Genomic DNA, 52,834 nt, shown 5'->3' on the forward strand with positions numbered 1-52,834 from the left:
CATTTCTTTATAGAGCAGTTGGTGTCGACGTAATCGTGTAACTTCGTAAGGAACAACCAAATAATGCAAGTGCATGTGTTCTAATAATTCAGCAAGCATTAATGCCGCTTTCAGTTGCTCAACAATCTGATCTTGAGTCGCGTTGCTCGGAAATAAGAAATTATGTCGTAGCTGATTACATAAAACACTGTATTCCAAATTTAAAACAGGATGCAAGGGTACTATGTGCTTATAGAAATCAGGGCCGAATTGGTTTAAACCCTCCGTAAAAGTCCAGTGCACAGAACCATGTTTCACCGGAAAGGGTAAGCCAGGAATACTGCTTTGTAGATGCGCAATCACGGGCGTCATAATCTTTTGATAATACCTTTAGGATATTAAATTATTTTCGTTTTGGCCTTAAATACCAGCTTAATGCAACCAGTACTCTAGCTTTTCTTTTAACAAAGATACAAAAACAGGTGCATTATGCCAAAAAATAAACAATAAGTAAAATTTTAAAAACATTAACTGATAGAATTTACATGAGTTCCAACTAAAAATGAATGGTTTTCTTGCTGATTTATGCCTTCTGAGCGACAATAGCGCCTCAGTCAAATGCATAAGAGTTCGCATGAATCTTTCTAAAGAATTAGCTAATGCAGTGCGCATATTAAGTGTTGATGCCGTGAATCAGGCTCAATCTGGCCATCCTGGCATGCCTTTGGGTATGGCAGATATTGCCACCGTCTTGTGGAAAAAATTCTTAAAATACAATCCTAAAAACCCCCTGTGGTTTAACAGAGATCGTTTTGTATTATCTAACGGTCATGGATCCATGCTGCTTTATTCATTGCTGCACCTTACCGGATACAATGTATCCATTGAAGAACTTAAAAATTTTCGCCAGTTACATTCTAAAACACCCGGTCACCCAGAATACGGCCATACTCCTGGGGTTGAAACAACAACAGGACCACTAGGCCAAGGCCTGGCAAATTCAGTGGGCATGGCTATAGCTGAAAAAATTCTGGCAAGCCAATTCAACCGGGATCATTTTGAATTAGTAGATCATTACACCTATACCTTTGTTGGCGATGGTTGTTTAATGGAAGGCATTTCTCATGAGGCCTGTTCTTTAGCGGGGACATTGGGCTTAGGAAAACTCATTGTGTTTTATGACGACAATGGTATTTCCATTGATGGAAAAGTAGATTCCTGGTTCACTGACGATACTGCATCCCGATTTAAAGCCTATAACTGGCAGGTTATAGAGAACGTTGATGGTCACGATATGGGTGCCATTGAACACGCGATTATCCAGGCACGCGCCAATAAAACACAACCCACATTGATCATGTGTAAAACCATCATTGGCCTTGGTTCATCAGTTGCAGGCAGTGAAAAATCGCATGGCTCTCCCTTAAGCAGCGAAGACTTAACCAATGTAAGGCAGTATTTCAACTGGCCTCATGCCCCCTTCGTCATCCCTGAATCCATTGCGCAACAATGGAATCATTCAGAACAAGGTGAAAAAGAAGAACAGCAATGGCTGCACATTCACCATGAATACCAACAATGTTATCCAGATGAAAATCTTGAGTTTTTGCGTCGAATAAATGGTGATCTGCCTGATAACTGGCCAGAAATCTCCGCATCGTTTCTAAATCAATGTCGCACTAATGGAAAAGCCATAGCCACAAGAAAAGCATCGCAGCAATGCATTGAATATTTTGCGTCATTACTACCTGAGATGTTGGGAGGCTCTGCCGACCTTACTGGCTCAAATAATACCGACTGGTCTGGAAGCAAGGCAATATCAGCCCATGATTTTTCTGGCAACTATCTGTATTATGGTGTTCGTGAATTTGCAATGGCTGCAATAATGAATGGTTTTGCCGTTCATGGTGGCTTTATACCTTACGGTGGTACATTCCTCGTATTTGCAGATTATGCTCGTAATGCCGTTCGTCTTAGTGCCTTAATGAAACAAAGAGTCATTTATGTGTTTACTCATGACTCCATTGGCCTGGGTGAAGATGGCCCAACACATCAGCCGGTGGAACATGCAGCGATGTTACGAATGACCCCAGGTATGACCGTATGGAGACCTGCTGACTTAATGGAAACGGCTGTTGCATGGCAACACTCTTTAGAGCATCATAACGGGCCTGCATCTTTATTGCTGTCCAGACAAAATTTACCCGCCCTTCCTCATAGCGATGACGCCGCCGAGTTAATAAAAAAAGGAGGATATATTATTGTGGACTGTGTCGGAACACCTGATGCCCTATTGATAGCAACAGGTTCAGAAGTCCAATTAGCAATAGCTGCAGCAGAACAGGCAAAGTCCAAGGGATTAAAGGTCAGAGTAGTATCAATGCCTTGTGGCGAACGATTTTTAGCTCAGGATTCATCTTATAGAAATCGCGTATTGCCCCAAGAAGTGCGCATTAGGATTGCAATTGAAGCTGCAAGCAGTGCTTATTGGTATCAATTTGTTGGCTTGGATGGCGCAGTAATCGGCTTGGATTGTTTTGGTGTTTCAGCCCCAGCAACCCAGGCATACGACGCCTTGGGCATTACCGTAGAAAACATATTAAACACACTGGATAGATTAACTAAACAAACAATAGTGTAACCCGCATCCTTGAATACACAGGTTATCCTTGTCATTGGCAAGAATACGGAGAACACCTCAACTCGGAGAAGTAGTATGGCAATACGAGTCGCAATAAATGGTTATGGTCGCATTGGTCGCTGTATCTTAAGATCAATTTTTGAGTCCAATAGACAAAATGAATTTGAGGTTGTCGCAATCAATGATTTGTCAGGTATAGAGGTAACTGCTCATCTTACCCGTCATGACACAACTCATGGCCGCTTTGGCTCGGATGTATCAATTGAAGGAAATATGCTGATTGTAGATGACCACAGCATCCAGGTCACCGCAGAACGTAATCCAGCACACCTTCCCTGGAAAGAGTTAAATATTGATCTCGTATTTGAATGCACCGGATTCTTTACCAAGCGAGAGGCTGCCATGCAGCATATTACTGCAGGAGCGAAAAAAGTATTGATATCTGCACCAGGCAAAGGAGTGGATGCGACTGTTGTTTATGGGGTTAACCATGACGTATTGAAAGCATCAGATATAATTGTATCCAATGCCTCATGCACCACGAACTGTCTTGCGCCAGTAGTTAAACCATTAAATGACGGGTTAGGAATTGAACATGGATTGCTCAACACAGTGCATGCTTATACTAAAGACCAAATGCTTTTAGACGGCAGCCATGAAGATCTGCGTCGCGCGCGTTCAGCAACCCAATCCATTATCCCGACCAAAACTGGTGCTGCAGCAGCTGTAGGCCTTGTTTTGCCTGAGTTAGATGGCAAATTAGATGGCTTTGCCATGCGAGTTCCTGTTCTGAACGTCTCAGTGATTGATTTAACCTTTACTGCAAAACGAGAAACAACAGTAGACGAAGTCAATAATCTGGTTCGTCAAGCCAAAAGTCGTATTTTACAAATCAACGAAGATCCATTAGTCTCATGTGATTTTAACCACAATCCTGCGTCAGCAATATTTGATGCAACCCAAACTAAAGTACTGGGAAATCTGGTTAAGGTTGTTGCCTGGTATGATAACGAGTGGGGATTCTCAAACCGCATGATAGACACAGCACACCAAATGATGAATTGCTAAGGGATATCTAATGAATCTGATTAAAATGCACGATATAGACCTTACAGGCAAAAAAGTCTTAATTCGTGAAGATTTAAATGTACCGATTAAAGATGGAATTATCACCAGTGACCAGAGACTGCAGGCAGCATTACCAACCCTGCAAGCAGCTCTGGCGACTGGAGCTGCAGTGATGGTGCTGTCACATCTTGGTCGTCCTGAGGAAGGCCGATTTGAAAAGCGATTTTCTTTACAGCCTGTAGCTGATTATTTGCAGCAACACCTCAATTATCCGGTACGATTTGTTAGTGACTATCTCAATGGAATTGATATTCAACCAGGTGAACTGGTCGTTTGCGAAAACGTTCGCTTTAACCCGGGTGAAAAAAAGAATGATGAACATCTTGCCCAAAAACTGGCGAATTTATGTGATGTGTTTATTATGGATGCCTTCGGCACAGCTCATAGAGCCCAAGCCTCTACTTATGGTGTAGCACAATATGCACCCATTGCCGTAGCGGGCCCTCTCTTGGTTCGCGAGCTTGAAGCACTGCAAACAGTACTTAAAAACCCGCAAAAACCTATAGTGGCGATCGTAGGTGGAGCAAAAGTTTCATCCAAACTCACTCTGCTCAAGCAATTAGTGTGCATGGTGGACTGCTTGATACCAGGTGGCGGAATTGCCAATACTTTTTTGAAAGCTCAGGGCTTTGAAATAGGACTCTCATTGTATGAGCCTGATTTATTAGATGAAGCACGAGAGATTTTAAAGCTTGCTGAGGAAAAAGGATGTAAAATTCCTTTGCCTACAGATGTAGTTGTAGGTAAAACATTCAGTGAAAATTGTCCTGCTTTCAATAAATCGTTGGCAAATGTTGCATGTGATGACATGATCATGGACATTGGACCAATGACAGTTAGCGAATATGTCGATATGATCGATGACGCAAAAACCATCATTTGGAACGGGCCGGTAGGAGTTTTTGAATTTGCTCAGTTTGCCTATGGAACACGAGCCCTTGCCATAGCTATTGCAGAAAGTAATGCATTTTCAATTGCTGGTGGTGGTGATACTCTGGCAGCAGTTGATCTTTATGATCTGAACAATCAGATCTCTTATATCTCCACTGGAGGTGGAGCCTTCCTTGAATGTCTGGAAGGGAAAACCCTGCCAGCCGTAGCCATTTTGCAGGAGCGGGCTAAAGATGTTACGACGAACTAAAATAGTTGCTACCCTGGGTCCTGCCAGCAAGGACCCTGTTATCCTACGTGAAATGCTCGATGCCGGAGTCGATATAGTGCGAATTAATTTTTCGCATGCCGATGCTTCAGCCACTCAGCTGATTGCATTGATACGAGACATTACTGAAGAGCTAAATCGTCCAGTTGCCATTATGGCCGATTTGCAAGGCCCTAAAATTCGCATAGGTCGATTTAAAGAAAAATCGATTACTTTGGTAAATGGCCAAAGCTTTGTTCTGGATTGCCAGTCGCATGGCGAAATGGGAGACACACAAGGAGTTTCTGTAGCCTATCCCAGTTTGTCTGAAGAGTTGACTGCCGGCGATTATCTCCTGCTTAATGACGGCCTTATCGAGCTGGAAGTCATTGCAATTTCTGGTTCAAAAATCTATTGCTCAGTCATTGAAGGTGGTGTTCTTTCTGATCTAAAAGGCTTAAACAGGAAGGGTGGCGGATTAGCTGCCAGAACACTAACAGAAAAAGACATCAATGATCTGCGTACGGCAGTTCAGGCAGAAGTAGATTATGTCAGTCTATCTTTTGTTAAAGATGCGGAAGATATACGTAATGCACGTGCTTTAATGAAAGAGTTTGGGGCAAAAACGACACCTATAATTGCAAAAATAGAACGAACCGAAGCACTGGAGCATTTAACCGAGATTATCCAGGAGGCTGATGGCATTATGGTAGCCAGAGGAGACTTGGGGGTTGAAGTTGGTGCAGCAGAAGTTCCAGCCATTCAAAAACATCTTATAGAACAAACCCGCCTTTTGGACAAAGTGGTAATCACTGCGACCCAAATGATGGAATCAATGATCACCAATCCTCAGCCCACACGCGCAGAAGTATCTGATGTTGCAAATGCAATACTGGATGGAACTGATGCGGTCATGCTTTCCGCAGAAACTGCAAGTGGACAATTCCCCGTTAAAGTAATCACCATGGTTAATAAAATTTGCTTAAGTGCCGAAAAACACGCCAGCTTTTTTTATCACGCCGATCCCGAATCATGCCATTATCAACGTGCCGATCAGGCCATTGCCATGGCGACTATGCATGCAGCCAATCATTTCCCAATTGAAGCAATCATCACTCTAACCGAATCTGGTGATACTGCTTTATGGATATCAAGACAACACAGTACTGTACCTATTATCGCAGTAACTGCCAATAAAAGAACGATTGGCCGCCTGTGTTTAGTAAATAATGTATACCCTGTTTTTCTTGATTACCATCGTTTGGCTCAGCATGATTTAAATCAGGCAATTCTGGATGAACTGATGCGTACGGGATACATTGAGAAAAAAGGTTATGTGTTATTAACTCGCGGCAGAACTATAGGAACCCCCGGAGGCACTAATAGCATGGAAATAATCTCTATTGGAACATAAGAGTTCCAAGCTAAAAGGATAAGATTGTCTTAGCAGTACTAATATCATAAGTACCGCTAAGACGGTTTCCTGATCTAGAAAGCAGGAAATGACTCAGCAGACCCTAATGTTTTTTGACTACCATAAAATAAGCATCCACATAATCGGGCAATTGTCTGGTGGCTTGTGAAAATGCCTTCACTCCAGAATAGCTGCCTGCAAGATAATCAACCTGATACAAATTATCCGCAAAAGCACCACCGGTATCAGCAAATATTCCTGCTCTGGAAACAGTAACACCAGATTGATCACGATATTGAATAAGTAACAATTTTCCTAAACCCAATTGATTCAAATCAGCAGCAAAGGTGACTTCTGGGTTAACCGTAATTTTATGATCCGCATCTTTACCATAACCTTTGATTCCCTCAACCTGTTTAAAATACCAATAACGTTCCTGCTCGTAAGGCGGTTTAGTACGATCATAACCAATATTGTTATTGCGATGTACGTTAAATGTCTTTTTCGTTTTATTAGCAAACTCAGCAACAACCGTGCCTTGCAATAAAGCAGATTCCAAGTCATCACGGCTCAAATAAGCCAGAACAGGGATCGATTGGTGTGTAAGCCCCCCTGCTAGCACAGCCTGTTTGCCGTATTTAAAACGGGTAAGTCCGGGTTTTAAGTCTGCCTGCTCAAGAGTAAGTCCTTGCTCATCCGCAGGTAAACCATAAAGAGCATATGGTGTCTTCGCGGATTTTGTCATACTGGCATTAGCTAAATGAACGTAATATTTAGTCATTAAAATACGATCTTCCGGCAGATTTTTTAATAAGGGCTTGTTTGCAGATAATTGTTGCGCCCGATGTGCATCGGGGTACCAGCGAATAAATTCAAAATTCTGTTTAATGAAATCTGGATTATTCATTCTGGACTGATTGTGACAGATAAATACTAACGTGTCTTTTACTCGTTCTAAAGGAATATTGACGGCTCGGCCACCATGAATTACCGATGGATCATAGCTGCCCCCTTTGTTGAGGTACGCCAGAGTTTGTCTGGCAGTATCACATAACTGCGCTCCTTTTAAATCATAATGTCCACTAAATACCGGAGCTGATTTTGTAAATTGTGGTGCCGCTAATGCATGTTGAAACAAGACACAACTAAGCAATAAAGTACGTAATTTCATTAATTATTCGACCGTTTCTTTTTTTTCTTCCGCACTACGCGACAAGCCCAATTTCTCTTTTAGCCGTGCAACTGCATCGGGATCATATTGTCTGGTTGTTTTATGTTTTACAACTACTGCTGCTGTTCTAACCGGCTGAGTTGATGCATGCTGTGTACTATACGCAGGTGCTCGTGCCGGATAAGTAGGTAAATAATCATCCTGAGCTACGGTAGAACTTGATTGAATCGGTTTACTGTTGTATCCATGACTTTGCTGTTGTGTGAGGCTGACTGCTTGTGTCGTTGTTTTTCCAGCTAATATTTTACGCGCATTTCTTACACTTTTTTCCACTCGCTTTTTAATTTTGGCAGCAGCATGCTCTGCTTCTTCCTCTGAAACGTCACTTACCTCGTTACCGTCCAGATCAATTCTCATTTCACGAGCTTTCAAACACGCCAGATAGTCGAGACGGCGAGTAAACACAACAACCGCTTCCCTTAATTTACTTTTAGAAATACCAGCTTCTGCAGCTTTATCTGCATAATGCAGAATGTCATCCATAATACCCTTTTTCAGCGGACGAATTCGTAATGAATTATCAAATGCTAAAGGAAAATTAGCAGCAAGCCATATTAAAGCTTCAGATCGCGAGCGTTTTGATTGATTTTTTTGGCTTTTATTAATGACAGCGGTGCGAGGATGCAGCTCCTGTTTTCTCATTATGATACCTTTGTTGTATAAAGTGTAATAGGAAGACAATAACTAAAGTTATTTGGTTTGATAAAGTCCAATGACCTTGCGTAGTTGGTTTTCATGTCCGAAATTAGAAAATGGATATTCACTTAGAAATGAGCGCACAATGTACAATGTTTAATGGTTGTTTGCAAGCACTCTCTATCATTTCCAAAGACTAAAGTTGAATTAGGCTAGGCTGTTTAATTTGTATCCGATTAGCAAAATGCTTTATGATAAGTCTATAATTAAAAATTCAATAAATGGTGGATTCATAATGAAACGAATAATTATGTCAATTCTAGCTATCTTATTTCCGTGGTTAGTGTTATTGCTTCACGATAACCCAGGTGGCGCCTTAGTTGCGTTAGTAATGCAGGCGAGTGTCATTGGCTGGCCTTTTGCTGCAGTTTGGGCATGGCGTACATGCCATCAGACGAAAGAGTCATAAAACTAAAAAACCAACGCATAACCAACCATCAAGTTTTACTCAACCGGTATTGATAGTGGAGAACACATGTTAACGCGAGTTATTGTAAATGGGGCACAAGGTAAAATGGGAGCACTAGCATGCGACACCTTGATGAATCATAGTGATTTTGAATTGGTCGCACAACTGACAAGACAGGATAATCTTGCTCAAGCCATAACAGATACCAACGCCCAAATTGTAGTTGATTTAACTCGGGCAGACAGTGTTTACGAAAATGCGCTCACCATAATAAAACAGGGTGCTTCACCAGTTATAGGTACCTCAGGCTTAGTTGCAAACCAAATTACAGAATTAACAGAAGCATGCGAATCGCGGCAATTAGGTGGAATTATAGTCCCCAATTTCTCAATTGGAGCAGTGCTAATGATGAGCTTCGCAGCCAAAGCATCCGAATATTTATCAGAGGTAGAAATTATTGAAGCCCATCATCAACAAAAACTTGATGCCCCATCAGGAACTGCATTGAAAACCGCTGAAATGATAGCTGCGGCACGGAAAAACTCCAAAAATAAACTCGAATTAAAAGAGCTGATTCCTGGCGCTCGGGGAGGCTCGCATCATGACATCAATATCCACTCACTACGTCTGCCAGGTGTATTGGCTCGCCAGGAAGTCATTTTTGGTAATCCAGGTGAAACACTTTCCATTACTCACGATACCATAGATCGTAAGTGTTTTATGCCGGGAGTTGTTCTTGCCTGTCAAAAAGTACAAGGATTAAATACATTAATTTATGGCTTGGAATATTTGTTGTAATAAGCAGCAGCTGTTGCCACTTCTTTTAGCGAAATGGCAACAGCCCAATCTCTAGAGAGTAACTAAACCATTAGTACTCATTGCGGCACTGTTTATTTTTTTAGATTCCTCAAACAATTTGGTCCATTCCTCAATAGCCAACCCAGCCAGATAAGCTAAAGTATCTCCTAATTTAAATGGAGGCAATAAACAGTCACGGATTCGTCCATAAATAGACATGGTTTCTTTAGTCCTGGAGGAATCTGTTTCCGGTCGTTCCAATACTTTTAAAAAGATTTTTTCCATCCGAAGCACATTGTCATTGCCTGAATCTTTATCCTGCATGACACCGCGAATATTTCTTATACCGGTTGGAGTAGGCCCAACAACAGGGCTTTTATCAAAAAATCCGAACCAGCTGCTCTCATGTTTTTTCTGAAATCGACTTTCTTCGTTAATTAATGACGTTAACGCATCATATAACTTAGTACACAACGCTTCTCCCATTTGCCTTGCCGTTAACTTACACAGTAATTCATTTTCAGGTAAGAAATAGGAATACAATTTTTTACTGATGTTTTTTACTTCATTATCAGTAGCCAATCGGTCATCATAGATTAAGCCTTTTTCCGTTCCTAAACGCTGATTAATTGCATCAGAAATATCTTTTGGTAAATACCAACTGGGAGTCTTTATTCCTTCGGAACCAGGAGCGTTCTGTCCTGCATGTTCATGTTGGTGTCGTGTCATATAAATTTCGACGAAAATATTTATAAAATTAATCCGCTCCGCTTGATTGCTAGGCACCCCGAATTTTGGCCAGGCGCCATATTTTTCTTTATACAGAATCATGGCATCCGTATGCATTAACTCAACGGCCTTTCTATCCTTGCCGCTCACACAGGAACCGTAACTATGCCCACCCATATGAAGAACAATTAGTTGTTCTAAAGAACTTAAAAACAGCTCCCTGCCTACATAATCCCAAACCGTTGCTGAGCCCATAGGCGATTCAAGAACATTCCTGTAATCATCCAGTAATTCCTGTAAGCCAGGTGTGCTAGCAGCGGCTTCTTGCCCTTTCTTTAATAGCAATAAACTGTCTTTATCAGTTGACGAGGTATAGTACCAATATTTAGCAATATTAAATGGATGATTGTGCTCCAGGGTAAGACTTGCCCTCTCACTTCGTCCCACCGTTGCTCTTGCTAATTTAAACAACTCAAGATCAGGAGGTAAATCAGGCAAGAAATCCATAAGAAAAGCAGGCATGTAATCAAAAGCCGTAATGGGGCTGATTAACGTTTGCAACAAACTTAATTGGCCTGGTTTGGCAAACTCCATCACTTTGGCAAAATTTGTATCACTGTGGCGCTGCTGCACGGCTTTCGGTAAAGCGAGGCCATCACGACTTACAATATGGCTTGAGCGATAACGCTTGCCATAAAGCAAGATAGCCTCACCCTCTTTATTAATTTTGTAAAGACTATGAGCGGCGTAATTTGCCGGAACAGGTAAGGTACGGTGGCGACTAGAGAGGAATGATACAACATCAACTACGTTTTTGTTCGTCTGCAAGACATGGCCTAAATAATATTGTTGGATTCTGGATAAAGACCAGTACCATTGAGGTAGTGCGGCAATATTGCCCAGTGTGTCGTTGAAGCTCTTCGAGCTAGACTGCGTTGTTATGAACGATTTGAACTCAGCGAGATGCTCGTCAACACTGCCAGACAGCCCTGAAAGCTCCTTAATCATCGCCTGTTGCCCTTTGTTTAGGTCATCAAACCATGACGGATACGGTGAAAATGCGTTGTTTATTTGTTCCAAATCACGCGTTATGTTTTTAGACTCACGCTTAATTTTATCCCATGCAACAATAAAACCATTGAGATCTTGAATTACGGTTACCGGAGTAATAGACGCCAGATCCAGATTACAGAAGTAAGCTTGTTGATATTCTGATAGGTTATTGCGAAACCAGGACGGGGTTTTAGGATAGTTACATGATTTTAATTTCTCCAGCTCCTGCAGGAACTGCTCGGTGTAGGGTGGGAGCGATTCATCGTATTGCAGGGCATATTCAACATGTTCACCAATTACTATAGGCATTAAAGTAGCTAAATCCGGACGCCCTCGCTGCATCAAGACATATTGTTCAGCTTCATTCAAAGCAGCTTTTGCTTCGGCTATTTCGTTAGATTTTGGCCATTCCCAGCAGGTTGCTATGGTTTCTACTAACTTGGCAGTGTATTTTTCCAGCTCTTTGTGCAATTCCTCAACGGTCTTTTTAGTAAAATCACACGAATCTTTACACTCTTCGGCATAATCCTTTAATGTTTGTTTATCAAATGCTTTATTTTTTGAACCACGAGGATAAGCATCCAACATAAACAAAAATGCATCATGAAGGCTCTGAATGCGCCGACTTATACTGCCCGCATAATCAGGCTTTTCATCATAATTTTTGAGCTGATAACCGGGTAAGAGTTCATCTAGTGTGCGAGACAACTCAGGAGTTAAGACAATACCTTCCAGAACACGTAAAATTATACCTTTTCCCATAGCTTATTCCCTTACTGCTTTATGTTCATTGTACAAATAATTTAATGAAACAAATCATATGTTTCACGGCTTAAATTGCTTCCTCAAATAAGATATCAGGAAGTTGATTACCTTAATAGATTTACTTCATGCTAAACTATATCATTTGTAAAATAATATAAGGATGTCTATGAAAAGTATAGAAGATTTTGTAGGGCTTTCGGAATATGGAATTGATGATGCAGTACAAAATGCTCTTGAAAATGCAGGAAATCCAGCAAATTATGAGGTAGTAGAAACGCTCGGTTCACAAGATAATAATACGAAGCGTCAATACCAGGTAACATTGAAAGCCATAACCAAATAAATTACAGGGACCAGAGCGCGCAATTAACTATGAATAGCACCTCTATTGAGAATTTATAGATAACGTTCCTGCTTAAAATAATAAAAAAAGGAGTTTAATAATGGGATATAACGTACCGCACTATATTGGTGGTCAGCTAATCAATGAATCCAACACAGAAATCCACCCGATTTATAATCCTGCCTTGGGAGAAGTGATAGGCCAAGTTCATTTTGCTGCAAAGGATACCTGTGATAAAGCAGTTGCAACTGCCAAAAAAGCAGGAATTGCCTGGGCACAAACTCCAGCCATCAAAAGAGCTCGCATCCTGTTTAAATTCAGAGACTTATTAGAAAAACATCAAATGGATTTAGCCCGTATTGTTACTCGCGAACATGGTAAAACGCTGGATGATGCTAAAGGCTCTGTAGCTCGAGCCATCGAAGTGGTCGAATTACACTGTGGCTTGGTCAATCAGCTCAAAGGGGATTTTTCTCCCAATGTTGCCAGTCATATTGACTGCCATACCTTCAGGCAGCCACTGGGTGTTTGTGCCGGGGTATCTCCATTTAATTTCCCGGTAATGGTCCCAATCTGGATGATGATTCCGGCCATTGCCTGTGGTAATACCTTCATTCTAAAACCATCAGAACAAGACCCATCCGCTCCTATTCGTTTATTGGAATTGTTAAATGATGCAGGCTTGCCAGCTGGTGTTGCCAATTGCCTACAAGGCAATAAAACAACAGTTGAACAATTGCTGGCACACCCGGATATCGCAGCCTTTACTGCAGTTGCTTCTACCCCGGTTGCTCATTCGATTTATACAACAGCTACTGCTTATGGCAAAAGAGCACACACCTTTGGCGGAGCCAAAAATCATTGCGTTGTAATGCCTGATGCTGATCTGGATCAAGCAGCCAGTGCAATCGTTGGCGCAGCTTATGGTTCAGCGGGCGAGCGATGCATGGCGCTTTCTGTTGCAGTAGCAGTGGGTAATCAGACTGCCGATGCACTTATTGCCAAAATGGCGCCTCAGATACGCGCGATGAAGATTGATGCAGGAGATGTCGAAGGCACCGATATGGGCCCCTTAATCAGTAGCGCACATCGTGAGAAAGTACTCGCAGGAATAGATAAAGGAATTAATGAAGGAGCTAAACTGATTATTGATGGCAGAACCTTTAAGCACCCACAATACCCACAAGGCTTCTTTCTAGGACCGTGCCTGTTTGATGACGTAAATGAACACATGTCGATATATCAAAATGAACTGTTTGGACCGGTATTAGTAGTTGTCCGAGTGAACTCGTTTGAAGAGGCATTGTCATTGGTTAATAAACACCAATATGGCAATGGAACAGCAATATTTACTCGTGATGGATTTAGTGCACGAGAATACAGCCAGCGAGTTCAGGCAGGCATGGTAGGAGTCAATATTCCTATCCCGGTCCCTATTGCAAACCATCCTTTTGGCGGCTGGAAACGTTCGGCTTTTGGCGACACCAACATGCATGGAGATGAGAGCATTCAATTCTATACTCGCCGCAAAACCGTAACCAGCAAATGGCCTGAAACTGAATTAAAGGGCAATGCTTTTGCTATGCCTACCCATTAAATTATTTTAATTATCAATCCCCAGGAGCTGATTTTAGAACAGTGATCCGCAGAAAATCAGCTCATTTGGCCAACCAAAAAGATTCGTGCACTTAGGACAGTGAGAGACGCGCACTGAATCTAAATGGAAACAGATAAAATGCATATGGAGTGATACATGGCTAGAATAGGATTTATAGGATTAGGACATATGGGATTCCCCATGGCCATCAATCTGATTAAAGCAGGACATCAGGTAACAGGATATGATTTACAAGAATCGGCCTGCTCCCGCTTTGCAGAACAGGGTGGCTTTATTGCGGCGAGTCTTCTGGAAACAGTAAAGGAACAAGACATACTCATTACTATGTTGCAAACGGGCCAACAGGTAATACAAGTCTGTATCACAGAAGGTGTCTTCCAAAATGCAAAGGCTGGAACTCTATTTATTGATTGCTCCACCATAGATGTCCAGTCATCTCGCGAAGTTCATGTAATGGCGAAAGAACATCAACTCCTTTCAGTTGATGCTCCGGTGTCCGGAGGGGTAGCAGGAGCCGCTGCTGCTACGTTGACGTTTATGGTCGGTGGAACCCAAGAGGCCTTTAACGCAGCAAGAACCGTACTTGCCAACATGGGGCAGAACATTATCCATACCGGTGCTGATGGCAGTGGTCAAGCCGCAAAAATATGCAATAACATGATTCTGGGAATTTCAATGGTTGCTGTTTCAGAAGCCTTCAACCTGGCAAAAGAATTGGGCTTATCAGCAGAAAAACTTTTTGAAGTGGTCAGTAACTCCTCTGGACAATGTTGGGCAATGACAAAGTATGTCCCTGTTCCGGGAATACTGGAACACGTTCCTGCCAATAACGAATACAGACCTGGATTTGCTGCAGCCATGATGCTGAAGGATTTACTATTAAGCCAAAATTCGGCTCAGGCCGTACAAGCACAAACGCCTTTAGGTGCTAAAGCAACAGAACTGTATCAGCATTTTATCGACCAAGGATTTGGTGAACTGGATTTTTCGGCAATTATTAAACTCATTGCCAGGACACAAGAGGTATAACAATGCAGTCTATACATTTAGCTCCCCCGAAACTAAGTAATGCAGAGGAATCTTTAACTGAATTCTGGTCAGAAATTGCCGGACAAACCACAGAATGGATGCGCCCCTGGGATACAGTGCTTAAGGGTGATTTTATTCATGGCGATGTTACCTGGTTTCAGGGTGGACAATTAAATGTCAGTGCCAACTGCCTGGATAGACATTTACCGCATAAAGCACAGCAAACAGCAATTATCTGGCAAGGTGATAATGAGCAAGAACAAAGAACTCTGACCTTTGCCCAATTGCATGAAGAAGTATGTAAAATGAGTAATGTACTGAAACAATTAAAGGTCAATAAAGGAGATACAGTAGGTATCTATTTGCCCATGATCCCGGAAGCGGCCATTGCTATGCTTGCTTGTGCTCGAATTGGAGCAGTGCATACCGTTATTTTTGCCGGTTTTTCAGCCCATGCCTTAAGGCAGCGTTTAATCGCCTCCGAATGCACCTGTTTGATCACTGCAGATAGTTTCAAGCGTGGCGGCAAAATCGTACCGTTAAAAGAACAGGCCGATGAAGCCAGTAACGATTTGAACATTCAAACTTTGGTTATTAAAAATAATGACATACCGGTTGCATTTGAGAGCAACAAAGATCATTGGTGGCATGATTTAAAACAATCAATTTCTGAGCAATGCGTACCTGAGCCGATGGATTCTGAAGATCCATTATTTATTCTCTATACTTCAGGAAGTACCGGTCAACCCAAAGGAGTCGTACATACTACAGGAGGCTATCTGGTCCAGGTTGCCTATACACATCAATTAATTTTTAATTGCCAAAACCATGAAATTTTTTGGTGTACGGCAGATGTAGGATGGGTAACCGGGCATAGTTATGTGGTCTATGGCCCTCTGTGCAATGGCATCACTACTTTGATGTACGAAGGCATTCCCACGTGGCCAGATCCAGCAAGAAACTGGCATATTATTGATAAATATAAGGTTAACGTTTTTTATACTGCACCCACGGCGATTCGCGCATTGATGAGAGCTGGAGATCAATGGTTAGATACCAGCTCTAGAGCATCATTGCGTTTGCTTGGTTCCGTTGGCGAACCGATTAATCCCGAAGCGTGGAATTGGTATTATCAAAAAGTAGGGAAAGGAAGTTGCCCTATTGTAGATACGTGGTGGCAAACAGAAACAGGTGCCATCATGATTAGTCCTCGATTTGATACACCAGACATTAAGCCAGGAGCCGCCAGCCAGCCAATACCAGGAATCGTCCCGGTATTACTCAATGAGCAAGGAGAGGAACTCCAGGGAACGGGAGAAGGCTCATTAGCAATAAAATACCCATGGCCATCAATGGCACGAACCATTGCTGGTGATCATCAGCGTTTCCGCACTACCTATTTGATGCATGGCTATTACATCACGGGGGATGGAGCTAAGCGCGATGAAGAGGGAGATTATTGGATAACTGGACGTATTGATGATGTGTTAAATGTTTCAGGCCACCGTCTGGGAACTGCCGAAATCGAAAGCGCACTGGTTAACCATCATTTAGTCGCTGAAGCAGGGGTTGTCGGAATACCGCATGAGATAAAAGGTCAAGGGATCTTTGCCTTTGTTATTTTAAAACAAGGCGTCCTGGGAGACGAACAATTAAAGTCGGTTTTAATCGAACGAGTGAAAGAAGAAATCAGCGCGATTGCAAAACCGGATCACATCCATTTTGCAATTGAATTACCTAAAACCCGATCAGGTAAAATCATGCGCCGTATTTTGAGAAAAATTGCCTGCCAAGAAGTAGAAGACATTGCTGAATTGGGAGATCTTTCCACTCTGTCAAATCCACAAACAGTTGAAGAATTGTTAAAACAAATTCGTAATAATGGAATTTCTTAATGATCTGAGACGCTCAACCAGTACCTCGTACCTATTGCGAGGTATTGGTTGCAGCTTTTGCGCAGGGTGCGAGAGCCATTAACCCCATTCAAACCAGGCATTTAATTGCGCTATTAACCCATCAATTCCATCTTTTTTTAAAGAAGAAAAGGATTGGACAGAAATCAAATGTTCAGCCAAATCATAATGCTTACGCACTTTGAGCACGGTGTTTTTCGCCTCGCTTCGACTGAGCTTATCTGATTTAGTCAACAATATATGTACTGGAAGTTGGCGATTCAGCGCCCAGTCAACCATCATTTGATCCAGATCTTTTAATGGGTGTCTGATATCCATTAACAAAATTAAACCTTTAAGGCTTTCTCTTACTTCAAGGTAATGTGCCAGATTTTTTTGCCATTCCAGTTTCACCTGTAGGGCAACTTTGGCATAGCCATAACCTGGTAAGTCAACCAGACGCCGCTGCTCATCCACATTAAATAGATTAATTAATTGAGTACGACCAGGTGTCTTGCTGGTTCGAGCAAGACTTTTAATGCCAGTTAAACAATTTAACGCACTGGATTTTCCTGCGTTTGACCTACCTGCAAAAGCCACTTCATAACCTGTATCGTCAGGTAATTGATCAACACGGGCTGCACTTTTTAAGAATACTGCTTTAGAATATAAATTTGCTAACATGAGATATAATTTCATTTTGGGATTTTGACCCATGCAGTGTACCATTAAATTACCAATTTTTTATGAGAAATAGATGAAAAAATTAGCACTGGCTCTAATTTTGTGCTTACCTTTGGGTATTTTCGCACAAGGAAACCCGCAAGAAGGACAAACAAAAGCAACTGTATGTGCAGCCTGCCATGGTCAGCAAGGAATAAGCCTGACTCCTGAATGGCCCAATCTTGCAGGCCAAAATGCAAAATATACCGTAAAACAATTAAAAGATATAAAAGAAGGAAAATCCCGGGTTGCTCCGACCATGATAGCAATGATTGCCAACCTTAATGAACAGGATATGGATGACTTGGCAGCCTTTTATGCTAAAATGCCCTTGGCTGAAGGCGCTACTCCTAAAAAATACATGCAAAGAGGAGAGCAAATCTATAGAGGTGGTGATTTTGAGAAACACATCACAGCCTGTATTGCCTGTCATGGTCCTAAAGGCACAGGAAATGCCCAAGCAGGTTTTCCGGTTCTTTCAGGACAAAAAGCAGCCTATACTGTATTGCAATTACAGGCTTTTAAAGACGCTAAACGCACTAATGACTTAAATCACATCATGCAAGATATTAGTGGTAGAATGAGTCAGGATGATATGGAAGCTGTAGCCCATTATATTGAAGGTTTATATTAAGGAATCAAACATGTTAAAAAAATTAATCGGTATTCTATTCCTGCTGCCCGTTATGGCTTTTGCCGCAGACTTTGTAGAAGGAAAAGATTATCAGGCAGTTGCTGCGGCCCCATTAGACGCTGCGAAAAACAAAGTACCAGTGATCACTGAATTTTTCAGTTATGGTTGTCCGTGGTGTTATAAAATTGATCCTTCAGTTACTGAGTGGGCGGGAAAAATGGGTGCCAAAGCCCAAGTAGAGAGGATTCCAGTAGTATTTAAACCCGAGTGGGAACTGTATGCCAAAGCGTTTTACACCGCAAAAACCCTGGCGTTATCTGACAAATTAAACCCTCAGTTATTTAAAGCCATTCAGGAAGAAAGAAATCCATTGGCGTCAAAACAAGCAATGATTGATTTTTTTGCAGCTCATGGTGTGGATAGAGAAATAGCCAAAAGCGCATTTGAAAATTCATCAACCATTGATATGAAAGTACAAAATGGCATGATTTTAATGGCCAATTATCACATTAACGCAGTGCCGGCTTTTGTTATCAACAATAAATATAAAACGGATTTACAAATGGCAGGCAGTCCGGAGAGATTATTTCAAATATTAGATTATCTGATACGAAAATCAGCTTAATAGCTGATCCCGGATTACGACTTCGTCTAATCCGGGTCACCTCTTAATTTATAAGCCCTTTCCCGGGTTTTCCAGACTTAAAATTCCCGTATTAAAATCATACGCAAAAATCTCAGCATAACGCCCCCAGTCAATCATAGTGCGCAACACCCGATCGGCTTCTTTTTCACTTAAGTAATCTTCCAACTTACTTAAAAAACGTTCTTCAGAAACACGATGCCCAACCTTCTCATCCAAGACACGGCGAATATAGCGAGCCAAAGGTACTTTTTCCAATAACCTTTGGGCAAACAATTGTTTTCTTTCCTGCAAGTCGGCTTCTGAAAATTGTTTCCCTAAATCACTGAGCTGGATGTCCCCCGCTGATACTTTAGCAAAACCAAGAATTTCCAGAGTTTCCAAAATAGGGAATAAATCATCAATATTCATCATGAGCTCATCAGCCAGCTCTGGCAAATCAATACGCTCCTCAAAAGACTTCATGGTTTCAATCAAACCTGACAACTCCGAGGGCTCCACATCTGGCAAGCGATAACCCAGACCAATTTGTCGCTCTCGTTGCGCTCGCTTGGCTTTTTCTTTGGGACCTGTAGTCATCAAGGTATAGATTTTATCAACCAGCGCCCGGAACTCTGGTGTTTCAGGATCGCGAGGCTGGGGCAAGGTAACCGGCAATTCGGCACGGATATAACCTGGATCATTGCCAAAAATAACAATACGATCAGCCAAAGTTGCAGCCTCTTCAATATTATGCGTGACCAGCAAAATACCATTAGTATTGGTTTTCTTTTCTTTCCACAGTTCCAATAAGTCCGACTTCAGGTTTTCCGCAGTAAGCACATCAAGAGCGGAAAACGGTTCATCCATTAACAATACATCGGGATTAATCACCAGAGCACGGGCAAATCCTACCCGTTGCCGCATCCCGCCAGACAGTTCTTTGGGAAAAGCGGATTCAAAACCATCCAGACCAATAATATCGATTGCTTCAATTGCCCGATGTCGGCGCTCATCACGGCTGACACCTTGTGCTTCCAACCCAAGCTCTACATTTTCCAAGACATTCAGCCAAGGCATCAGAGCAAATGATTGGAAGACCATAGCAATACCCGCCACCGGTCTGGTAACTGGTTTGCCTCGATAAGTAACAGTCCCACTAGAGGGGGCAACCAGTCCTGCAATAATTCGCAGTAAGGTTGATTTACCCGAGCCAGATTTTCCCAATAAGGCGACTATTTCACCTTCCTGGAGTTGGAAATTGACATCTTCAAGTACCAGCAAATCTTGCGAAGAAGCCTTTTTAAAAGACTTCCTGAGATTTTCTATGGCAATAATGGTTTCAGACATAAGTGCCTCAATTAAAATTAAAACGTTCTTCAGCTAAACGATAAAGAGGGCGCCAAATCAGATGATTAAATGCCAGAACATACAAACACATCATGGCAGTGCCCAAAGCTATTTTTGGAAAATCGCCCGCAGTAGTACTGGCTTGTATATATTCGCCCAGGCCTGTTGCTTTTAAAGTAACGTTACCCCAGCTCACCCATTCCGCAACAATACTGGCATTCCAGGCACCACCAGCAGCGGTGATAGCACCTGTAATATAAAAAGGAAAAATGCCGGGCAAGGCCAGTCTTTTCCACCAAATCCATCCTTTCAAGCCAAAATTATCCGCCGCCAGGTACAGGTCCCTGGGAATACTGGAGGCTCCAGCTATCACATTGAATAAGATATACCATTGAGTCCCCAGAATCATGAGAGGAGTTACCCATATTTCAACGCTTAAATTAAATTCGACAATCGCAATCACAAATAAAGGATAAAATAAATTAGCAGGGAAGGCTGCCACGAACTGGATTACAGGTTGTATTTTCTGGGCAATGCGTGGCCTTAAACCTATCCATACCCCTACAGGAATCCAGATGAGCGAACTTAATATAATTAAAACAATGACTCGAGTTCCGGTGGCCGCGCCAAGTAAAAATACGTGTAAAATATCACTGACTTTTAATTCCGCGAGGATAAATTTTAATAAAAACCACCCACCACTTATGATGGCAAATAAGACGAGCGTCCCCCATAATCGGTCCAGACGTTTCTGTCTCTTAAAATCAACTTCTCTAACCGCCCGAGGCTCGCTTATTCTCAACCACCGGGCATTAATAAATGCATCAACAATGATGTCTATACCCTTTGTAACACGTTTCATCAAGCGGCTGCCGCGAATCAAGTCAATAAGCCATGACTGATACTCTGATTCATCCGGTGATTGCTCTACTTTAAATTTCTCAGACCAGGCAATCAAGGGCCTGAAGAGGATTTGATCATATAGAAAGATAACGATCATCATCGTCAATATAGCATAACCCACAGCATGCAAATTTTTCTCAGCGATGGCTAACGCGATGTAGGAACCGACTCCTGGTAATCGGATATTTTGATGGGCAACAGAAATCGCTTCGGATAACACCACGAAAAACCAGCTGGCTGACATGGAAATCATCATATTCCATAATAGACCCGACATTGAAAAGGGCACCTCCACCTTCCAAAAACGCTGCCAGGCCGAAAGGCGAAACATGGAGGAAACTTCCTGCAGATCATGGGGCAAGGTTTTTAATGATTGATAAAAACCAAAGGTCATATTCCAGACCTGGGCACAGAAGATTGCAAAAATAGAGGCGCACTCAGGGCCTAATAAGCTATTAGGAAATAAATGAATAAATCCGGTAACCGTAATTGATAAAAAACTCAAGACAGGGATAGATTGTAGAATATCAATAGCAGGAATGATCACTTGCTCAGCACGGCGGTTTTTCGCGGCCAGCGTCCCAATAACAAAGGTAAAGATGATAGAGAAAATTAATGCAATAAAAAGCCGTAACACAGTGCGTAAAGCATAAAAGGGTAAATTGGAGGGCTCCAGAGAAATAGGGATCTGATCCCCTAACTGGTATGGAGTGGCCATTTGCGATCCAGCCCAGCCTAAGAAGAATAAAACGGAGAAAATCAGAATCAGTAATAGCATATCCCAACGATTAATAAATCGTCCGACGGAATCAGGATTAGCAAAATAAAAACGACTATTACGGATCATGCCTTATATACCTCAATTCTAGGATTTTTTGACGGTCCTCTCTTTGAATCAGCAACACGTCAACAGAGCCTAATCTGGACCGATTTATTCATTCAAAACTGAATGTAGCATTTATTTTAATACGATACGGCACGGCACAGCTGGCAATTTAAAACCAAGGACAATTGCTGTCTCATAGACTCAAACTATTGTTAAACATTGTGTAATCAAAAGTGAATTCTAAATTTTGGACTAAATTTTTACGCAAATTGATAAAATAAAGCTTTATAATATTTGATTCAAGACTAAAGACTGTCATTTTGAATACTCTATCACGTCATAAAATACCACAAAAGAGACCGAATCGATAGAAGTAATGCCTTGAAACACCTGAGTAAAAGAGCTGAAAATTATTTTTTTGTACAAATAGTGAACTTTATAAAAAAATGAGTGTCTAAGTATATGAGTATTCCCCCCCGAATACTCTGCCCCGTTTTCCCCTCTTTATGCGGGGTGGTGTTTGAATTTATCCAATTCGGACACACAATTTTCCCCGGTACTGTAACCGGGGTTTTTTTTATATATTCAAGCAAAACAAAGGCCGCTGAATTTTTAGCATAAAACGACAACGCTGTTTCATGTAATATCATAGGGTTGGCTCTGTATTAAAGAAGATGTTGTTCACGAATAATTAAATGTTTTAACATGTCTCGTTAAAAAATGACTACACTGAAATTATGTCATCGCCTTTATTTGAGAATACATTCATGAACAAACTATTTACGCTCTTCTCCAGCCTGCTGCTATTGGGCGCAATACAAACTGGACATTCTGCTCAAGACAGCACGCAGCAAGCTGTCTGGGTCAATGAGGCAATTGTTGCAACCTACACTTATGATTTTAAAAACTACCTGCAACGCCAAAAGGATATAGCTAAATATTTTACGGCCCAAGGCTGGATAAACTATTCCAAAGCACTTATTGATTCCAAACTGCCAGAAGCAGTTAATAAAAATTCTTATGTAGTAAGTGCGGTAGCCACTCACCCTCCCATCATTGTCGATGTAGACCCCACTCACTGGCTAGCAACCATGCCCATATTGGTGGTTTATGAAAATCCTCAATACCAGCAAAAGCAACATTTAAAAATTACTTTAGGTTTTACTGAAGCCCCATCTGGACAAGGTGTAAGAGGTTTTGCCATAACCAGCTTACAAGCCAAGGTCATTGAGCCGCCATGTGAATGCAAAGTACCTGATGCAACCAGTTCTAGCCAAGAAGCCAAAACGCAATAAAGCCTATATGAAAACAGAGTAACAGGCCAATTAAAATCAAGATGACATTTAATTTCCTGGGAATAGTAACATCCAGAGCGGACTGCTCTGGGGCGTTAGGATTGTAATACACATCAATGGCTGAATTTTCTTGAAAGGCAACAGCCGCTTTATAAGCAATCAGTCTGGAATATTTTGAGTTCGGGTTGTTATGAGAGGTATCTAAAAAAAGATACTCCCCCGTCAGATCTTTATCATGAACTTGATAGGTATATTCAATTTTAGGCCAAACGCTATGCCCAATTTTCGCCCAGTCACATCGAGTAATATGCCCGCTAACCTTCAACCAGGCTTTAGATTGCATCAAGACGGTTCTGTCTCGCCAGAAATGACGAAATAATAATAAAAGAAAAAGCAACCAACAGGAATCCAGAACCCATCGCCCAGAATAAAACCAATTCATGGTAAGCAATCCCTCAAATGTACAGTATATAATTATTTCCGTTAATAATGTGAAAAATCAAAAGCAAAATCTCGCAAAATAAAACGCAATGGGTATAATCACTGAAACAAAGTGATAAAAAAGGATTTGTAATGATTGCTAAAACGCCTCTTCACGCCACCCACTTGGCCAGCAATGCTAAAATGGTTGATTTTCATGGCTGGGATATGCCCCTGCATTATGGTTCTCAACTTAATGAACATCATTTTGTCCGTCAGGATGCCGGGATGTTTGATGTATCGCACATGACCATTGTTGACATTCTTGGAGCAGGTGGACGACAGTTTTTACGTAAATTGCTGACTAATGACATTGACCAGCTAAACCATAATGGCAAAGCACTATACAGCTGCATGTGCAACGAGCATGGTGGAATTATTGATGATTTAATCGTCTACCAACGTGCATCAGATAATTATCGTGTTGTACTTAACTCAGCCACCCGACAAAATGATATCAACTGGATCCGTCAAAAAAGTGAAGGATTCGCAGTAGGGTTACAAGAACGCGGTGAACTGGCCATGCTCGCGGTACAAGGGCCGCAAGCCGTCGCAAAAACATTAACTGTTCTTAGCCCTGCTCAGGTTGATGCGGTTTCCACCCTCACTAATTTTGAAGCGGTTGATGTAGATAACTGGTTTTTTGCCCGTACCGGATACACGGGAGAAGACGGCTTGGAAATTATAGTACCTCAGGAGCTTATTGCACAATTGTGGCATGATTTGGCACAAGAAGGAGTAAAACCGTGTGGATTGGCAGCCCGAGATACTCTGAGGCTGGAAGCCGGAATGATGCTTTATGGTCAGGATATGGATGAATCCACCACTCCCTTAGAATCCGGATTGGCCTGGACAGTGAAATGGGAACCACAAGATCGTGACTTTATTGGTATGGGGGCTTTATTGTCGCAAAAACAAGAAGGGGTCAAGCGCAAAATGGTCGGACTGACCTTAATGGATAAAGGCATTATGCGCCACGGCCAAAAAGTGATTATAGATGGATGTGCTGATGGAATAATTACCAGCGGCACTTATTCGCCAACTCTGGAACATTCTATTGCTCTGGCACGCGTTCCTGTCGAAACAGGAGATCAGGTCATGGTAGATATCCGCGGGAAATTAATTCCTGCAACAGTAGGTAAACCACGTTTTGTGAAACATGGACAGGCTATTTAATTTTAAAGCCCCAATTTAAAGATACAAATATAAGGATAAAATAATGAATGATTTAAAATTCACAGCAACGCATGAATGGATAAAATCAGGTTCGGATGAAGTTACCGTAGGAATTACCGATCATGCCCAACAGTTACTAGGCGACATGGTATTTGTTGAAATGCCTGAGATTGGCGATGAAGTCAGTGCAGGACAAGAGTTGGGTGTTGTTGAATCAGTGAAAGCAGCTTCCGATTTTTATGCACCTATCAGTGGTGTGGTGACTTCGGTTAACGAAGCTGTGGTTGCTGATCCCGCCCTTGTTAATGCCGATCCTTATATCGCGGGCTGGTTAGTCAAAATCAAGCCAAGTAATCCAAACGAAATCAATGAATTACTAAACGCTGATCAATATCAAAATGAGATAGCTGAGGACAATTAATCATGCCGTATATTCCACACACTCCCGAAGATACCAAAGAGATGCTGGCAGCAATCGGCGTCAGTGATACTCAAACGTTGTTTGATGAAATTCCAGCCTCATTACAGTATGCCGGTTTTCAAAACATGCCTGCTGGCATCAATGAAATGGACATGTTAAAAGAAGCCCAGAATTTAGCGAACAAAAACCGTAATGGCATCTGTTTTATTGGCGCTGGATGTTATGAGCATCACATCCCCGCTGCCGTGTGGGATATAGCATCACGTGGCGAATTCCTCACGGCATACACCCCCTACCAGGCGGAAGCAAGCCAGGGCACCTTGCAGTTATTGTACGAATATCAAACCATGATCTGTGAATTAACAGGTATGGAAGTCTCTAACGCATCAATGTATGACGGAGCAACTGCTCTGGCGGAAGCCGTGCTGATGGCTGTTCGCGTCAATAAGCACAGTAAAACCAACAGGGTTTTAATCGCAGGAACAGTACACCCCTATTACCGTGAAACCATAGAAACAGTAGTGCGTAATCAACATATAGAAGTACTGACACTGCCTTTTGATACACAGCAAGGCACCACCGTCCTGAGTGCATTGGAACAATATGCTGGTGAAGACATTACTGCTCTGGTGATTGCTCAACCCAATTTCTTTGGCTGCCTTGAACAAGTAGACCAGCTTACTGACTGGGCTCATCACAATAAAACCATCAGTGTTGCCTGTGTCAATCCAGTATCGCTGGCTTTATTAAACCCGCCCGGCACTTGGGGTACCCACGGTGTTGATATTGTGTGTGGCGAAGGACAACCTTTAGGTTCTCCTATGGCGTCTGGCGGCCCTTATTTTGGTTTCCTAAGCACGCGGATGGCACACGTCAGGCAAATGCCCGGACGTTTGATAGGCTGTACCGTGGATAAAGACGGTAAAACTGGCTTTAGTCTGACCTTACAGGCTCGTGAGCAACACATCCGTCGTGCCAAAGCCACCTCCAATATCTGTACCAATCAGGGACTTCTGGTTACCGCTGCGGCCATCCATATGAGCCTGCTAGGTGCAGAAGGACTACGCCAGGTAGCCAGCCAATGCCACCAAAATACTCATGATTTGGTAGATGCGTTAACTCAGATTGATGGCGTAGAGCAAGTATTTAAAGCACCCTACTTCCATGAAGCCTTGCTTCAACTCAATCAACCAGTGGATGAGGTACTAAAGCAACTGGCTGATGTCGGGATAGCAGGGGGCTACGCTCCGGGTGCTCATTATGCTCAATTAACAAACTCCCTTCTCGTGTGTGCAACTGAAATGCGTACCGGAGAAGACATTGCAAATTATGCAAAAGCATTAAAAGCTATCATGACCAAGCGAGGTGCCTAATGTTTATCGTGCAATTAACTTTTATAACACCAATCAGTGAAGTTGATAAATACCTGAGGGTTCATAGAGAGTTTCTTGATTATCATTACAAACAAGGACTATTAATTGCGTCTGGGCCTATGAAACCAAGAACTGGTGGAATCATTATCGCAGCCACTAATGACAGGGAACATTTAGAGTCAGTATTCAAGGAAGACCCTTATTATCTGGCAGAAATTGCGGAATATCAATTTATCGAATTCACCCCCGTGATGCACAGAGATGAGCTCAAAGAACTTATTCAAAAAACGGAAGGCAAATTATGTTGATTTTTGAATTATCCAAAGACAGTCGTCAAGCAACGGCTCAGGCACCTAAGATTGCCCAAAGCAAACACAGCATTCCGGCAGAATTTCAACGCCAATCCCCCCCGCGAATGCCGGCCTGTTCAGAATTACAGGTGGTAAGACACTTCACTCGCTTGTCACATAAAAATTTTTCCATCGACACCAATTTTTATCCGCTGGGTTCTTGTACTATGAAATACAACCCTCGTGGAGTCCATAAAGCAGCATCCATGCCCGGATTCGCCAATCGCCATCCCTTGGCAATGGAAGAAAAAAGCCAGGGCTTTCTTGAATCCCTTTATCGACTACAGGAGAATATCGCCGAAATTACCGGTATGGCAGGCGTATCGCTCACTCCAATGGCCGGTTCACAAGGTGAGTTTGCCGGTGTAGCGATGATCAAGGCGTACCACCAATCGCGCGGTGACACAGCCCGAGATGAAATGCTGATACCAGATGCCGCACACGGGACCAATCCAGCATCTGCCGTGATGTGTGGCTTTAAGGTAGTAGAGATAGCAACTGCTGCCGATGGCGACATTGATCTGGAAGAGCTGAAAAGTAAAGTAGGTCCCAAAACAGCAGGAATCATGTTGACCAATCCCTCTACATTAGGATTGTTCATGCGCCAAATAAAAGAAATTGCAGCACTGGTACATCAGGCAGGCGGATTATTATATTACGATGGCGCCAATCTTAATGCCATTCTGGGTAAAGTACGTCCTGGCGATATGGGCTTTGATGTCATGCATCTTAATTTACATAAAACATTTGCAACTCCTCACGGCGGCGGCGGCCCAGGTGCAGGACCCGTGGCGGTGAGTAAAAGGTTGGTACCTTTTATGCCTCTTCCTGTAGTGAAAAAAACCGGAGCTGAGTACCAATGGGCAACACGCCAGGATTATCCTCAAAGCATAGGGCGCCTGTCCTGCTTTATGGGTAATGCCAGTATTTTACTGCGTGCCTATTTTTATATGGTAGTGCTAGGCAAAGAGGGCTTATTAAGGGTATCTGAATATGCAACACTTAACGCCAATTATTTACTTAAAGAATTGACAAAAGCTGGCTTTACTCCTGCTTATCCAGACCGAAGAGCATCTCACGAATTTATTCTGACCTTAAGCCCTGAGAAAAAAAGCTTTGGTATATCGGCAATGGATCTGGCGAAACGCCTTTTGGATTATGGAGTTCATGCACCAACGGCTTATTTCCCGTTATTGGTTCCTGAGTGTCTCCTTATTGAGCCAACGGAGACGGAAAGCAAAGAAGAACTGGATGGTTTCATCAGTTCGATGAAAGCAATCAGGACGGAAGCTGCTGAACATTCCGACCTTCTAAAAGATGCCCCCCATACATTACCAGTAAAACGCCTGGATGATGTCAAGGCGGCACGCGAGCTGGATTTAAATTATTTTGCCAAAGATTCAAATAACAAATAATTCTGAGCCCGGGTTTAAGCAGAAGATGCGATAACACCCGGGTTTTATTCTACTCTCACATCAGCCCATCAGTGACTTCTAAATACAAACGGAGCGTTACTAAATCAGCAACTTAATTCTAACTAGCTCCTCACAATTGTCTAAAAAAAGGCCACAGCAAATGATTGTATAAATAGCACTTTGATATATAATAGCCCACCACTTTGTTTTGAGATGACGCAATGTACTTAAAAACATTTATTTTGGGTTCTGCTAGGGTAGGAAAAACAGAACTTAAGAAACACTTGACTGTGCCAAATTATGTGAATACGGCGGAAAAGGCCTATTTTGGCTCCGTCGCCCCAGATTTTAATACGGTTGAAATTCCCGGCATCTCAGGGGGTAATAAGGTAAAAATGAATGTATGGGATACTTCAGGAAATCCTCATTTTAAAAATGCGTCAACGAAGATGTTTCAGGAAAAATCTCATTTTGGCCTTTTTTGCATCGATTTATCCAAACCATTAACCTCGCAAACAATCAGCGAGCTAAAAAATGACCTCGCTGAGTTTAAACAAACAAATCCTGAGGCGCATTTAATTTTAGTAGGAACTAAAAATGACACTGCGTTACCCGATGCTTTGCATAATGCACAAAAACAATTTAGTGATTATCAATTTATCGGAGTGGTGGCGACGTCAGCAAGAGAAGCAAATGGCTCTCAAGAATTGTTTGGGCTTCTCGCATCACATACTCCGCCGATTGTTGAAAAAATGCGTCAAGAACAATTAAAGCTGGCTGATAAACTGCTTAAAGCCGAAGAAGAACGAAAAAACATTCTCTATGCCAGAGACCGATGCAGAGTAAATTCAAATTTATATATTGCTCTGGATAAGTTGCATCATGAAGCAAATGCAACCCTATCTCCTTCGCAAATAAAACGGCTGGGCAAAGAGGCCAATACTCTTCTTGATCAGTTTGGCAACAATGCTATCCAAGATAAAATACCAAGCATTCAAGCATTTATCACTAATTGCACTGAAGAAATTCAAGGTAAGAACCCCGCGTTGTACAACACTCTGTGGACCATTGCTTATGCACTGACCGTAACCGTTATTGCATCATTAATTGGTTTTGGCATTGGTTTTTTATTTGGCGCCTGGTCTGGTCCTGGTGCTTTTTTTACGGGAATAGCGGCAGGATCAACAAATGCACTAGCAGCAGCGAGTTCGGCCTCAGCCTGTGGCGCAGGTACCTTGGCATATTCTGCTCATCATTTCTTCAAAGCATCACCTGTTTTAGCTTCGATTAAAGAGATTGCAGAAATAGAACGTCAGGCTGACCTCGTACAATTCTACGATAGTCATGCTTGTAGTGAAAAACCACATTTTGCGCATCTATAGGCAAAAATAGTGGATTATTGAGCCTATTTGTATTATTATTACACCAACAATAGTTTTAACTAGGAGCGAACATGCCCGCATTTATTTCCAAACCCCCACATAAAGCTAAAATAGTTCAAGATATAAATAAAGAGTTTGGTTTTGGTTATTTTGAAACAATGGGCGGACGCTCTAGTCAGGAAGATGCTTTGGCATGGCATGTTCTTAGCCCGCGTGAGTTAACAGCCAAAGGCACTGCTGAGCAATTAACTCCAGTAGAAATTGGCCATCGTCTTTGGACCAGCTATCAATTACTAGACACTCCCGATTTAGCCTCAGGCACTACAGCTGCAACAACAATTTATGACGGAAAAGGTAATTTTATAACCGCAACCCTTGCCGATGCAGCATCCTTTGTTGTTGTCTATGATAAAGCAGGTAATGCTTTAGGCGTTACCCGATTAAACAGCGTCACCCATAAACCATCTGACTCAGAAGAGAAAGCACGTATAGAGGCCGCAGGTGGGAGGATTATATTTTGGGGTACTCATAGAGTAGATGGGTCCTTGGCGGTGTCGAGAGCGATTGGTGATAATGCTGGGCAATTAAAAGAACATGGCGTTTGTTCAGAAGCAACCATCGATGTGACCAACATCGATAAAATAGCCAATGATCTAGGTATTGATCCTGATGTTATTAGCTCCATGCAAGTCATTAATACTTGTGATGGTTTCACAGACGGGGCAGGAAACGATACTCAAAGCAAAAAAAATCATGAAGATTATTTGCTAAATATTTTACACAATATGAAATCTCCAGGTCACATACCTCCAAATGAATTAGCCCGTGAATTATCGCTCCAAGCCATCAGAGATGGTTCAACAGATAATGTGTCGATTGCAATACAAACAATCACCACTGATACCCCACCTGTATTCGTTGGTGTCTACGATGGTCACGGCGGCATCGAGGCATCCTGCAAAGTAGCCGAGAACATTGGCCGTGTTTTTAAAGAGCAATGCGCACTCACCTCAGAGCAATATGCACAACAGAAATTAAGTGTCGACTTAAAGAAAACAGCCTATGAGCGCGATAATAGCGACCAGGGTTTGGCTCAAAATCAAAAATTTAGTAAACTAATTGTACTAGATACTGATCAGACGAAAAGAACTGAAGAGAAACTCGCCAGATCCGTTAACGATCTGTTTAAGTTAACTAAAGATTATCAAAACAGCTTGAATGCCGATGCAGTGGAAATCAAACCGATTATCGAAAATCTGATCAGCATATTAGAGAGCAACAAATCCAGTGCGGAACAATTAAAGGAATATTATTCGTTTCTTGATAAGAAGAATGAACAAACAGAAGGACAAAATATTGATCTTATTAAAAAAGATACGAGCAATTCAACACTTAACTTCCTGACCGGAATCGCCGTCATTGCCGCAACAATCATTACCGGTGTTTTACCCGGACTTTTAGTGATAGGTATTGTCTATGCTGCAACGGGTAAAACGCCACTCGATTTATTTAAATCTAATGGTGATCGATTTGAAAAAGACACTCGTTTAATCAAAGAAAACACAGGATTGTCATCCGGATTTTTCAAATCATCCCCCTTATCGAAACAAGATAAGGCGGATGATTTACACTCTGGCTATGATGATATCTCCCCCGATACCGATGTAAAACCCCGATAATCCCCAAAATACCTCGTCGCCATTACGACGAGGTATTTACTTATGTTTTGAGTAAACACCATTGAATCCTTCCCAAGAATTCTGCGATAGAATAAACTCCACTTCTTTCATTGAACCAGAATCATACTCGTGTCCAATAACTATCTGATTAACCCCTCATTTTCATTAAAAAAAGCTCTGTTTCATGAGCATCCCTCGCTTACCCTCAATCAACTAATGGCTGTGTTTCTTCTGGGATTCGCACTTATCTATCTCCTGATTCCTTCATTATGCTACCAATCCATTTTACCAGACTCAGCTCAAAACCTTAGCTGGGGGCATACCTGGTCGTGGAGCTACAATCGACACCCACCACTTGGAACCTGGCTCCTCAGCTTCATGAGCATGATATCTGCAAATAATGAAGTGGCGACGTTTAGCGCCAGCGTTTTGTGCTTATCAGTCAGTCTTTTTTTTATATTCCTCATGGCGAAACGCTACTTAAGTACCCAGGATGCTTTTGTTGCATCAATACTGTCTTCGTTCTCGCTCTATTATTTAAATAATTTTGTACTCCAATTTAATCAAAACACCATCATGCTGCCTTTTTGGATTATGATAGGTTATTTTACTGACCGTTGTTTACATACGAATAAAACGAAAGACTGGATATTTTTAGGCATAGTGACAGCAGGAGCATTGTTAGCCAAATATGAATCGTCATTAATTATTTTTATCGCATTGATGTATTTGGTGTGGCATTTTGAATATAAATTTTTATTCAAACTACTGTTAGCCTTAGCCGTTTCTTTAGTGTTGTTAGCTCCTCACCTTATTTCTGTTGCTCAACATGGGTTTCTGACGCTGGAATTTATTCATGGCAAAGTAAACGAAGGACAAAACCATAGTGTCTTGTATACTCATCTATTCTACCCGCTAAAAGCCCTGTACGAGCAACTTTGCCACCTCTTGCCTGCACTAGTATTAACAGGCCTATTGGTGAGAAACAAAACCGTAATTAAATCCAGCGCCCCCTTTGATAACACCAAGAAGAACTATCTTGTTTATCTTGGTATAGCCCCTTTATGTTTGGTCATTCTGCTTTCTGCTGTCTTTGGCTTAAAAATTCAACCCGAATGGGGCTTTCCCCTCTTTTCATTCACTATCCCGGCTATAATGTCGTTCTTCCAATTAAAGAGCAAGTCAGCGCTATTAAAACCTCTTCTGTGTGCGGCACTAGCCATACACAGCACAAGCCTCATTACTTATATGTCTGTCAATTATTTCTCCCCTAAATTTACTCGCACCAACAACCCGAGCTATGAGTTAGCGAAAGACGCCCAGAGTTATTGGAACCAATTTACCGCTGAGCCTATCAGGTATGTAGCCGGCGATGAAAATTATGATTATTATCTGTCGGCTTATCTGCCAACAAAGCCCTTATTACTCGAAGCCTTTTCAATAAAATTAAGCCCCTGGATCAATAAAGTCGACTTAAAAAAATCTGGGTTCATAATTGTTGTTGAAGGATGCAACAAGAAAAGGCTTAAGGATTTGCAAGCTCGATACGTTGCAACATCGTACCAATGTATTAAAAAACCACTAAGTAACAAATTCCGAGAACAGCTCAAATCCTTTGCTCTATTAGTAGTCCCTCCACTCCAGCCAAATCATGATTTGGCCAGCTCTATAGCCGTCGGCCACAAAGTTATAGATAAAGGTGGCCGCGAAGGATAAAGCTTAGTGGGGGACGCTATAAATAGAGTGTTATTTTTTTATTGATATATACTAATAATAAATGGCTCGCATCAAATAAGGATTCGATTTGCTCCAGCCACTGTTTAGAACATTATTGGCAAGACAAGGCATATACAATAAGGATGGTTCGGTGTGGGCATACGAGCTGTTGTATCGTAATGGTGATTCACAAAGTGCAAACATTGATAATTTGATTGAATCTTCAGGAGATGCAGCAACCTCATCGGTTATCACCCAACTGTTTACCAATCTGGATATGGATACAATTATAGGAAATAAGCACGCCTTTATTAATTTCACCTACAATCATCTGATTAACCAGGTACCCAATTTACTGCCCAAACAACGAATAGTAATCGAGGTGCTAGAAACAATAGCCATAGACAAACCTTTAATCGACTCCTTAATCACGCTAAAGAATCAGGGCTATAAGATTGCCTTGGATGATTTTATATATAGAGAAGACTTAATCCCATTAGTGGAAGTAGCGGATATTATAAAAATCGACGTGCTTAATCAAAGTATGCAACAGGTTGAAGCACAGTTAGCCTCCTTGCGGCGCCGTTTCAGCGGCAGGTTTTTAGCAGAAAAGATTGAAAATAAAACACAGCTCCACAACTGTATCGAACTTGGATTTGATTATTTTCAGGGTTTTTTTCTTAACAAACCAGATCCCCTAAAAGGACAGGTCATCACTGAAAATAAAGTGCATCTTTTAAGCTTGATTTCGGAATTAAATGATGAGCAGGTAGCTTTTGAGCGGATTGAAAAAATTATATTGCAAATTCCCAAGCTCAGTTATCGAATTTTACGGCTAACCAATTCAAGCTCGCTCTACTTAGGTAGAAAAATTGACTCACTAATCGATGCCATCACTCAATTAGGTTTAGTACAAATTCGCAACTGGTTAAGTTTATTATTGCTATCCAGCTTTGATGACGTAGCTCCAGACTTACTGGAGCGTACTTTAATCCGAGCGAAAATGTGCGAACATTTAGCTCAAGCATCAGGCTATCCCAACCCTCACCAAGCCTACACAGTAGGCATACTATCAACTCTTGATGCCATACTAAATGACTCTATGGCCTCTTTGCTGGCTAAAATCCAGTTAAGTGATGCTCTGAATGAAGCCTTACTTCATCATGAAGGCGAATTAGGTACTTTGCTAAAATTCACTATTGCCTATGAAGAGGCCAACTTTAGTCAGTTGGAACATGCGACCATCGATAATGAAGCACTGACTCGCTCCTATTTTCAAGGAATAGAATATGCAAATGATGTAATAAACATGATAAAAAAATAAAACTTTAGATAAATACCAACATGCCGCGAATGGTTGCTACCAATCTATTTTTCGATCACGATGAGTAAGGAAAAATACCTCCCCAACCAAAGAATGAGCATATCGTACACAGCTTGCGTCCATTATATTAACCTGATGAAAAATAATTGATTTTCTTATTGAAAAAGCCTTTGCTATTAAAAAAAAATAAGTTATAACAATCTTACCTGGTTCAAGGATTGACGAGGTATAGATGTTGGGTCAGCCACTAGAAATACCGTGCTGGATTAACTATTTTTTCATGGAGTGAGGAAATGAATAGTAAAGTGTTTTCACAACGCTTTAATCGCGAATTAGCGTCTCTGGGGTTCCCAGAAGAATTGACTGAAAAAACCAAAGCGGTGGCCAAAGTATTTGGCGTTACTCGCCATCTGGCAAATTCTATGATTTTTGGTCACGTACTTCCCAATAAAGAGCAACTGGATAAAATTGGGGAAATTCTTGAAGTTTGCCCTCAATGGTTAAGTGGAGCAACGGACAGGAAAAAAGCGTATACCGGCCGGGAAACCGCTGAGAGCGTGTAATATTAGTGAATATATTGTATACTTAAGCCTATACACGGCGTTTGCCACAAATAAATATACCGCAAACGCCCCATTAATTTGCGGAACATCACTATCATGGAATGCTTAAGTTTTTGTGTTGCCAAATCAATTGATTTAGCGCGTTTAGATAACCACTTTAAGAATTTTTCTAATGAATACAGCTCGGTTAAAACGCGGGATGTATTAAAGCTCACCCCGCGAAATAATAGCGACCATACCGTGTTCATCTTTAAAAATGGCACTGTCGTATCCTGGGGCATTAGAAGACACCAAATTAATGACTACCTCAACACCATCAAACTATTGATCGATAAACCCGTCACCATATTAGTACACGATGAATTCCATTATCAGATTGCTGATAAAACGGCAATTGAACCTCATGATTTTTTTGACGTAGATTGTTTAACCATGGAAGACAATAGTGATGAATTGAAACTGAGCTTATCCTATGGATTTTCCCAATCAGTAAAATTACAGTATTTCGAAACCATCATTGAAGCACTCATCGAAAAATACAATCCAATGATTCAAACCTTGTCCCACAAAGGTGAAATGCCTATTAGCCGCAAACAAATCCAGCAAGTCATCGGTGAGATTCTAGGCGCTAAAAGTGAATTGAACTTAATCAGTAACTTCCTTTATCACCCTAAATATTTTTGGCAACACCCAACACTTGAACAACATTTTTCCATGCTGGAGCGTTATTTACACATTCAAAGAAGGGTGAATGCAATTAACCACCGACTGGATACCCTTAACGAAATTTTTGATATGTTTAATGGCTATCTGGAAAACCGCCATGGCCATAATTTAGAAATTATTATTATCGTGTTAATTGCCATTGAAATTATTCTGTTCATTTCAAATTTTCATATTTAAATCGTTTCATAAATTGCTATCGCCTTAACTAAATCAAAGTGGTTTTGAGGAGGGGCGCATTTTTAAAATAAATAACCCTATGTATTCAAAAGCTAATTGATTTGGTATATCCTTCTTTGAATACTATTAATGTTTAAAATTTGTACCTATCAGGAAGAAATAAGTATCGAAGGAAGCGAACATAGCAGTCAAAATACAAACTGATTAGGGTTATTCCATCAGCCAAATGACAACATTAAGTTTGCACTATCAAGGGATCTTTGGTGCCCCCACTCCGTTTTAGAGTGCCCCTTGAGCCCTGAGCCTCCGTTTCTACTATTCCAATACAACAAGGCAGATTATTCAGCCTGGTGTTCGCGGTGCAATAAGGATTGTATATGAAAAACCAACCCTACGGCTCAACCGCTTTAATCGCAGTTGCCTTAATGGTCAAAAACGAAGCATCCTCCATCCAATCAACCTTATCCTCCTTACATCAAGAAGGCCTGTCTCATTTTTTTATTTTAGACACAGGCTCAAGTGATAATACGATTGAGCTTGCGCAAGAATTTTTTGCACATCATCAACTCGATGGTCACATCAAACAAGAAGAGTTCATTAATTTTTCAGCCTCTCGCAATCGTACACTTGAGTTAGCGGAGCAGCACTTTCCTAACACGCCATTTTTACTGATGCCTGATGCAGAGTGGCACCTGCATCATGGCGAAGCGCTTATTAAGTTTTGTATGCAAGAACAATACAAGCAAACACCACTGTATCTCATTAATATCAAAATGAATACTATGGAGTTTGCCACTGCCAGGCTATTTAGAACCGCAAGTCATATCCGTTTTAAAGGAGTAGTTCATGAAGTACCATGTGACATTGCTTCGGTTAAAGCACCCGCTAAAGTCTACTTCGAAGTGAAGGCTTCAGCCCAAGGCATAGAAAAAAGCAATCAGCGCTGGCATCAAGATTTAGAATTATTATCTAAAGCGTATCATGAGAACCCGACAGACCCGCGAACTGTCTTTTATTTGGCTCAAACCTATGAATGTTTAAATGATTTTGACAATGCGTATCAATTTTATCAAAAGCGCGCTCAACTGAATGGTTGGGATGAGGAAAATTTCATCACTCTCCTGCGCTTAGGTGGTCTAGCAGAACGAAAGTCGACTCAGTCGCCCTCACAGTGGGGGATTGCAATGGATCATCTTTTAAAAGCGTTTGCTCTAAGACCACACCGGATTGAACCTCTGATTAAAATTGCGAATCATTACTGGCCTGACAATATTCAGGCATGCTATTTATTTATTGGGTATGCGTATTATATTCCATACCCCAAAAATGATTTACTCTTTGTGGATAAAGAGGCTTATCAATATACTCGTTATGAAATCATGAGCCGATGCGCCTGGTATATGGGAGAATATGCTCTTGGTGAACAAGCAACCCGATTAGCCTTGAAAGCACATCCGCATATGGAGCATTTGAAAAATAATTTGAAACTGTACCAACAACAAACCCTAAATTCGAAATGATTTAATATCAAATAAAACTGTCAACAGCAAAGAAAAGGAACTTTTATGAAAAAAAAGACCCCCAATAAATCAAGACCAAAATTTTATCATACGTTGCCCGTTTGGATGACGTTGATAACCACCAATCAGGTCTATGCAGGAGATCTTAATCCCGCAACTAAAGAATACGTAGATCGTCAAGACCATGGGTTACAGGCACAAATTAATGTGCTAAAAGGGATGCAGGGACCAACTGGCGCAACAGGGGCTACGGGAGCAACAGGTAATGATGGTATTGATGGAGCAACTGGAGCAACTGGAGCAACTGGAGCGACCGGAGCGACCGGCAATGCAGGTATTTTTGGCACGAACACGCGCTCTTTTAACGCAGGGTTTGGGACTGCGTCTGAATGTACCCTAGGAACTATCCTACTGAGTGCTTTGGCAAAATATCCTACAAATTATCTTCCCGCGGATGGCAGGCTACTTACAATAGCTCCATACAGTGCACTTTATAGTCTAATTGGAACGAGTTTCGGAGGAAATGGTACTACTAACTTTGCATTACCTAATTTGACCTCTGCAGCTCCCAATAACACGCAATATTTAATCTGTGTCGATGGCGTTTTTTCCGGATAATTCAGGGTTATGCTTTAAAACGGTACAGCCCTTTAACTTGTACTAGCGCAAAAAGAGCGCCTATTGAATTTTAGGCGCAAAAAATCGATACCGCAGCTTATTCTCAAATTTCTTTAGTCTTTTGAAATTAGGAATGCCTTCTAAAGTACGGTGTAAACAAAAATAAACCTGACGATGCCTCAAACGCCAATTAAAGGACTGAATTTAAAATTTACCTTTCAGTTGCATTAAAGCGCTGTCTTTGTGTAGCATAAACCTTTCCTCCCCATCAATTTCTTCTCAATGATTAATCTCAAGAACTATTTTTTGAAAGGCACAACCTTAAGAACAGAAATCCTGGCAGGGATCACCACCTTTCTAACCATGGTTTATATTGCTTTTGTTAACCCAACCATTTTACATGATGCAGGCATGGATCAAGGAGCGGTATTTACCGCCACCTGTCTCGTTACTGCCTTTGCCTGTGCGCTGACTGGCATTATGGCAAATACACCTATAGGTGTTGCTCCTGGCATGGCCTTAAATATTTATTTTTCTTACAGTGTAGTACAAGCGCTGGGCATTGATTGGCAACATGCTTTAGCCATGGTGTTTATTTCTGGATTATTATTTTTCATCGTCACCCTGACCAGTCTGCGCCGTTTGTTAATAGAAGCCATTCCTTATAATTTACAGATAGCCATTTTAATTGGCATCAGTTTACTCATAGCGCTCATCGCCCTGCAAACGAATCAAATCATCATCGATGACCCACACAGCTTAATGCGCCTGGGTGATCTCAACCGCCCTGAGACCGGCTTATTTTTTCTCGGTTTTTTATTGATCCTGGGGCTGGATTATTTTCGCATACCCGGAGCTATTATTATTGGTATATTAAGCATCACCATACTTAGCCTTATTTTTGGCCTCTCAGCCTGGCAAGGTCTGGTTGCTATGCCACCGTCAATGGCGCCTACTTTTTTGCAACTTGATTTTTCCGGCCTCACCAGTATGGCCTCCTTAAAGGCCATCTTTACTTTTTTCCTGATTGCTATTTTTGATGCAACAGGAACATTAATTGGCCTGCTAAATCCTACGGTATTTAAACAAGAGAACGATTATCCAAGGCGCCTTAGCTACAGTTTAACGGCAGATGCTGCCGCATCTACTTTGGCAGGGCTGCTCGGTTCAGCAAGCACCTCGCCCTATATTGAATCAGCCACCGGAATAGAGGCCGGAGGCCGCACCGGATTAACTGCGCTGGTAATCGCCGCAGGCTTTATTTTAATGCTCTTTTTCTTCCCTCTTGCCAAAATGATTCCAGGCTTTGCTGTTGGACCAGCATTACTCTATGTAGCATGCTGCATGATGAAGCATCTTAGCGATATGAAACTGCCTGATATCAGTGAAACAGCACCATGCATGCTGACGATTATGATGATCCCCTTCACCGGCTCCATTGCCAATGGTATTGGTGGAGGAATCATTCTTTATACTCTGTTGAAGCTTTTTACTCGGCAAAAATTGAACCCATTAATTGTTATTTTAAGCCTGGTTTTTGTGATGTTTTTTCTCATCAGCTAATGCCAGTTAAAAACAATAAAAGTGCTTTTTGTACATGCAAACGGTTTTCACTTTGCGCGAAAATGATCGAACACGGGCTGTCAGGTAATGAGTGAGACACTTCCTCACCTCTAACCATAGGCATACAATGCATAAACACCGCCTCCGGCTTTGCCTGAGCCATTAACGACTCATTCACCTGAAATCCTGCAAATTCCTCCTCCGCATGATGTCCCTCAAAATCCATACTGGTCCACACATCGGTATAGACCGCATCGGCATTGTGCACCGCTGACTCAGGAGTAGCATAGGAAACTATCATCAGATGATTCAAGCTGCTGCATTGATTTAGCACTTCATCATTCGGCTGATGCGATGGCGGGCAGCAATAATTGACCCGAACACCAACCAAAGGCGCCATCAGCATTAAACTATGAAGGACATTATTACCATCGCCTATATAAGCAATCGTTAATCCATCTATCCCCCCAAAACGCTCTTGCAGGGATAATAAATCGGCGAGTACCTGACAAGGGTGGTATAAAGCAGACAAGCCATTAATCACCGGCATTTTTGCATAATGTACCATCTCTTGCAGACCGGCATCATCATGAGTCCTCACCATAACGTAGTCACAATAACCATTTAATACACGAATCAGATCGCGAGGTTCTTCGTGTTTTCTGCTCGTGCTGATGCTTTCAATTGCACTTCCCCCCATATTTTCTATAGCCAGAGTAAAACTCAAACGCGTACGAAAAGATGGCTTTTCAAAAATCAGAGCCAGGTTTTTTCCCAGTAACTTTTTTGCATAGTCCGCAGGATTAGTTTTGATTCTGCCCGCCAGACCAAGAAGATGCACAATATCCTGAGCATTCAACTCGCTACCCGTTAATACATGACTTGGAACGGCTGTCTTTTTGGGTTCTCGAGGGCGGCTATTCATGAGAGGCAACACATTGGGATTTAAATCGGCAAGCACACAGCCCTTCTCCATCGCTTCAGCCACCATCTGCCCCACTTGATGATGCGCGTCTCGAAAAGGCACTCCCTGAAGAATTAAAGCCTCCAGCATTGCTGTAGCATTAAGAAATCCGCTGTTTGCTTTCAACGCCATGAGTTCCGTATTAAACTGCAGGCTCTCTAAAAATGGCGGTAAGATGCCAAGGCAGGAAATTAAGGTGTTAACCGTATCAAACAAACCTTCCTTGTCTTCCTGCATGTCTTTATTGTATGCAAGAGGTAAGCCTTTTAACACGGTCAAGACACCTAAAAGATGACCAAATACTCGCCCTGATTTACCTCGTACCAACTCCAGAATATCCGGATTTTTCTTATTGGGCATTAAAGAAGAGCCGGTAGCAAAAGCATCATCTAAAGTTATAAAACCAAATTCCTGGGTTGCCCAAAGAATCAGATCTTCCGCTAATCGAGACAGATGCACCATAAGAATGGAGGCAGCACTGCAAAATTCCATGATAAAATCTCTATCACTGACCGCATCCAGGGTATTGTTTATAATGCCACTGAAACCCAATGTTTGTGCAACCCAGTTTCGGTCCAGAGGCAAACTGCTCCCTGCTAGCGCTCCAGCTCCCAAAGGGGAAAAATTCATGCGTTGTCGCATGTCTTCAAAACGACTAATGTCTCTCACCAGCATGGAAAGATAAGCATCAAACACCCATCCCAAAAAGATAGGCTGAGCCTGCTGCAAATGAGTATAGCCCGGCATAGGATCATCAGCATGTTTCACTGCCAGTTGGTGCAATACATCTCTTAGCATATGCAGCATGCTTATTATATTTGAAGCAACTTCTCGAGTATAAAGCCTTAGGTCGAGAGCCACCTGATCATTACGACTGCGCCCGGTATGCAGTTTTTTTCCTGTCTCCCCGACTTTAGCAATGAGCACGTGTTCAATGAGCATATGAATGTCTTCAAAGCCATCATCCAGAACATGCTGCCCTTGTGCTAATTCATTTTTAATCTCTTCCAATGCACTAACAATTGCCTCGGACTCGTCAAGGCTAAGAATTCCCTGACGGGCAAGCATTCTGGCATGAGTCTGGCTTCCCAAAATATCATAAGCATACAGTACATGATCAAAAGCTAAAGACGCATTAAATTGTTTTGCTAAAGGATCCAGCGCTTTTTTAAATCGTCCTCCCCAGGTTTTATTGCCCATCATATTCTCCTTTATGTACCATGCCATATACTTTTGCCGGCAGGGAAAATAAATTAATAAATCCTTCCGCATCATGCTGGTTGTATACAGAGTCCTCTTCAAACGTAGCAAGGGCTGGCTGATGCAAACTAAAGGGCGAGTGCATGCCGCAGGATATAATGTTTCCTTTAAAAAGCTTGAGCTTTACCGTGCCGGTAATATGTTGCTGAGTCACATGAATCAATGCATCCAGCGCTTTTTTGGTTTGACTAAACCAACGGCCTTCATAAACCAGATTGGCATACTCTCCCAGCAAAGAATGTTTCAAATGCATGGTTGCTCTATCAAGACAAAGACTTTCCAGAAGATGGTGTGCTTTATACAGCACTGCCGCAGCGGGAGCCTCATATACGCCTCTTATTTTCATCCCGACTAAACGATTTTCCACAATATCAGCAACACCAATCCCATGTAAGCCTGCCTTATGATTGAGGGTATTGAGCAGCTCAACAGGATTCAGACTGATGTCGTTTATTGCTACCGGAATGCCCTGTTGAAAACCGATAGTAATATATTCCGGCGCATCAGGTGTTTGTTCGATAGGATTTGTCATTAATAACAAATCATCCGGCTGCTCCTGAGCGGGATCTTCTAAAACACCTCCTTCGTGAGAAAGATACCAAATATTCTGATCGCGGGAATAAGGTGATTTTGGCGTTACTGGTATCTCGATATCATGCAAAATGGCGTAATCAATGGCCTGTTGTCGGGATTTGATTTCCCAACTTCGCCAAGGAGCAATAATTTGCAGCTTAGGGACAAGAGCCTTAATCGTATATTCAAAACGCACCTGATCATTTCCCTTACCGGTAGCTCCATGAGCAATAGCATCTGCCTGTTCAAGCAAGGCAATTTCAACCAGTTTTTGCGCAATTAATGGCCTTGAAATAGTGCCTAAAATATATTGCCCCTCATACAGGGCTCCGGATTGAACCAATGGCCAAAGATAGTCAGTAACAAATTCATGCTGGACATCAAGAAGGTAAGCCTTAATCGCCCCGCTTTTTATGGCCTTATCTTTAATAGCAGCCAAATCTTCCTTTTGTCCCAAATCACAAATGACCGCGATAATTTCAGCATGCTGATAGTGTTCTTTGAGCCAGGGAATCATTACCGAAGTATCCAAACCACCTGAATAGGCCAAAATAATCTTTTTAATTTCTGCTGTCATCATTAACTCCTGATAGTATATGTTTCATATGGTGAACGGGATGTTCCAATTCTGCTGGATTAATATCTGCAACCAGTGCTCCGTCTTTAAGGACCAACAGCCGGTCAGTAATGCGAGTTAAAAACTCCAGATCATGAGAAGTGATGATCATGGTGACTCCCATGGCATTCACTTTCTTAAGCAGGCAAAGTACGTCTTCCGTCATGGCAGGATCCAAACCCGATGTGGGTTCATCACAGAGCAGTAATGCGGGTTTCATCATTAAACTTCGTGCCAAGGCCACACGTTGCTTTTGTCCACCAGATAGTTGGTGCGGATAAGCGTCTGCTTTATCCGCGATACCTAAAGCCTCTAATAGACTGGTTGCTTCTTCATGATGGCTTTTGTTTTTTTGGTGTAATCCTGGCGCATAAATCAGATTTTTGAGTACGGTCATGTGAGGAAACAATTGAAAATCCTGAAACATAAAACCACAGGCGCCATCTACGTGAATGACTCCTGAACTCAAGCTATCCAATTGTTGAATGCATCTTAAAAAAGTAGATTTTCCACTACCAGATGGACCTGCGAGACCTAGAATAGTATTAGGCTCCAGATGCAGATTAATATGATGCAAAACTACCGTCTCCCCAAATTGTTTACACGCTTTAGTTACAGTTAACATGGGCATCTCCTTTGGCAATGTGTTTTCCCAGATACTCAATGAATAAAACCAAGGCATAGTAATAACAACCCGTAATACATAAGGGCAAAAAATAGGTGAAATGTTCTGATGCTGTTGCTTGCGCCTTCCGCATTAAGTCCATCCCTCCTATAGTAGATATCAAGGCTGTTTCCTTTGCCAAAGCGATGGTTTCATTAATAAGGGCTGGCAGAATATTTTTTATTACCTGTGGCAAAATAATGTCTTTCCATAAATAGAAACTGGATATCTGTAATGTGGCTGCTGCCTCAAACTGACCTTTGGGTAATTGCTCGATGCCTGATCTTAAAATTTCAGCAATGTAGGCTGAGCTGTTCAAACCAAAAGTGATGATGCCTGCTGTCAGGATGTCAGGCCTGATTCCAGTTAACCCTGGTAAGGAAAAATAGATAAAGCTCAATTGCAAAATAACAGGAGTGCCTCTTATTATCGAAATGAACTGATTAATTATTCCTTTGGCACTATTTTGATATCTTAGAATGGCCAATCCCACCCCCAGAATAAATCCGGTACACATTCCACCTACTAACAGCTTTAAAGTAAGAAAAATTCCTGAACCAATAAACAAGAAATATTCGGTTATTTGTTCCATTGGTTATTCTCCAGCCATTTATTCTGTAATTTTTGTATCTCGCCTGTTGCTTCAAGGCTCTTTAACGCCAGATTAATTTCAGCAGTTAGCGTTGCATTTTTTTGTAAGGCAATTCCGTAGCCATCTTCCGCCTTGGCAATTAAGGCATAAGAAAGACCATGATTTTTCTTACTAAAAACAGGTGTTTGAGCCCCATCCAGAATCACCGCATCGACATGCCCTGCCTTTAATGCTTCTATAGCCTGATTGTTATTGTCCAGAAGAGTAAGCTCAGCAGTTGGCACTTGTTTTTTCACCCAGAGCTCCATAGTAGTTCCTAATTGACAAGCAATTTTTTTATTCTTTAGCGCTGCGAATGAATTGGCAGGATTCTCTTCTTTAAATACAGCAGCTATGCCTTCAAAATAATAAGGACTACTGAAATCCATATTTTTTTGACGCGCTGTTGTAATAGTAATGGTTGATATCGCCATATCCACCTGTCCTGATAGAACAGCCGGCAAAATACTGCTGAATTGCATGTTGTGAAACACCGCTTTTCTGCCGAGTTTTTTTGCCACCATTCGTGCTAAGTCGATATCAAACCCCTTTATTTCTCCATGTTCAGAATATTCAAAAGGTGGATATTCTGCAGAGGTCGCGAAATGGAAGGTTTTTGTGTTTTTATCTTCGCTACACCCTGATAAAAAAAGAATTAAAGATACCAAGCAACTGATAAATAATTTGCTCATATTAAATATATATCCATTTTTTATTCATTTATTCGCTATATTGATCTCGAGTTGCTATGTCAAGATCAAATGGATATAATTTCAACTTATTTGATTTTGTATTCATTCTTAACGAGGAATTTTATGTCGCGGGATAACGTACTTGACGGATTTATTTTAAATATTATTCAAGGAAATAAAATTGCAGAACAAATGGAATTACAGCAGTATTTGAAAGAAAAAGGATATGAAGTCCCCCAAGCCACATTATCGCGCCGCTTAAAAAAGCTCAACATCGCTAAAGTTTCCGGGATCTATAAAATTGTTGATTTCAAAATGTCGAATGTACCCATGGTATTAAGTATCAGTGTGTCTGAATTTGGCCTCATTGTGTTACATACAGAACCCGGAAATGCTAACGGTCTGGGTTATTTTCTCGATCACAAATACGTTGAAGCGCTTTCCTTCGAACATAAAGATTCAGGCATTATTGGAACTATTGCCGGTGATGATACTCTTTTATTGATAATAAAAAGCAAAGAGCATCTGGCTAAAGCGCTGCAACTAATCCAGGAAGAATTCCCTTACTTAACCGTGTAAAAACCAGAAAAGAAACCACTCATTTCTCAACTGGCACTTTTAGCATTTTATAGCGAGTTAAGGCGATTTGCCTCGCTATACCATGATCCACTATAGGCATAGGGTAGTCTTTTCCTAAAACCAAAGACAAAGCCTCCTTGGGAGCTGTCCAGGGTTGATGCACCCATTTGGGAGCGACATCTTTTAGTTCGGGAACCCATCGTTTTACGTATTCCCCCAAGGGGTCGAATTTTTCTCCCTGAAGTATGGGATTAAAAATACGGTAATAAGGAGCGGCATCCGCTCCAGAACCCGCAACCCATTGCCAACTGGCCGAATTATTCGCCAAATCAGCATCCACTAAAGTATCCCAAAACCAGGCAGCTCCATGTCGCCAGTTAATCATTAAGTCTTTAGTCAAAAATGAAGCCACTATCATGCGAACCCGATTATGCATGTATCCCGTTCGCCATAACTCGCGCATACCGGCATCGACAATGGGGTAGCCGGTAAGCCCTTGTTGCCAGCATTTTAATGCCTCATCATCTTCCTGCCAGGGAAAAGCATCAAATTGAGACTTAAAATTAGTCTGATCTAATTGGGGAAAATGATAGAGCAACTGATAAGAAAACTCGCGCCACCCAAGCTCCGTCAAATAGGTTTGCGCTGAAATGAGATCACAACCAGGTTGCACCATTGCCTGCTGGATAGCAAACCAAATCTGCTGTGGACTTAGTTCGCCAAAATGCAAATGAGGTGATAATAACGAAGTACCTGAGCAGGCAGGTTCATTACGCAATTGTTTATATGAGTGCAATCCTGTTTCAATAAAATGATTCAGATTGTCGCGAGCGCCTGGTTCTCCAGGTTGCCAATGAGTGGGAAATTCCCAAGCCCAATCAGGTTTTTGGGGCAGCAGGTTCCACTCTTCCAGATTATCAGAAGGAACGGAACAATTTAGCGGCCATTGCGCCACACTCATTAAGGGTCTAAGCTGTATTTGGCGTAAGCATTGGCGCCAATAGGGAGTAAAGACTTTAAAATAGTTGCCACTTTGATTCCTCACCTCCCAAGGCTCATGCAACAAGGAACCATTACTGCTTATCACTTTAACGCCTAAGGCTTTTAATTGGGCTTTGATTATTTGATCACGAGCACTGACAGCCGGCTCATAACATCGATTCCAATACACCGCCTCAATCTGGTATTGGGCAATTAACTCTTGCAACAGCACCAGTGGTTCTGCCTCACGCAAACATAAATCCAGATGTACCTCGTTGAGGCTATTGTTCAAAGAAAGCAGTGAATGATGCAACCACCATTGTTGTGCCTTCCCCATAGGTAGAACCGGATTTTTTTCCTTGATATAGAGGGGGATTAATCGTTGATGGTTGTTACATGCCTGAGTTAATGCAGGATTATCAGTACATCGAAGATCCTGTCTGAACCAGATAAGTGCTGTTGACATAGGTTCCCTATTCTATTTTTATATCCCATTTTAGAATGGGTATATGATGCATTATTCAGCTAAAGAAATGAATTTGCACGGAATTTCTCATAAACATTTTATTAAAAAATAAGCATTTTTCTTAAAAACGCGCTAATCTTAACAGTAATCCGTATTAAAAAATAAAAGATCACCATGATTACCAGCACTAATCAATTAAATGAGATTCAGCTTAAAGAATTGGAAACGTTAATGGCTCTTTGTAAAGCCGAGGACAAGAGCGTTCCCAATGTGTACACTCATATTCTCTCGCAACCCCGATCCCTTCCAGCAAGCTTGCTCTATTATGAAGATCAGCAACTCGTTGGTTTTTTAAGCGTGTATTTTTTTTATGATGCAGCGGTTGAAGTGGCATTGATGGTCCATCCCGCCAAACGCGAACAAGGAATTGCGGGAAAACTCATTGCCGACATACTGCCATTAGTTGAATACCAGGAGTTTCAAAAACTCATATTCTCCAGCCCCTCGCATCGGAACGATCAATGGCTGTTGACGAAAGGCTTTAATTACCTCCATAGTGAATATTATATGGAGCGGGATGACTTGAATCCCTTACTTACCACAAATCACTCGTTGACTTTTCGTGAAGCAACCATGGATGACATTCCAGTTCTAAAAGCCATCGATGAAGCCTGTTTTCCCAAGCATCATATAGACTCGATTGAACGACTCCAACATTTAATTGAAGGCAGAGAATATCTGATCCTGATTGTTATAAAAGACAACAAACCAATAGGCAAAGCTCACTTTCGCTGGCAGGATAAAGGGGCCTCTCTTTCTGATATTGCCATATTACCCGCATATCAAGGCAAGGGGCTAGGAACAACACTAATTACTCATTGCATTAACCTCGCTTTAATGGAGGGTAAACCGCATCTTAATCTTGACGTAGAAACCCACAACCTAAAAGCGCTGAACCTCTATTCCCGACTTGGTTTTCTTATTCAGAACGCCTGTGATTATTGGGAAATTAATATACAAAAATTACAGACTAACCAGGTTTTGTGAACGGAATCTCTAACGGACTATTACACAACGGGCCGTCTTGTTGGATATGACGTTTGCAACTTGTTCTTTGTGTCTACATACGAAAAACCAAGGTTTAGGCTTGGGTCAAAGACATACCTTAATTAGAACTTGACATAATTTAAATCTCACCTTTAGTATTGCTGATGTCTGCCTGCAGGAAGGCGTTTTATGTTAAATAAAAAGGACCATTAATGAAAAAAAGGGTTGTTATTACTGGCATGGAAATCACGTCCTCCATAGGAACTGGAATTGATAAATTCTGGAATGCAGCAATCCAGGGACAATGCGGTATAAAAAGAATTCAATCCTATGATCCATCCCCATACACAACTCAGATTGCTGGTGAAATTACTGACCTTTCGCTAACTCATTTGCCTGAATTTAATAAAAGTAAACGCTATCCTAAAGCTGCCCAGTATGCTTTGTATTGTGCCCATAGCGCCATTTCACAAGCAGGTCTTGGTTGCGAAGAGCTAGCCCATGCAGGAACTTATATAGGCACCAGCTTAGGAGGACATCCTGAACTGGAAGTAGGCTATAAAGCATTTTTTACTGAAAGCTGGAAAAAGATCCCTCCATTAAGTGTCATCAGAGGAATGCCTAACTCAGTAGCAAACCATATTGCCATAGCGTTTGGCATCGGCGGGCCTAATTCAACCATTTCTAATGCCTGTGTTTCTTCAGGAGAAGCGATAGGCTCAGCATACCAGCAAATAGCACAGGGAAATTTGTCTACAGCGCTTTGTGGCGGTACTGAATCACTGGTGTGGGAATCAGTAATGGCCGGCTGGTGCAAATTAAGAGTCCTGTCGACCAACAATGAACATCCATCACAAGCCTGCCGCCCATTTGATCTGAATCGAGACGGTATGGTTATGGCAGATGGCTCAGGTATTTTAGTACTTGAAGAACTGCAACAAGCCAAGGCAAGAGGAGCGAACATTCTTGCAGAAATTATTGGCTTTGGTGCCAGTTGCGATGCCTTTCATGTCACCGCTCCCAATTCTCAGGGGCAATCTAAAGCAATAAATGCAGCATTAAATGATGCCAGACTTTCAATAAATGATGTTCATTACATCAATGCCCATGGCACAGGCACACAATTAAATGACAGCACGGAAACAGCAACCATCAAATCAGTGTTTGGAAAAAAAGCCTATGAAATTCCTATTACAGCCCAAAAATCCATGACCGGACATTCCATTGGTGCCGCTGGCGCTATGGAAATTATTGCTACTACGCTCTGTCTGCAAAAAGAAATGTTGTTACCGACTATCAATTTACATACCCCTGATCCGGCCTGCGATCTGGATTATGTAGCTAATGTAGCTCGGGCAAAACCAATTGAAATTGCCTTATCTAATCACTTTGCCTTTGGTGGTGCAAACGCCGCATTAATACTGCGTAAATATAGAGGCTAACTTAGATTTTATTCGGTCAGGTAATGGCATCAACTGCGGGAGTTTGTGCTGCCGATCCCTTCCCACGGCCATTCATCACCATCATTTTGAATGAGCTAATGATAAAGGATCTCCCTGGATTCAGGAGATCCTTCGCTACGCTCTGGATGACGCGCTTTTAGAGTCACTGCCATTAGGGTAACGTCATCCAGAGGAGCTAGCGACGAAGGATCTCCCGGATTCAGGAGATCTTTCGCGATGCTCAGGATGACGTACTTTTCTTAACTTGGTTAGCAGTCGATTCTGAACCCAGATAGTGACGATTATCGTAGATTTACACCTTTGGCTTAAGTAAACAAATAACTCAAGCTGAATAGTAATTCATTGGTATACAGATGAGTCAGACGCGGGCCTTTAGTAATAGTTGAACCATCCTCCCCCAAATAACTCTTACCCCAATCAGCCCACTCATACCCAACGCCAATCTGCCAATGAGGGGCAAGCATCATTTGTAAACCTGCACCAAGAGTATAAGAAAAAGCAACCGTAGTGTTGTCTGCAAACCATGGAGAAGGATACACATAAGGCAGCCGTGAAAGAGTATTATAACTATGAGAGGAGTTAAACCCAGCACCGAAACTGCCGCTTAGATAAGGTTGAACCGGTTGAAACGAAACACCAATAAGCTTACCTTTCATTTCAACACGCGCATGGCTGACTTTATAATCAAAGGAGTGTACATCGGGAATACCATTTACATTGACAACCCCACTCACCTTGGCCTCACCGGCTCCGGCAACACCAAGACCCAGCTCCCCCAGTATATTGGGTTGAATCATACGCTGCAGGCCAAAAAAGAGCTCGCCACTGCCCAAAGTAGTGGTTTGAGAATGATATGAATAATGATTAAACTGAGGCAGAGGTTGCGGATAAAGATATTGATTTTGTCCTGGTGAAGCCCAGGCAGGACCGCCGCTTAAAGTAATGATAGACGACCAGAGGATCGGAATTTCTTCTTCATAAAATGGATTTAGAGCAAACGCATTCAGTGCAAAAAGAGAACCAAACCCGGCAAGTACTAATTTCCTAAACATAGATAATCCTTTTGATTTCAAATCAGCCGTCCCGATAAGCTCTGGTAACAGCCCGAATTATTTAACTATTTATTACCTGTTTTTATACCTTATTTAATTTATTTTTTCTATTGAAACACATTATATTTCAATGATTTTCCATCTCTTTTGCTGCCGAATCATGCCCCCATAAATTCAAACTGCAGGCTTATCCTCCCCCTGATTTTTTATCATCATCATGATTTTAATTTCTTATCCGTATTCGCTCGAAAATGAAGAATAAGGGGTATATAATCGTCCTATTTTGCAGAATATAAAAGGTCAATGAATGAATACCTCACTTAGTGATATCGCAAACCTGGTTCAAGGTGTAGTAATAGGCGATGCGTCCATAAAAATTGCCACATTATCGCCTATAGATAATATCTTGCCCGGGTCATTAGTATTTGCTGAGGGGGAAGAAAATATTAAATTGGCAGAACAATCCGAAGCCGCAGCTATATTGGTTGGAATGGCCGTTAGCCAGTGTAAAAAACCACTGGTTCAGGTAAAGAAACCCTTTAAGGCATTCATTCAACTACTTAATCATTTTAATCCTCCCAAAAAATCAATTGCCGGCATTCATCCGACAGCGGTTATAGGAGAAGGGGTTCAATTAGGCGAAGAAGTATTCATTGGCCCCTATGTGGTCATAGAATCCGGAAGCATTATAGGAAAAAACAGCATTCTTAAAAGCCACATTCATATTGGTCATGACGTCGTAATTGGTGAACATACCACCATACATCCTCATGTAACGATTTACGATAATACCCAGATTGGCTCAGGAGTCACCATCCATGCGTCGACAGTAATTGGCTCTGATGGATTTGGCTATACCTTTGTCGACGGCCAGCATCTCAAAGTACCTCATCTTGGACGGGTAGTCATCGGAGATGATGTGGAAATTGGGGCAAATACCGCAGTAGATAGAGCCACTATGGGTGAAACGGTTATTGGGGAAGGAACAAAGATTGATAACCTGGTTCAGGTTGCACATTCAGTGAAATTGGGCAAACACAACATTTTATGTGGTTTTACAGGAGTTGCTGGAAGCACGACCACGGGTAATAACGTCATATTCGCTGCCAATGTTGGGGTTAGCGATCATGTGCGCATCGATGATGGAGTCATTCTGGGAGCGCGTACTGGCGTACCGCCCAATAAGCATTTAAAAGAAGGAATGATTTATTTAGGCAGCCCTGCCCGTCCAAAAGATCTGGCAATAAAACATGAGTTATCAGTAAATCGAATTCCTTTAATGCGTAAAAATATTAAGTCACTGACGGAACAGATTGCATTGATTAAGAAACGATTAGCTATTCAAGAGGAGGAATAATATGAACGCTCCATTAATTCTGATTGATGGCTCATCTTATTTTTTTCGGGCATTTCATGCATTGCCTCCCTTAACAAACTCTAAAGGTCAAGCTACTGGCGCCATCTATGGGGTAGCCAATATGATTAAAAAACTGATAAAGGATTATCAGCCAGAAGAACTTGCCGTAGTATTTGATGCGAAAGGCAAAACATTCAGAGATGAATGGTACCCGGAATATAAAGCCAACCGCCCTCCCATGCCACAGGAACTAAGCTCACAGTTTCAACCGTTAATTCAACTCTTGCAGGCCATGGGCTTGCCATTACTCATTGTAGAGGGCGTTGAAGCGGATGATGTGATTGGTACTTTGGCAAAACAGGCAACAGAATTAGGCTTACCCGTGGTCATCTCAACTGGTGATAAAGATATGGCGCAGCTGGTGAATCAGCATGTATCCCTGATTAATACCATGAATAATTACAGCATGGATGTTAATGGCGTAAAAGAAAAATTCGGCGTTACTCCAGAACAGATAATTGATTACCTGACCCTGGTTGGCGATTCGGTGGATAACGTACCTGGCGTGACTAAATGCGGTCCTAAAACAGCCGTTAAGTGGCTGACTCAATACCAGACTATTGAAAATCTGGTAGAAAATGCCGATGAGATTGGTGGTAAAATAGGTGAGTATTTACGCGATTTTATTCCCCAGCTCGCATTATCGAAAAAACTGGTAACCATAAAAACTGATCTGGATCTTCCTTTATCATTAAATGAATTAAAGCCTAAGCCAGCTGATAAAGAACAA

At 41.7% G+C, this 52,834-nt stretch carries 46 protein-coding genes and 2 pseudogenes; 32 read left to right on the forward strand and 16 right to left on the reverse strand.

From position 1 onward, the window contains the following. A pseudogene (locus tag Q0495_RS08190) lies at positions 1–351 on the reverse strand (hypothetical protein); the annotation flags it as partial. Positions 352–613: 262 nt separating this feature from the next. On the opposite strand from Q0495_RS08190, the gene tkt reads away from it, so the two are divergent. The 4 genes from tkt to pyk all read left to right on the forward strand — a co-directional run bounded on the left by tkt (position 614) and on the right by pyk (position 6,300). Continuing rightward, positions 614–2,620 carry a transketolase gene (gene tkt, locus Q0495_RS08195; protein WP_298624869.1) on the forward strand — a complete coding sequence of 669 codons (2,007 nt, stop codon included), beginning with the start codon at positions 614–616 and terminating at the stop codon, positions 2,618–2,620. 75 nt (positions 2,621–2,695) lie between these two features. Continuing rightward, entirely contained in the window at positions 2,696–3,688 is a 993-nt protein-coding gene (gap, locus tag Q0495_RS08200; RefSeq protein WP_298624871.1) for a type I glyceraldehyde-3-phosphate dehydrogenase, read from the forward strand. Positions 3,689–3,698: 10 nt separating this feature from the next. Continuing rightward, a complete protein-coding gene (locus Q0495_RS08205; RefSeq protein WP_298624873.1) occupies positions 3,699–4,889 on the forward strand; it encodes a phosphoglycerate kinase in 1,191 nt (396 codons plus the stop codon). Then, complete coding sequence (gene pyk, locus Q0495_RS08210) at positions 4,873–6,300, forward strand: pyruvate kinase (RefSeq protein ID WP_298624875.1); 1,428 nt, start codon at positions 4,873–4,875, stop codon at positions 6,298–6,300. Before Q0495_RS08205 ends, pyk begins: the two co-directional genes overlap by 17 nt. 103 nt (positions 6,301–6,403) lie before the next feature. Here the strand turns inward: pyk and Q0495_RS08215 are convergent, their stop codons facing one another. Together Q0495_RS08215 and Q0495_RS08220 are read right to left on the reverse strand one after the other, a co-directional pair. Next, complete coding sequence (locus Q0495_RS08215) at positions 6,404–7,471, reverse strand: hypothetical protein (RefSeq protein ID WP_298624876.1); 1,068 nt, start codon at positions 7,469–7,471, stop codon at positions 6,404–6,406. Positions 7,472–7,474: 3 nt separating this feature from the next. Then, the gene (locus Q0495_RS08220) at positions 7,475–8,173 is read right to left on the reverse strand and encodes a ProQ/FinO family protein (protein WP_298624877.1); all 699 of its coding nucleotides are present in this window, start codon (positions 8,171–8,173) and stop codon (positions 7,475–7,477) included. 289 nt (positions 8,174–8,462) lie between these two features. Between Q0495_RS08220 and Q0495_RS08225 the strand changes: the two genes are divergently transcribed. Then, positions 8,463–8,636 carry a hypothetical protein gene (locus tag Q0495_RS08225; protein ID WP_298624879.1) on the forward strand — a complete coding sequence of 58 codons (174 nt, stop codon included), beginning with the start codon at positions 8,463–8,465 and terminating at the stop codon, positions 8,634–8,636. 66 nt (positions 8,637–8,702) lie between these two features. Continuing rightward, on the forward strand, positions 8,703–9,434 hold the full coding sequence (gene dapB / locus Q0495_RS08230; RefSeq protein ID WP_298624880.1) for a 4-hydroxy-tetrahydrodipicolinate reductase: 732 nt from the start codon (positions 8,703–8,705) through the stop codon (positions 9,432–9,434). A 51-nt stretch (positions 9,435–9,485) separates the two neighbouring features. Here dapB and Q0495_RS08235 read toward each other — a convergent pair whose 3' ends face one another. After that, entirely contained in the window at positions 9,486–11,978 is a 2,493-nt protein-coding gene (locus Q0495_RS08235; protein WP_298624881.1) for an oxidoreductase, read from the reverse strand. Between the two features lie 169 nt (positions 11,979–12,147). Here Q0495_RS08235 and Q0495_RS08240 point away from each other — a divergent pair, with 169 nt between their 5' ends. From Q0495_RS08240 to acs, 4 genes are all read left to right on the forward strand, one after another. Further along, positions 12,148–12,324: a dodecin domain-containing protein gene (locus Q0495_RS08240; RefSeq protein ID WP_298624883.1), complete on the forward strand. Its 177-nt coding sequence runs from the start codon at positions 12,148–12,150 to the stop codon at positions 12,322–12,324. A 100-nt stretch (positions 12,325–12,424) separates the two neighbouring features. Continuing rightward, positions 12,425–13,921 carry a CoA-acylating methylmalonate-semialdehyde dehydrogenase gene (locus Q0495_RS08245; RefSeq protein WP_298624884.1) on the forward strand — a complete coding sequence of 499 codons (1,497 nt, stop codon included), beginning with the start codon at positions 12,425–12,427 and terminating at the stop codon, positions 13,919–13,921. 156 nt (positions 13,922–14,077) lie between these two features. Further along, complete coding sequence (gene mmsB, locus Q0495_RS08250) at positions 14,078–14,971, forward strand: 3-hydroxyisobutyrate dehydrogenase (RefSeq protein ID WP_298624886.1); 894 nt, start codon at positions 14,078–14,080, stop codon at positions 14,969–14,971. Positions 14,972–14,973: 2 nt separating this feature from the next. Next, positions 14,974–16,866, forward strand: a complete 1,893-nt coding sequence (gene acs / locus Q0495_RS08255) for an acetate--CoA ligase (protein WP_298624888.1) — start codon at positions 14,974–14,976, stop codon at positions 16,864–16,866. A gap of 78 nt (positions 16,867–16,944) precedes the next feature. Here the strand turns inward: acs and yihA are convergent, their stop codons facing one another. Continuing rightward, positions 16,945–17,547 (reverse strand): ribosome biogenesis GTP-binding protein YihA/YsxC, encoded by a 603-nt coding sequence (gene yihA / locus Q0495_RS08260; protein WP_298624945.1) that lies wholly within the window; start codon positions 17,545–17,547, stop codon positions 16,945–16,947. Between the two features lie 73 nt (positions 17,548–17,620). Between yihA and Q0495_RS08265 the strand changes: the two genes are divergently transcribed. Both Q0495_RS08265 and Q0495_RS08270 read left to right on the forward strand, forming a co-directional pair. Then, positions 17,621–18,220 carry a c-type cytochrome gene (locus Q0495_RS08265; protein ID WP_298624890.1) on the forward strand — a complete coding sequence of 200 codons (600 nt, stop codon included), beginning with the start codon at positions 17,621–17,623 and terminating at the stop codon, positions 18,218–18,220. A 10-nt stretch (positions 18,221–18,230) separates the two neighbouring features. After that, positions 18,231–18,845 carry a thiol:disulfide interchange protein DsbA/DsbL gene (locus Q0495_RS08270; RefSeq protein ID WP_298624892.1) on the forward strand — a complete coding sequence of 205 codons (615 nt, stop codon included), beginning with the start codon at positions 18,231–18,233 and terminating at the stop codon, positions 18,843–18,845. A 48-nt stretch (positions 18,846–18,893) separates the two neighbouring features. Here the strand turns inward: Q0495_RS08270 and Q0495_RS08275 are convergent, their stop codons facing one another. Together Q0495_RS08275 and Q0495_RS08280 are read right to left on the reverse strand one after the other, a co-directional pair. Then, positions 18,894–20,192 (reverse strand): AAA-associated domain-containing protein, encoded by a 1,299-nt coding sequence (locus Q0495_RS08275; protein ID WP_298624894.1) that lies wholly within the window; start codon positions 20,190–20,192, stop codon positions 18,894–18,896. A gap of 7 nt (positions 20,193–20,199) precedes the next feature. Beyond that, positions 20,200–21,939, reverse strand: coding sequence for an ABC transporter permease subunit (locus Q0495_RS08280; RefSeq protein WP_298624947.1), 1,740 nt, complete (start codon positions 21,937–21,939; stop codon positions 20,200–20,202). A gap of 749 nt (positions 21,940–22,688) precedes the next feature. On the opposite strand from Q0495_RS08280, the gene Q0495_RS08285 reads away from it, so the two are divergent. Further along, positions 22,689–23,216, forward strand: a complete 528-nt coding sequence (locus tag Q0495_RS08285) for a DotI/IcmL family type IV secretion protein (protein ID WP_298624896.1) — start codon at positions 22,689–22,691, stop codon at positions 23,214–23,216. On the opposite strand, the gene Q0495_RS08290 is transcribed toward Q0495_RS08285, so the two are convergent. Next, a complete protein-coding gene (locus tag Q0495_RS08290; RefSeq protein ID WP_298624898.1) occupies positions 23,191–23,658 on the reverse strand; it encodes a DUF3592 domain-containing protein in 468 nt (155 codons plus the stop codon). The genes Q0495_RS08285 and Q0495_RS08290 overlap by 26 nt on opposite strands. Positions 23,659–23,789: 131 nt before the next feature. On the opposite strand from Q0495_RS08290, the gene gcvT reads away from it, so the two are divergent. The 14 genes from gcvT to Q0495_RS08360 all read left to right on the forward strand — a co-directional run bounded on the left by gcvT (position 23,790) and on the right by Q0495_RS08360 (position 39,699). After that, positions 23,790–24,872: a glycine cleavage system aminomethyltransferase GcvT gene (gene gcvT / locus Q0495_RS08295; protein WP_298624900.1), complete on the forward strand. Its 1,083-nt coding sequence runs from the start codon at positions 23,790–23,792 to the stop codon at positions 24,870–24,872. A 43-nt stretch (positions 24,873–24,915) separates the two neighbouring features. Further along, the gene (gcvH, locus tag Q0495_RS08300) at positions 24,916–25,293 is read left to right on the forward strand and encodes a glycine cleavage system protein GcvH (protein ID WP_298624902.1); all 378 of its coding nucleotides are present in this window, start codon (positions 24,916–24,918) and stop codon (positions 25,291–25,293) included. Between the two features lie 2 nt (positions 25,294–25,295). Beyond that, entirely contained in the window at positions 25,296–26,666 is a 1,371-nt protein-coding gene (gcvPA, locus tag Q0495_RS08305) for an aminomethyl-transferring glycine dehydrogenase subunit GcvPA (RefSeq protein WP_298624904.1), read from the forward strand. After that, complete coding sequence (locus tag Q0495_RS08310; protein WP_298624906.1) at positions 26,666–26,974, forward strand: YciI family protein; 309 nt, start codon at positions 26,666–26,668, stop codon at positions 26,972–26,974. The genes gcvPA and Q0495_RS08310 overlap by 1 nt, the downstream gene beginning before the upstream one ends. Further along, on the forward strand, positions 26,968–28,431 hold the full coding sequence (gene gcvPB, locus Q0495_RS08315; RefSeq protein WP_298624908.1) for an aminomethyl-transferring glycine dehydrogenase subunit GcvPB: 1,464 nt from the start codon (positions 26,968–26,970) through the stop codon (positions 28,429–28,431). The genes Q0495_RS08310 and gcvPB overlap by 7 nt, the downstream gene beginning before the upstream one ends. Before the next feature lie 221 nt (positions 28,432–28,652). Further along, the gene (locus Q0495_RS08320) at positions 28,653–29,813 is read left to right on the forward strand and encodes a hypothetical protein (protein WP_298624910.1); all 1,161 of its coding nucleotides are present in this window, start codon (positions 28,653–28,655) and stop codon (positions 29,811–29,813) included. A gap of 71 nt (positions 29,814–29,884) precedes the next feature. After that, entirely contained in the window at positions 29,885–31,492 is a 1,608-nt protein-coding gene (locus Q0495_RS08325; RefSeq protein ID WP_298624911.1) for a PP2C family serine/threonine-protein phosphatase, read from the forward strand. A 129-nt stretch (positions 31,493–31,621) separates the two neighbouring features. Then, positions 31,622–33,208, forward strand: a complete 1,587-nt coding sequence (locus Q0495_RS08330) for a glycosyltransferase family 39 protein (protein WP_298624913.1) — start codon at positions 31,622–31,624, stop codon at positions 33,206–33,208. An 88-nt stretch (positions 33,209–33,296) separates the two neighbouring features. After that, positions 33,297–34,532, forward strand: a complete 1,236-nt coding sequence (locus tag Q0495_RS08335; protein ID WP_298624915.1) for an EAL and HDOD domain-containing protein — start codon at positions 33,297–33,299, stop codon at positions 34,530–34,532. 293 nt (positions 34,533–34,825) lie between these two features. After that, positions 34,826–35,095, forward strand: coding sequence for a hypothetical protein (locus tag Q0495_RS08340; RefSeq protein ID WP_298624917.1), 270 nt, complete (start codon positions 34,826–34,828; stop codon positions 35,093–35,095). Between the two features lie 96 nt (positions 35,096–35,191). After that, a complete protein-coding gene (locus Q0495_RS08345; protein WP_298624919.1) occupies positions 35,192–35,998 on the forward strand; it encodes an RMD1 family protein in 807 nt (268 codons plus the stop codon). 377 nt (positions 35,999–36,375) lie between these two features. Then, on the forward strand, positions 36,376–37,518 hold the full coding sequence (locus Q0495_RS08350) for a hypothetical protein (protein ID WP_298624921.1): 1,143 nt from the start codon (positions 36,376–36,378) through the stop codon (positions 37,516–37,518). Positions 37,519–37,563: 45 nt separating this feature from the next. Beyond that, positions 37,564–38,136, forward strand: coding sequence for a phage tail protein (locus tag Q0495_RS08355; protein ID WP_298624922.1), 573 nt, complete (start codon positions 37,564–37,566; stop codon positions 38,134–38,136). 282 nt (positions 38,137–38,418) lie between these two features. Beyond that, complete coding sequence (locus Q0495_RS08360) at positions 38,419–39,699, forward strand: NCS2 family permease (RefSeq protein WP_298624924.1); 1,281 nt, start codon at positions 38,419–38,421, stop codon at positions 39,697–39,699. On the opposite strand, the gene argF is transcribed toward Q0495_RS08360, so the two are convergent. The 6 genes and pseudogenes from argF to Q0495_RS08385 all read right to left on the reverse strand — a co-directional run bounded on the left by argF (position 39,692) and on the right by Q0495_RS08385 (position 45,099). Further along, positions 39,692–40,624: an ornithine carbamoyltransferase gene (argF, locus tag Q0495_RS16820; RefSeq protein ID WP_367274399.1), complete on the reverse strand. Its 933-nt coding sequence runs from the start codon at positions 40,622–40,624 to the stop codon at positions 39,692–39,694. The two genes, Q0495_RS08360 and argF, sit on opposite strands and share 8 nt — an antisense overlap. Before the next feature lie 6 nt (positions 40,625–40,630). Beyond that, a pseudogene (gene argH / locus Q0495_RS16825) lies at positions 40,631–41,863 on the reverse strand (argininosuccinate lyase); the annotation flags it as partial. After that, on the reverse strand, positions 41,853–43,073 hold the full coding sequence (locus Q0495_RS08370; RefSeq protein ID WP_298624949.1) for an argininosuccinate synthase: 1,221 nt from the start codon (positions 43,071–43,073) through the stop codon (positions 41,853–41,855). The pseudogene argH and the gene Q0495_RS08370, both read right to left, overlap by 11 nt. Further along, positions 43,057–43,737, reverse strand: coding sequence for an amino acid ABC transporter ATP-binding protein (locus tag Q0495_RS08375; protein WP_298624927.1), 681 nt, complete (start codon positions 43,735–43,737; stop codon positions 43,057–43,059). Before Q0495_RS08375 ends, Q0495_RS08370 begins: the two co-directional genes overlap by 17 nt. Then, positions 43,721–44,368 carry an amino acid ABC transporter permease gene (locus Q0495_RS08380; RefSeq protein ID WP_298624929.1) on the reverse strand — a complete coding sequence of 216 codons (648 nt, stop codon included), beginning with the start codon at positions 44,366–44,368 and terminating at the stop codon, positions 43,721–43,723. The genes Q0495_RS08375 and Q0495_RS08380 overlap by 17 nt, the downstream gene beginning before the upstream one ends. Then, the gene (locus Q0495_RS08385) at positions 44,356–45,099 is read right to left on the reverse strand and encodes an ABC transporter substrate-binding protein (RefSeq protein ID WP_298624931.1); all 744 of its coding nucleotides are present in this window, start codon (positions 45,097–45,099) and stop codon (positions 44,356–44,358) included. The genes Q0495_RS08380 and Q0495_RS08385 overlap by 13 nt, the downstream gene beginning before the upstream one ends. A gap of 123 nt (positions 45,100–45,222) precedes the next feature. Between Q0495_RS08385 and Q0495_RS08390 the strand changes: the two genes are divergently transcribed. Next, the gene (locus Q0495_RS08390) at positions 45,223–45,678 is read left to right on the forward strand and encodes an ArgR family transcriptional regulator (RefSeq protein ID WP_298624932.1); all 456 of its coding nucleotides are present in this window, start codon (positions 45,223–45,225) and stop codon (positions 45,676–45,678) included. Positions 45,679–45,697: 19 nt separating this feature from the next. Here the strand turns inward: Q0495_RS08390 and Q0495_RS08395 are convergent, their stop codons facing one another. Then, entirely contained in the window at positions 45,698–47,125 is a 1,428-nt protein-coding gene (locus Q0495_RS08395) for a deoxyribodipyrimidine photo-lyase (RefSeq protein WP_298624933.1), read from the reverse strand. Between the two features lie 174 nt (positions 47,126–47,299). Here Q0495_RS08395 and Q0495_RS08400 point away from each other — a divergent pair, with 174 nt between their 5' ends. Together Q0495_RS08400 and Q0495_RS08405 are read left to right on the forward strand one after the other, a co-directional pair. Then, positions 47,300–48,172: a GNAT family N-acetyltransferase gene (locus Q0495_RS08400; RefSeq protein ID WP_298624935.1), complete on the forward strand. Its 873-nt coding sequence runs from the start codon at positions 47,300–47,302 to the stop codon at positions 48,170–48,172. 212 nt (positions 48,173–48,384) lie between these two features. Next, positions 48,385–49,614 (forward strand): beta-ketoacyl synthase, encoded by a 1,230-nt coding sequence (locus Q0495_RS08405; protein ID WP_298624937.1) that lies wholly within the window; start codon positions 48,385–48,387, stop codon positions 49,612–49,614. Between the two features lie 326 nt (positions 49,615–49,940). On the opposite strand, the gene Q0495_RS08410 is transcribed toward Q0495_RS08405, so the two are convergent. Then, a complete protein-coding gene (locus tag Q0495_RS08410; RefSeq protein ID WP_298624939.1) occupies positions 49,941–50,687 on the reverse strand; it encodes an outer membrane beta-barrel protein in 747 nt (248 codons plus the stop codon). 307 nt (positions 50,688–50,994) lie between these two features. Between Q0495_RS08410 and lpxD the strand changes: the two genes are divergently transcribed. Together lpxD and Q0495_RS08420 are read left to right on the forward strand one after the other, a co-directional pair. Beyond that, a complete protein-coding gene (gene lpxD, locus Q0495_RS08415) occupies positions 50,995–52,044 on the forward strand; it encodes a UDP-3-O-(3-hydroxymyristoyl)glucosamine N-acyltransferase (RefSeq protein ID WP_298624941.1) in 1,050 nt (349 codons plus the stop codon). A gap of 1 nt (position 52,045) precedes the next feature. Continuing rightward, a partial coding sequence (locus tag Q0495_RS08420) for a 5'-3' exonuclease H3TH domain-containing protein (RefSeq protein ID WP_298624943.1) occupies positions 52,046–52,834 on the forward strand: 789 nt, incomplete at its 3' end.

This window comes from uncultured Legionella sp. (assembly GCF_937871865.1).
Classification (GTDB): Bacteria; Pseudomonadota; Gammaproteobacteria; order Legionellales; family Legionellaceae; genus Legionella.

Coding starts and splice junctions, on each gene's coding strand:
- tkt (WP_298624869.1), top strand. CDS start 614: ATGAATCTTTCTAAAGAATTAGCTAATGCAGTGCGCATATTAAGTGTT.
- gap (WP_298624871.1), top strand. CDS start 2,696: ATGGCAATACGAGTCGCAATAAATGGTTATGGTCGCATTGGTCGCTGT.
- Q0495_RS08205 (WP_298624873.1), top strand. CDS start 3,699: ATGAATCTGATTAAAATGCACGATATAGACCTTACAGGCAAAAAAGTC.
- pyk (WP_298624875.1), top strand. CDS start 4,873: ATGTTACGACGAACTAAAATAGTTGCTACCCTGGGTCCTGCCAGCAAG.
- Q0495_RS08215 (WP_298624876.1), bottom strand. CDS start 7,471: ATGAAATTACGTACTTTATTGCTTAGTTGTGTCTTGTTTCAACATGCA.
- Q0495_RS08220 (WP_298624877.1), bottom strand. CDS start 8,173: ATGAGAAAACAGGAGCTGCATCCTCGCACCGCTGTCATTAATAAAAGC.
- Q0495_RS08225 (WP_298624879.1), top strand. CDS start 8,463: ATGAAACGAATAATTATGTCAATTCTAGCTATCTTATTTCCGTGGTTA.
- dapB (WP_298624880.1), top strand. CDS start 8,703: ATGTTAACGCGAGTTATTGTAAATGGGGCACAAGGTAAAATGGGAGCA.
- Q0495_RS08235 (WP_298624881.1), bottom strand. CDS start 11,978: ATGGGAAAAGGTATAATTTTACGTGTTCTGGAAGGTATTGTCTTAACT.
- Q0495_RS08240 (WP_298624883.1), top strand. CDS start 12,148: ATGAAAAGTATAGAAGATTTTGTAGGGCTTTCGGAATATGGAATTGAT.
- Q0495_RS08245 (WP_298624884.1), top strand. CDS start 12,425: ATGGGATATAACGTACCGCACTATATTGGTGGTCAGCTAATCAATGAA.
- mmsB (WP_298624886.1), top strand. CDS start 14,078: ATGGCTAGAATAGGATTTATAGGATTAGGACATATGGGATTCCCCATG.
- acs (WP_298624888.1), top strand. CDS start 14,974: ATGCAGTCTATACATTTAGCTCCCCCGAAACTAAGTAATGCAGAGGAA.
- yihA (WP_298624945.1), bottom strand. CDS start 17,547: ATGTTAGCAAATTTATATTCTAAAGCAGTATTCTTAAAAAGTGCAGCC.
- Q0495_RS08265 (WP_298624890.1), top strand. CDS start 17,621: ATGAAAAAATTAGCACTGGCTCTAATTTTGTGCTTACCTTTGGGTATT.
- Q0495_RS08270 (WP_298624892.1), top strand. CDS start 18,231: ATGTTAAAAAAATTAATCGGTATTCTATTCCTGCTGCCCGTTATGGCT.
- Q0495_RS08275 (WP_298624894.1), bottom strand. CDS start 20,192: ATGTCTGAAACCATTATTGCCATAGAAAATCTCAGGAAGTCTTTTAAA.
- Q0495_RS08285 (WP_298624896.1), top strand. CDS start 22,689: ATGAACAAACTATTTACGCTCTTCTCCAGCCTGCTGCTATTGGGCGCA.
- Q0495_RS08290 (WP_298624898.1), bottom strand. CDS start 23,658: ATGAATTGGTTTTATTCTGGGCGATGGGTTCTGGATTCCTGTTGGTTG.
- gcvT (WP_298624900.1), top strand. CDS start 23,790: ATGATTGCTAAAACGCCTCTTCACGCCACCCACTTGGCCAGCAATGCT.
- gcvH (WP_298624902.1), top strand. CDS start 24,916: ATGAATGATTTAAAATTCACAGCAACGCATGAATGGATAAAATCAGGT.
- gcvPA (WP_298624904.1), top strand. CDS start 25,296: ATGCCGTATATTCCACACACTCCCGAAGATACCAAAGAGATGCTGGCA.
- Q0495_RS08310 (WP_298624906.1), top strand. CDS start 26,666: ATGTTTATCGTGCAATTAACTTTTATAACACCAATCAGTGAAGTTGAT.
- gcvPB (WP_298624908.1), top strand. CDS start 26,968: ATGTTGATTTTTGAATTATCCAAAGACAGTCGTCAAGCAACGGCTCAG.
- Q0495_RS08320 (WP_298624910.1), top strand. CDS start 28,653: ATGTACTTAAAAACATTTATTTTGGGTTCTGCTAGGGTAGGAAAAACA.
- Q0495_RS08325 (WP_298624911.1), top strand. CDS start 29,885: ATGCCCGCATTTATTTCCAAACCCCCACATAAAGCTAAAATAGTTCAA.
- Q0495_RS08340 (WP_298624917.1), top strand. CDS start 34,826: ATGAATAGTAAAGTGTTTTCACAACGCTTTAATCGCGAATTAGCGTCT.
- Q0495_RS08345 (WP_298624919.1), top strand. CDS start 35,192: ATGGAATGCTTAAGTTTTTGTGTTGCCAAATCAATTGATTTAGCGCGT.
- Q0495_RS08350 (WP_298624921.1), top strand. CDS start 36,376: ATGAAAAACCAACCCTACGGCTCAACCGCTTTAATCGCAGTTGCCTTA.
- Q0495_RS08355 (WP_298624922.1), top strand. CDS start 37,564: ATGAAAAAAAAGACCCCCAATAAATCAAGACCAAAATTTTATCATACG.
- Q0495_RS08360 (WP_298624924.1), top strand. CDS start 38,419: ATGATTAATCTCAAGAACTATTTTTTGAAAGGCACAACCTTAAGAACA.
- argF (WP_367274399.1), bottom strand. CDS start 40,624: ATGAATAGCCGCCCTCGAGAACCCAAAAAGACAGCCGTTCCAAGTCAT.
- Q0495_RS08370 (WP_298624949.1), bottom strand. CDS start 43,073: ATGACAGCAGAAATTAAAAAGATTATTTTGGCCTATTCAGGTGGTTTG.
- Q0495_RS08375 (WP_298624927.1), bottom strand. CDS start 43,737: ATGTTAACTGTAACTAAAGCGTGTAAACAATTTGGGGAGACGGTAGTT.
- Q0495_RS08380 (WP_298624929.1), bottom strand. CDS start 44,368: ATGGAACAAATAACCGAATATTTCTTGTTTATTGGTTCAGGAATTTTT.
- Q0495_RS08385 (WP_298624931.1), bottom strand. CDS start 45,099: ATGAGCAAATTATTTATCAGTTGCTTGGTATCTTTAATTCTTTTTTTA.
- Q0495_RS08390 (WP_298624932.1), top strand. CDS start 45,223: ATGTCGCGGGATAACGTACTTGACGGATTTATTTTAAATATTATTCAA.
- Q0495_RS08395 (WP_298624933.1), bottom strand. CDS start 47,125: ATGTCAACAGCACTTATCTGGTTCAGACAGGATCTTCGATGTACTGAT.
- Q0495_RS08400 (WP_298624935.1), top strand. CDS start 47,300: ATGATTACCAGCACTAATCAATTAAATGAGATTCAGCTTAAAGAATTG.
- Q0495_RS08405 (WP_298624937.1), top strand. CDS start 48,385: ATGAAAAAAAGGGTTGTTATTACTGGCATGGAAATCACGTCCTCCATA.
- Q0495_RS08410 (WP_298624939.1), bottom strand. CDS start 50,687: ATGTTTAGGAAATTAGTACTTGCCGGGTTTGGTTCTCTTTTTGCACTG.
- lpxD (WP_298624941.1), top strand. CDS start 50,995: ATGAATACCTCACTTAGTGATATCGCAAACCTGGTTCAAGGTGTAGTA.